Origin of the sequence: Sulfitobacter sp. SK012 (genome assembly GCF_003352085.1) — a bacterium.
GTDB lineage: Bacteria > Pseudomonadota > Alphaproteobacteria > Rhodobacterales > Rhodobacteraceae > Sulfitobacter.
This window is the reverse complement of the sequence record NZ_CP025804.1, coordinates 797,692-852,698: the sequence shown is the minus strand read 5'-3', so window position 1 is coordinate 852,698 and position 55,007 is coordinate 797,692. Positions and strand designations below refer to the sequence as shown.

Genomic DNA, 55,007 nt, shown 5'->3' with positions numbered 1-55,007 from the left:
TGGTAGGTTTTTTTCGAGCGTGATTTGACCTGACCACCCCGCTTGAAATGCGGCCTGCCAAACGAGATTACGGGCGTCGCAGGGGACCCCCTTGGCAAAAGGGCCTGTCACTTCCAGCGACAATTCCGGTCCTTGTTCGAACCATAGTCGATCGCCGATATCTGCAAAAACAACCAAAGAATCAAGCAGATGGTAGCCATCGGGTCGTTGGCCCGTGACGTGCAGGGTTAGGTTGATCTTAGCCGGCGCAAACGCCTCATTTGTCATCTGCAACCTTGAGGGGCGGCGCACCTTCATCAGCCAGAACTTTGTCCAATCCATCCGCCAGCTTTGCACGGATACGGTCGGGATCAACCTCACTATCGGTGTCTGGTGTTTTGGCAAGCGACAAGGCACGGCTCCACTGGAACTGCGCCTCACGCTTGCGGTCCACGGCCCAATAGACATCCCCCAGATGGTCATTGACCACCGGATCGACAGCGATCAGTTCGACCGCGCGCTCCATCTGCACAACGGCTTCTTCATAGCGACCCAGACGGTAATACGCCCAACCAAGCGAATCCACAATATAGCCACTGTCAGGAGCAGCCGCGACCGCACGCTCGATCATCTCAAGCGCTTCATCGAGTTTTACGTTCTGCTCCACCAGTGAATAGCCCAGATAGTTGAGCACCTGAGGTTGATTTGGATTTAACGCCAACGACGCTCGGAAATCCGCCTCCGAGTTTGTCCAATTTCCTGAACGTTCCTCGGCAATGCCACGCGAATAAAACAACCGCCAGCGGGCGCGTGCCCCTTCGGGTGTAAGCTCAAGCGCGCGGTTGTAAGACAGGATCGCTGCGTCGAAATCATCTTGGCCACGCAGTAAGTCGCCAAGCGTGGAATGCACTACCGCCAGATTACCGTGGCTGCGCGTCAGCTGCTCCAGCACCTCAATGGCCTGCGTAGGTTTATCAAGACGGCGCAACCCGTCAGCACGCCCCAGCTCTGCTGCGTGGTAAGCTGGACTGCCTGCGGGAACGGCTTTGTATTCTTCAATCGCCAACTCATACTGTCCGAGCGACTCCAGTAAGTCCGCCGTCAACAAAAGCGCATCAACGTGATCAGGGCGCAAGTACCGTGCAGTCCGCGCGTATAGCATGGTGTAATAGTCGCCCGCCTGCTCAGAACGCAGCACAGCGCCGAACGTAAAGAACACCTCTGCCAGACCGTCTCTGGCTGAAGTGATATGGGTAAATGGCACGGTTTCATCTGCCTCAAGCTTGGCGATCATCGTATCCAGCTCTGGATCCGTCGCATCCCCAAAATTCTGACGGATCGCTATCAAGGCGTCCTCGTTGCGCCCTAGCTGAGACAGTATCTCGGTGCGCGCCATTACGCCGCGCCGCGTGTTGGCTGCCCGACCTGGAGCACCAGCTGCAAACAAAGCTTCTGCTTCGGCATATTGCCCGACACTCGCGAGTGCCAAAGCCTTGTGATACTGCACAAATCCTTGCATCCCCGCTTCGGCTGACAATCCGTCAAACACCGCAAGTGCTGCAGGCACGTCACCCGAACCAATAAAGCTCCACGCTTTGACCAAACCATCAACCCAAGGACCAATCCCTTGGGTGTCCATTTCGCGATTTTGAAGGGCCGCATAGTCGCCCGCATTGATCAGGCCTGCTGTCAGGATAAGACGTCCGCCCTGACTGCGCTGGCCGGTTTCTTCCAAAGCCTGCGCCAGAGGGATCGCTTGATCAACAAGGCCAAGTGACAAGTAAGACAGGGCCGCGTTTTCCATCAGCTCTGCGTTGGCCGGGTCTTGCGCTAGCGCCTCAGAGAAATACCGCGCCGCCGCGCCGTAGTCATTGCGGGCCGCCGCATGGCGCGCTGCAAGGTAATCACCAGCAAGCGATTGCGCCGCTGCCGGAACTGCAAATGATATGCCCAATGCCACGAGGGCGATACGGGTCGATTTCTTCAGAAAATGCATGTTTGCCTGCCTCTACTCTTTTGAGAACACGCTACTGATGTATCCCCCGTGACGCAATGCTGGCGCTCCTTTTGCATCAGCAAAGGAGCGCCGTCTGCGATCACATATTCGGGTAGTTTGGCCCATCTCCGCCCTGCGGCGTGGTCCAGACGATGTTCTGGCTTGGGTCTTTGATATCACAGGTCTTACAATGCACACAGTTTTGGAAGTTGATGACAAAACGCGGTTCTTTGCCAGCCTCCTCTACAAACTCATAAACCCCAGCCGGACAGTACCGCGCGGACGGCCCTGCATACTCCGCCAGATTGACATCCACAGGAACCTTCGGGTCCTTGAGCGTCAGATGCGCAGGCTGGCTTTCTTCGTGATTGGTAAAACTGAAAGCGACATTGGTCAGCCGATCGAATGACAGTTTTCCGTCGGGCTTGGGGTAGTCTATCTTTTTGTGCATGCTGGCTTTTTCAGTCACTTCAGCATCTGATTTGCCATGCGGCAACGTGCCCAACAATGAAAAGCCCAGAGTGTTGGTCCACATGTCCATACCACCCAAAGCGAGCGAAGCCGTCATCCCGTATTTGGACCAAAGCGGTTTAACATTGCGGACTTTCTTGAGGTCATCGCCAATGGACCCTGTGCGAACGTCGACCTCATAATCATTTAGCTCATCGCCCGCACGATCGGCCTTGATCGCAGCCATTGCAGCCTCTGCCGCCGCTTTGCCAGACAGCATCGCGTTGTGGTTACCCTTGATGCGCGGGACGTTGACCATCCCAACCGAACAACCCAACAGCGCCACACCGGGTGCCACCATTTTGGGCATCGACTGATAGCCACCTTCTGTGATTGCACGCGCGCCATACGCCACGCGTTTGCCACCCTCCAGCAAGTCAGCAATCATCGGGTGATGCTTAAAGCGTTGGAATTCCATGTAAGGAAACAGATGAGGGTTCTTATAGCCCAAATGCACCACGAAACCCACGTATACTTGATTGTTATCAAGGTGATAGATAAAGGATCCGCCCCCGGCGTTCTTGCCCAAAGGCCAACCCATCGTGTGGGTCACGGTGCCTTCTTTGTGCTTTGCAGGGTCGATTTCCCAAATTTCTTTCATGCCCAGACCGTATTTCTGGACCTCTTTGCCTTTCGCCAGATCGAATTTTTCGATCACCTGCTTTGAAAGGCTGCCCCGCACGCCCTCGCCCAAGAACACATACTTCCCGTGCAATTCCATGCCGGGCTCATAGTTTGGTCCGGGCTTGCCATCCGCCCCCAAGCCCATCTCACCAGCAACGACGCCTTTGACTTCGCCTTTGTCGCCATAAACGATTTCAGAACACGACATGCCGGGGAATATCTCGACGCCCATTTCTTCGGCTTGTTCTGCCATCCAGCGACACACATTGCCCATCGAGACAATGTAGTTGCCGTGGTTGTTCATCAACGGCGGCATTGGGAAATTGGGAATGCGTATCTGTCCCGCTTCGCCCAACATGTAAAAGTTGTCTTTTTTGACAGGCACCGTGATCGGCGCGCCTTTTTCTTTCCAGTCGGGCATCAACGCATCAAGGCCGCAGGTGTCCAGCACCGCGCCCGAGAGGATATGTGCGCCAACCTCAGAACCTTTTTCCAGCACGACCACATTGCAATCTCCATCCAATTGCTTGAGCCGGATCGCAGCCGAAAGGCCGGCAGGCCCGGCCCCAACGATTACAACGTCATATTCCATTGCTTCGCGTTCAATCTCGGCCATGTAAGCGATCCTTTTCGGGGAAAAAACAGTTAAATGTGGCTAAACCACAGAACCCCGCATTGCAATCGGGACGTTGGGTGAAAATAGGGGAATATGGCCACGCAAAACAAGAGGATCTGTAACGGCCGTGCAAAGCTGTTAATGCTGCTTGGCGTAAATCCCCAGAACTTTTTCCACCGCATCACCATTTGTCACATCCGCGTTGTAAAGCGCCGCCAACAACCGGCGGTCATAGGTGCGCGGTTTATCTTCATCCAAGTTGTCATAGGTAAAGAACGGCGAATTTTGTGCGTCATTCATCAGACCCATGGCCTGTGTCATTTCCTCATAGATGCAGGACGCCTGCATGGTGGGCGCAATGTCGGGTGAAATCACAATGGTGCCAAAATGGATGCTGTCCGCGTTCGATAAGACGTTGAAATAACACGGCCCACTGCCCTGCGCATAAGCACGTGGCAAGTTCGAAGACGACCGCCCCCACGCCGTCAGCAACATCAAATGGGACGCGAGCGGCGGCGAAACCATGAACACAAAGACGTTGGCCGTTAGGTTGAGATCTTCGTGCCCTGCGATCAACAGATCCGACGTCATACGCCCAGCATCCGTTCGGCGCGGCGCGTAATGCGACTCGGTGTAGAACCGGTCCGCCAAAGTATCGCTCGCAAGGTGCACAAAATCCGGGGGGTCCATCGCAAGCCCGGTGGTGTCGCGGATAAATTCCGCCACATCTGCAAATGCTTCGCGGTCCACAGGCCGGTCGTGCACAACAACAAATCGCGGGCTGTAGTGCCATTTCTTGATGGTATTCGACTTGGCATTAAGGATCATCGTCGCGTCTGAGATTTCATCAGCCGCGCGTGCGCCCCCGAGGCTTAACCCTAAGCCCAAGGTCAAAGCTGCCGACAATGCCAGCATCGATTTTCGCATGAAGCCCTCCAAAGGCACTTTTATCCACTGAACCGATCCTGGTGGCTCAAGTCAAATCACGCTTCGCCACAATTCGACATGTTTCGTGACTTAACGCTCTGCGTCATTCCGGGCTGTCGCCCATCAAATATCGCGGCCCCGGCCCCTTGGTCGCTGCCTTGTCCACTGGGTTATAAAGCGCACAGGCTTCAAGGCTTAAGCAACCGCAACCGATGCAGCCGTCCAGATTGTCGCGCAGCTTTGTGAGCGTGGCGATGCGGCTATCAAGGGCTGCGCGAAACCCTTCGCTGATCCGCGCCCAATCCGCCTTGGTTGGTGTGCGCCCGCCCGGCAGAAGGTCCAGTTCGGCCTTGATCTGCGGCAGGGTAAATCCAAACTGCTGGGCGATCATCACAAAGCTGAGCCGCCGCAAATCCGCGCGCTCAAATCTCCGCTGTCCCCCACCATTGCGCCAAGGTTTGATCAATCCCTGCGCCTCATAATACCGGATTGCAGACACCGCAAGACCCGTGCGCCGTGCCAGCGCGCCGATTGAAAGCCCATCATTTACCGCCATAAATTTCCCCAAAGAAATACCTTGACCTCAAGTTAGGTTTAGAAATTAGAACTGATGTGGTCAACAGATTGAATGTGAAAGGAACACCAATGCCCGCAATGCTTGAACACGCCAACTACACCGTTTCAGACCCCGCCGCGACGGCCGCATGGATGGCAGATATTTTTGGATGGCACCTACGCTGGGAAGGTGACGCCATGGCTGGCGGCCACACAAAACACGTCGGTACTGACAGCCACTATGTCGCCCTCTACTCTCCGGGTGCGCAAACCGCCAAGGAAGCCAACACTTATCTCACCACGGGTGGGCTAAATCACATCGCTGTGGTGGTCGAAGACCTTGATGCGACTGAACGTGCGGTGATCGCCAAAGGCTTCAAAACCGGCAATCATGCAGATTATGAGCCCGGCAAACGGTTCTATTTCCACGACGCAGATGGGATCGAATACGAGGTCGTTCAATACATCTGACACAGGTTGATGCGCAGACCTTCGCCCATCCCCCCTTGCAATTGGCGGCCCAATTGGGTCAGGTATCTATCAACCGAAATCGCGCGTCCCGGTCCCCACCGGGGCGCGCCTTGCATACCGCGAACAGGCTGACATGGAAAAGATCCCGATGACCCGCTCAGGCGCTACAGCGCTTGAAACCGAATTGAAGCATCTGAAAACTGTCGAACGTCCTTCGATTATTAAGGCGATTGCAGAGGCGCGCGAACATGGCGACCTGTCAGAGAACGCGGAATACCACTCAGCGAAAGAAAAGCAGTCCTTTATTGAGGGGCGCGTCAAAGAGCTTGAGGGTGCAATTTCCCTCGCAGACGTTATCGATCCGGCCAAACTTTCGGGCACCATCAAGTTCGGCGCGCTCGTGACAGTAGTGGACGAAGACACTGACGAGGAAAAAACCTATCAAATCGTTGGCGAGTATGAAGCCAAAATCGAAGACGGGCTTTTGAACATCAAATCGCCGATCGCCCGCGCTCTTATTGGCAAGGACGAAGGCGACAGCGTCGAAGTCCGCACCCCCGGCGGCATTAAATCCTACGAGGTCCTGAAAATCGTTTACGCCTGATATTACCGGCGCGGAGCAAACGACATGACTGACATCGACCAAAACCAAGCCAGCGGCGCTGACGCGGCGCAGCAATCAAATGCTGCCTCGCGGCCGACGCCTTTGGGCATCTACGACAAGGCAAGATCCGACGGCATCTCCGCAATCGAGGTGGTGGCCCTTGCCCTATCCGCCATTTGGCTTCTTGGTACGGCGATCTTTTTTATCTTCATCCCCCAAGAACCTGCTCCTGTTGGTCAGGGCCCCTTGCGGTTCTTGATGACGATGTTGGCAATCTTTATGCCTGTCGCGATGATCTGGGTTGCGGCAACGGCCGCCCGCGCCAGCCGTGTGATGCGCGAAGAAAGCCAACGTTTACAGGCAGCAATCGACGCCATCCGCCACGCATATATTTCCCAGCAACAGGGGCAAAACCTCCGCACCGAACCATCCGTGAGCCGCAAGCTTGATGAGATCGCTGCCGCCACTCGTAAAACAGAGACGGCACTTGCAACGTTCCAAAGTCGGCGAGAGGAGCCTGTGCGCCCGTCCCCGGCCCCCGCGGCCGATGCACCTCCACGTGATGATCAACCTGCACTAGCACTTGGCACGCAAAGCGCCGACATTGCGCTGCCTTTGGCGACCGATGACTTGATCCGCGCACTCAATTTCCCTGAAACTGCCGAAGATGAAGTTGGGTTTGCCGCCCTACGTCGCGCCCTCAAAGACCGAAGCGCCGCTCAACTTATCCAAGCCGCGCAAGACGTGCTGACCCTACTGAGCCAAGAAGGCATCTATATGGATGACCTGCGCCCCGACCGCGCCCGCCCCGAAGTATGGCGCCAGTTCGGCCAAGGGGCCCGTGGCCGCACAATCGCTGCATTAGGCGGGATACGAGATCGTTCTTCGCTGGCCCTGACCGCGGGCCGCATGAAGGAAGATCCAATTTTTCGCGACGCTGCACATCACTTTTTGCGCCGCTTTGACCGCCTGTTTGCCGATTTCGAAAAAGACGCGTCTGACGGGGAAATTTCTGCTTTGGCCGATACCCGTACGGCACGCGCCTTTATGTTACTGGGCCGGATAGCAGGAACGTTCGACTAATGCACTAACCGCAAGTTTGCGCCGCGTTCTGCGCATCAAAAACTGTTTTTTGCGTCGTCCCATCTGCCAATTCAAACATTGCCGCTGCCCCTGCCATTTCGCCGCCTGTCACCCTGATCTGACCCAGATCGGACGTGGTCAGGCGATCATCGGAATCAATGGAAAACACAGCCTCGGCCGATTCTAACGCGACACGCAATACGATCGCGCGGTGCCCCCTCAACAAAGGTGGCGTTGAAACGTCCGGCGGCGGCAAAACGCGCCAAGACACCAAAGCCCCGTCGCTTTGCACCTAAGACCATGCATTTGGCGTGCTTTGGATTCAAATTCCAAACGACGCGTATGGGATGAAACGAACCATGTCGCCGGGAGCAATGTCCCGAGCTTCTTCCGATAGCTCGACCAACCCTTCGGCCCAACTAAGGCCGCTAATACGTCCTGACCCTTCAGATGGAAAAGCCTCAATCTTGCCGTCGCGCATCCGTGCACGCAGATACTCGCGGCGCCCCGGTTTTTTTCGTTTTTCAAATGCGGCTGGCACATCGAACCCTTGTGGGCTGGGCCAGTCCTCGCCTGCCATTACAGCCAGCGCTGGTCGCGTAAAGAGGAGCGTACAAACCATCGCTGCAACAGGGTTTCCCGGCAATCCAAACACCGGAATACCGTCCCACACCCCAAGCGCAAGCGGCCGCCCTGGCTTGATCGCGATGCGCCATAATGTCATCGCACCAGCCTCGCTCAGCAGTGCCGACACGTGGTCTTCATCCCCGGCAGACGCACCACCACTGGTCAAGATCGCATCCACTTTTCCCGCGGCATCATCCAGCATGTGCCGCAGGGTATCTCGGTTATCAGGCGCGCGCCCAAGATCGACAGGGTCATGGCCCATCTGCGCCAAAAGCCCTAACAGCATTGGTCGGTTTGCGTCATATATCTGACCGGGGTGCGCGATCTCTCCGGGCTCGACCAACTCATCGCCTGTGGACAATACTCCCACCCGCAAGGGAACACGCACGACGATCTCAGACACATCCGTCGCCGCGAGCAGGGCAAGGTCTGACGCTGTGATTCGCCGCCCTGCCGCCAGAACCTGATCACCAGCGCCGACATCCTCGCCCGCACGTCGAGTATTCGCGCCCTGTTTTAGTGGGCCAGTAAAACAAATTGCTCCGTCGCTCACCGTGACATCTTCTTGCAAAATCACCGTATCAACGCCTTCAGGCAACGCAGCACCGGTCAGCACTCGGATCGCCTGGCCGTCCGGCACTGCGCCCGGCGCATCGCCCGCAGCAGCACGACCAGATACCAATGGAATTTGATGCGCGCTGGGTCCACGCCCGCCAGCAAAACCGTAGCCATCCACCGCCGTGTTCGCCAAAGGCGGGTTTGCGCGCTTCGCTTCAACCGCATGGGAACTAACCCGTCCAAGCGCCGCGCTCAGCGTGATTTTTTCTTCTCGAACGACAACACGCAGCCGGCCTTGCAAAAGATCCAGCGCGTCATCGACGGGTGTCCAATGCACACCACGCGGCAGGGCAAAACAATCATTTCTCAGGCGCAGCCCACCCCGAAGCGCATCCTCAAACCCGACTCCGAAAATGGCCCCTTCTCGCGGCGCTTCGACATCCAACATCCCGCCCAGGTCATCTGCGTCGAGAGCAGCGATTTGTGATGCAAGTTCTGACACCTGCCAACTATCTTTGATCTGCCCCTCAGGAGCTGGCCCGACGGTCAACGATGGCCAGATTTCAACAAAAGCGACGTCACGATGAAGCGGTTCAAATGGCCAAACGCGCACCTGTTTTGCAAACTGGCGGCGCAGACGCGCCAACACCGGCAGGCCCATAAACGTCTGACTGCCCACCGCTCCGGCACCCGCCATTTGCCAGCAAGTGAACGTACCTTTGGCCTGCTGCTCAGCCTCGCGGCGATCTGGAAACGGGTTGTAATAATGATCTTTGCGTCGCGGCAAGCCGTCGATATCCCGGCCAAGCCCGTTCGCCCAGAACGGCCCTTTGCCTCCCATCGTGCTGTTAATCTCTCCGGCCAGATCAAAGCGGTTGTTGGTCTCAGGCGCATCCTCAATCCGCGCTTCGAACCAATCCCAAACCACCAACGGATCATCCTGCCCGGTCAAAGCCTTCGCAAAGCCAACAGGATATCCAAAGGAGAAATCGAATCCAGCAAACACCCGCCGCCCAGCAGCGATCTCCACTTCAAGAAACGCTGCGATCCAGATTTCTGCCGCGACCCTATTGCGAAGGTAAACGGGCGCATCTGCGACACCGTTGCGCACCACGCCGGCCCATATCGCGTCCTTGCGTGGCTTGGGCCCCGTGTCGTTGCCACCCGACCAATCGACAATCAAAACCGTATCAAACGGTTTCACAATCCAACCTCAGCCAGAATGAAATCCGCAATCGCCACAGTATCATCCAACTCAAATACGGGCCGATCAAACGTGATTTCCGTATCACTTGCCATTGCGCGCACCGTGGGATCATCCGTCCCAATTAACGGATTGCCCGTTTCAGCACGATACGCCTCGATCTTGGGGTGAGCATCGCGCTTGTAGCCTTCGATCAATACCAGATCGACGGGTGCGAGCTTGCCCAGAAGCACGTCCAAAGTTGGCTCATCTTCGCCCTTCATCTCATGCATCAGCGCAAATCGGTTCCGCGAAGCCAGCAACACTTCGGTCGCCCCAGCAGTGCGGTGGCGAAAGCTGTCCTTGCCGGGGTGGTCGACGTCAAAGCTGTGATGTGCGTGTTTGACTGTGGATACGCTCAAACCACGCCCGGTAATTTCGGTAACAAGGCGTTCCATCAGCCCGGTTTTGCCAGCGTTCTTCCAACCAACGACACCATAAATTCTCATAACATCGCCTCTGCATGGGCCAGATCGTCGGGGGTATTCACATTGAAAAATGCGGCTTCCTCAGGGAATACCGCCTCTGCGCCGTTATGGGTATCGCTCCACAGGACAACTTTGCGCAAACCGCACTGCAGCGCCGCGCGCAGATCATTGCGCAAAGCAACAGGCCAAAGACCAAAGGTCGGATGTCGCGCGGTTCCCCGTGTAGGATGAGGAGTCGCGGCGAGCGCTAAGGGATGCAATCGCCCCTCTGAAGCAGCCAGCAACTGCGGGACAAGATCACAGGGGAAAAAAGGCGTATCCGCAGCGGCAGTCACAATCGCATCTGCCCCTTGTGTCGCGGCCCAATCAAGCCCCGCTAAAACCCCGGCCAACGGTCCAGCAAAGCCTTCAATGCTGTCGCCAATCACAGGCAGTCCAAATTCCGCAAAACGGTCCGCGTCACCATTCGCATTCAAGGCAAGACCCGCCACTTGCGGCTCCAGCCGATCGATCACACGGGCCAATAAAGTCTGACCGCCCAATCGCAGCAGGCCCTTATCGCCCCCCCCCATACGCGTGGCCTGGCCGCCAGCGAGGATCACACCGAGAGGTTGTTTCATGTGGCCTCACCTTCGCCCTGCTGTCCCATCAATTCGTCGAAAACCTCAATGGCCGAAAACCACGAGATCAGACAAGAAGCGACGCATAAAAACAGCGCAGTTACCGGGCCTATCCAGAATTTAAGCCCCGCCATGTCGAGATCAACCATCACACCGAAAGCGGTCCAGACAAGCATAAACAAAGCAGCGCGGATCGGCTTTTGGCGGAGACCACGATGTGGACACGCCCAACTCAGCATCACGCGTTGCAACATCTCGGTTCGGACGGTGCCGCGCATTTGAACGACGTCACTCATGCAGCACCCTTGCGCCCGCTCTTGCTTGGTTCATCTTTGATTGCGGTCGGGTCCGCGTCCCGGATCAGACGGTCTTCGCCCGCAAGGCAAACAAACCGCTGTCCCCGCATCCGACCAATCAACGTCAACCCCACAGATTGCGCGATTTCTACGCCCCACGCGGTGAAACCAGACCGCGACGCCAACACCGGAATGCCCATCATCGCCGTCTTGATCACCATCTCGGAGGTAAGCCGCCCGGTCGTGTAAAGGATTTTGTCATCAGCTCTAGTGCCCGTCGCCAGCATCCAACCGGCGATCTTGTCGACGGCATTATGGCGGCCCACGTCTTCCATATAAACCAGCGGCTGATCCCCCTGACACAGCACCGTGCCATGGATCGCCCCCGCCTCCAGATAAAGGCTCGGCGTCCGATTGATCCGCGCTGACAAGGCATAAAGGCATGATGTCCGGACCGGACTTGCGGCCAGCTGCACACCTTCTAGTCCCTCCATCATATCGCCGAATACGGTGCCAACAGCACATCCGCTGGTCCGCGTTTTACGGCGCATCTTGTCCTCGTAGTCCGTGGCGCGCTCGGTGCGGACAACCACGGTTTCTAACTCTTCGTCATAATCGACGCCCTTGATCACGTCGCTGTCCTGCAACATCCCCTGATTGCGCAGAAACCCAAGCGCAAGATAGTCGGGATAGTCGCCAATAGTCATCGCGGTCACGATTTCCTGCGCGTTCAGAAAAATCGTCAGGGGGCGCTCTTCGACAACACGGATGTCTGTCTTGGCCCCTAAATGATCAACACCCTGCACCAAACGCGTCAACCGCGTCGCTGCGGGATCAGGCGCAATGATGTATCCGTCAAGATCGTCGTATCGAGCCAATTGCATCCCCTCCGGACAAGCGCTACCGATTGCATACAATCTAGGGGCTTTGCATGACCATCACCACCACGAAATCGGCTTACCGACAGGGCGTCCTGGCAGGTCTGCCGTTTGTGTTTGTGATCATCCCTTTTGCCACGCTTTTTGGCGTCATTGCGACCGAAGCAGGCCTGAACGTTTTTGAAACTCTCGCCTTTTCCGTCGTTGTGATTGCAGGGGCTGCGCAACTCACCGCCCTGCAGTTGCTCCAAGAAAATGCGCCGACCGCGATTGTGCTGGTGTCAGCGCTTGCCGTTAACCTGCGAATGGCGATGTATTCGGCATCTCTCACGCCCTATCTTGGGGCTGCTCCTTTGTGGCAACGCGCGCTGTGTGCCTACCTCATGGTCGATCAATCCTATGTCGTCGCCATGACCCGCTTTGAATCAGACCCCGGCATGGGCGTACCCCAGCGCGTCGCCTATTTTCTTGGTGCAGTAACCTCCTGTGTCCCCTTGTGGTATGTTTTTTCGCTTGTTGGCGCGTTGGTCGGCGCACAGATCCCGGAAGCGCTGGCACTGGATTTCGCGATCCCCATCGCTTTCCTTGCTATGATCGCGCCAATGTTTCGGACCGTCGCACATGTTGTCGCCGCCTTCGTGGCGGTACTGGTCAGCCTGCTGGCCACCCAAATTCCATACTCACTAGGCCTCATTGTGGCCGGTCTGGCAGGCATGATGGCAGGCGCTCAAACTGAACTTTGGTTAGAACGGCGGGGGCGCATCCATGATTGAAACATCAACCTTGTGGTTCATCATCATTGGCCTAGGGATCGGCAGCTTTGGCTTGCGCTTTGTCTTTATCGGGCTGGTGGGCGACCGCGCGATGCCGGCTTGGTTGCTGCGTCACCTGCGCTACACTGCGGTGGCAATTCTGCCTGCGCTGGTGGCCCCGCAAGTTTTGTGGCCCGCCGCGACTGATGGCGCGTTGGATATGCCCAGATTGGCCGCCGCCACAGTAACGCTGACAGTTGGGGTCATCACAAAAAATGTACTGCTGGCGATCTTTAGCGGTGCCGTCACGCTTTATGGGCTGCTCTACCTGATCGGCTAGGGCTTACTGCAGTTGTCCCTGCACACCGTCGACAACATTGCCGTCGTCGTTTTCATAATAGCGCGTTGTGCTAACACCGGGGCGCACCTGCATCTGCTTCATCAGAGCGGTTGGATAAAACCCTGATCTAATATCCTCAAATCCAGGTATCTCGCGAAGGATGCCCGTGGTGGCACTCGCGCACATGGCTGAAGGAACCGAGCCTTTTGCCTGAACCAACTGCAACGCACGTTCAGCTTGCGCAGGCGTCACGGCGATTTCTTGGCTGACCACATGAAATAGGCTGCGTGCATGGGCGGACTTATAGATCTGCACCCAACTCGGCGACATTCCATAAAGCACATCACCGCTTGCTGGCACGTCCGGGTGGTTAAAAGAGCCCGCTGGATCAAACAGAACCGTCTGCGAAGCATTGACCAACAGCGCCGTGTGCGCACCTTGGCCGCTGCGGTTGTTGATCATGGTAAAGACAGTCAGCGTCGGCTGTGTGCCAGAGCGATAAATGCTACTCGCGATCTGTTCTTGAGATGATTCTTTGCCCTTTTCGGCACATCCCACCAACAGGGCGCAGCAAAACAGCATGCTTGTCAGAAGCTTCATGACAGGTCCTCCGACAATGCAAATATTTTAGGTAATAAAGATCGCCATACCGACAAGAATCACCAGGATCACGATCACCGACTTCGTCACAAAGGACATAAAGCCATCAAACACTTTTTGCTGGGTCGTGCTATCCATAGAACCGTGTTCGTGCTCAGCCATTAAAAGTCGTCCTTTGATCTGGGTCGCATAGGTTTGTTGATGTTCGCTGGATAAGGCATTTGCTAGCCCTTGTCACGCCGAACTTGGCGCGACAATTCGCGCCTAGCTGGTCTTGGCATCCTGTTCCAGGTCCTCAACCAGCTGAAATCCGATCCGGCGCGGTGCATCCTCTTGCACGGCCTTGGGCAACGCGCGCAGCACAACGTTAAGCTGGCTGACATGTTGCACCAGTTGCATCCGTCCACCTGCCGGGTCAGTGCCGTAAAATGTCAGTACATCAGGATCAAAATACCCCATACCCTCGATCCGAAGCACGCCCGCATCAGCGCCAGTGAACCCCATGGCAACCTCGTGGTCTTCGTCCAACTCTTCTTCGAATTTCTTGAGATAGAGAACCACCCGCTCATACGCCCACTGTGCCGGAGATTTACTTTTGACCGGCGTGTTAGCAACGGCGTTTGGCACCTTAACGTTGCTGGCATTGGCCTTGTCCGGGTCCGTATGGACTTCATGCACACGTGGCAGCGCATCTGCCTCAAACGCTTCAGCGGCGGTCTTAATCTGGTCTGTCATGTGGTGCTCCGTTGGAATTCCCAACCACCATCCGCCCGCAACTGCCGGGTGGCAAGGCCCGTTTGGTGGAGATGGCTCAGGTGCGCAAAAGCTTCCACCAGCGCCAAGCCGTATTCGCCTTCGCCAATGGCGCGTTTGAAAAGTGGGGAAAAACACTCCCCCGCTGTTTTGGGTTCATCGAGATAGGCCAACAAACGCTTGAGGGCGCTGTGGTGATTATCGATCAACTGCCGCATGCGTGTGGGCAAGCCTGTAAAGGGCAATTTATGCCCGCCCAGCACCAGATGATCGGCCCGCGCCAGCATTGATAGCCGCTCGCACGCCTCCAGCCATTCGCCAATGGGATCGGCCATCGGTTCGGTCGCATAGACGCCAATGTTAGGGCTGATCGAGGATAAAATCTGGTCACCTGCAATCACTAGATTGTCATCTCGGCTCCAGAACGTCGCGTGCTCTGGCGCATGACCATTGCCGATATGAACATCCCAATTGCGCCCGCCCATAGTGATCTGGTCGCCTTGCTTGATCCGGGTATAGCCCAACGGCATGCGGGTGACGACATCGGCAAAGTTAAACGGCCGCTCCGTCGCGCGCTTGTCGTAAATCGCGGCTTCCATGCCCGCGGACCGGTAAAACGCTAACGATTCGGCATTTGGAACGGGCTGCTCATCAAGCGTCAGCATCCGCGCAGTCAGCCATGCGGTGCGCGTCGTAATCAGCTCTGCGCCATGTTCAGTCTGAAACCAGCCCGCAAGGCCAATATGATCAGGATGATGATGCGTGACGACAACCCGGCCCACCGGTTTTCCCGCCAGTGGCCCGGCCATGATCTCGGACCAGATGGCCTTGGATTTCTTTGACGCAAAGCCCGTATCGATGATCGTCCAATGATCCCCTTCATCGAGCGCGTAAACATTGACGTGATCCAACTTCATCGGCAGCGGCAATCGGAGCCAAAGGACACCTGGGGCGACCTCAACGGCTTCGGCCCCGACAGGCGGCGTGTCAAAAGGATAACGCAGGCCTGCAGGCGCGATGTCAGCCATCAGGCGGCCAGCTCTTCTGCTGAAAGTGCAAACAGGCCATCCGCCCCCGCCTGCGCATGGGCCAAAAGACCCACATGCTCGGGCAACAACCGTTCAATGTAGAACCGCGCCAATTTTTCGCGCGCGCTGCCCTTAGCCGCCATCGCAGCTGTCAGATGCAGATGGCCGCCCAACACCCGCGCAAATGCTTTCAGATAGGGCACAGCACCTGCAAACCGGACCTGCAAATCGCTTTGCGCGACCATCCATTCGGTTGCCTCGCGCAGAGACTCGCTTGCCTGCCAGACCGCATCGGTCATTTTGGGAAACGTCTCGCGGGCGTCTTCGGCATCAGCTTGAATTTCATCCAACAGGCGCATCGCGGCTTCGCCACCGTCCATCATCTTGCGCGCAACAAGGTCCATCGCCTGAATGCCATTGGTGCCCTCATAAATCGCAGTGACCCGCACATCGCGGCAAAATTGCGCAGCACCGGTTTCTTCAATAAATCCCATGCCACCATGGATTTGCACACCTACCTCAGACATCGCGATGCCCATATCAGTACCGAACGCCTTAGAAATTGGCGTCAGCAATGCCGCGCGGGCTTTCCACGCGGCATCTCCTGTCGCGTTGCCCATATCAATCGCCACAGCACAGCTCAGCGCAATCGCGCGCGCGCCAAAAATCTCGGCCTTCATGGTGGTCAGCATCCGCCGCACATCCGCATGATCCAAGATCGTCCCGGTCCCGCCTTCCAGCGCCGTACGCCCCTGCTTGCGGTCCTGCGCATAGGCCAGCGCATGTTGGTACGCCGCCTCCGCCACGCCGATCCCTTGGCCGCCAACGCCCAGCCGCGCGTTGTTCATCATCGTGAACATCGCTGCCATGCCGCCTTGCTCGGGGCCGACCATCCAACCGGTGGCATTATCATATTGCATGATTGCGGTGGGCGATCCGTGCAGGCCCATCTTATGCTCAAGGCTTACCACGCTCAGGCTGTTACGCTTACCGGGATTGCCATCTGAATCAGGGATGAGCTTGGGCACCAAGAACAGGCTGATCCCTTTGGTTCCCTCAGGTGCGCCCGGCAACCGTGCCAACACCAAATGGCAAACATTGCCAGAGAAATCATTGTCCCCCCAGCTGATATAGATTTTCTGGCCAGACACCGCGTAGGTGCCATCGCCATTGTCCGACGCCTTGGACGACAAGGCACCAACGTCCGATCCGGCCTGCGGTTCGGTCAGGTTCATCGTGCCAGTCCACTCGCCAGAAATCAGCTTGGGAAGATACAGCTCTTTGATCGCATCCGACGCATGATGCTCCAACGCCTCAATCTGACCTTGGCTCATCAGCGGGGCCAGTTGCAGCGACAGGCACGCGCCCGACATCATCTCGTTGACGGCACTTGTCAGCGTCATCGGCAGGCCCATTCCGCCAAACTCAGGATCTGCCGCCATCCCGATCCAGCCCCCATCCGCAATCGCCGCGTGACCACCACTGAATCCCGGCGAGGTACGCACAACGCCATTCTCCAACCGAGCAGGCTCCAGATCGCCATTGCGCTGCAACGGTGCCAGCACTTCATCGCAAAGTTTGCCTGCTTCGGTTATGATGGCACGGGTCACATCATCGCTCGCCTCGGCAAAACGCTCTGTCTGGCGCACCTGCTCCAGCCCAACCACATGGTCGAACAGAAAGTTGAAATCATCCACAGCGGCGCGGTACGGCATCGGGTCTCTCCTTAATTAGTTGGCCACAATAGGCCGGGCAGCGCTTGGCAACATGGCAAAGTCCCTGATATGGGCAGGCGCTCCTGTTTGTTAAGATGAAGTGGCGCGCACCGCACTGCAATACGAAACGCGGCGTCAATTGGCCGGGTAATATTAGGCCGCCTAAGGATTAAGCGATGGATCAAACAACCCAAATGCTACCCTCGGATGACGCCGGGATTGCCCAAGCGGCCGCATTGCTGCGCGCGGGTCACCATGTCGCCTTCCCAACTGAGACGGTATACGGGCTTGGTGGTGACGCGCGCAACGGTGAAGCAGTTGCAGGGATTTACGCAGCCAAAGGCCGTCCCAGCTTCAATCCTTTGATCGTGCATGTCCCAAGTGCAGATGTCGCGCAAACCTACGGCCAATGGTCAGACGCCGCAGACATTCTGGCCAGCGCCTTCTGGCCCGGCCCCTTAACCTTGGTGCTGCCGCTTGCCGCAGATCACGGACTGTCTTCGCTGGTCACCGCTGGCCTTCAATCCGTTGCCCTGCGGGTGCCTGCACACTCGACTGCACAGCGTTTGCTGCAAAGTTTTGGTGGTCCGCTTGCGGCTCCCTCGGCCAATCCCTCAGGTCGGATCAGCCCCACATCAGCCACCCATGTTCACGCAGGCCTAGATGGCAGAATAGCAGCAATCGTCGATGATGGTCCCTGTTCCGTAGGGCTGGAAAGCACCATCATTGGCCTTACGACCTCGACGCCAACACTGCTACGCGCCGGCGGCTTGCCACGCGAGGCGATTGAGGCAGCCCTTGGCGCGCCGCTTGCCCTTCCTGACACCGCAGCCATCACCGCACCGGGACAGCTAGCATCGCATTACGCACCACGCGGCACTGTTCGGCTGAACGCCGAAGCGCCCACGGGCGACGAAATGATGCTGGGTTTTGGCGCCATACACGGCGATCTGACGCTGTCGCCCTCTGGCGATCTTGTACAAGCGGCAGCCAATCTGTTTGATCATTTGCACCAGCTTGATGCACATAACCGCCCTATCGCGGTCGCAAGAATACCAGGTCACGGGTTGGGTGCTGCGATCAACGACCGCCTACGCCGCGCGGCGGCTCCGCGCTAAGCCCGACCTGCGGCGGACGATAGCCCCAAAGGGTCAATGCCGATTGAAGTCAACGCCGATTGCCATTTCAGCCGATCCTTGGTCGCAAACACCAGATCGGTATCTGCGGGACAGGTCAGCCAACCGTTCTGACCAATCTCACGCTCCAATTGACCGGGCCCCCATCCTGCATAGCCCAACAAAAACAACGCCTGCGCGGGGCCCGCACCCTCGGCCATGTCTTCCAGAATGTCCTGAGTTGCCGTCATTGCAAAGCCATCGGCGATATGCAGCGACTTTAGCTTGGATCGGTATTCGTCTGAATGCAGCACAAACCCGCGCCCCGATTCCACAGGCCCACCAATACGCACAACCATATCGCGTGGCCCTTTTGGTAGGTTGATCTCCAACCGGTCAAGCACATCAGACAGGCGCAGATCAGGCATCGACTTATTAACAATAAGCCCCATCGCCCCTTCGTCAGAATAAGAGCAGATATAGATCACGGATCGCTCAAACCGGGGATCGCCCATACCCGGCATTGCCACCAGCAACTGCCCGGTGAGGTCCATGTCTGTTTGCAAATCACCCTTGCTCATGCCGCTACATTGGCGACCTCAAGGCGACTTCGCAACAGGGATCAGCGAAACATGGCTGACCCGATTGTGACTTGGCAAGTGCTCCATCTAAGCCCATGAAAGTGGTATGTTGAAAATGCTCATCTCACTGGCCCTTATGGTGGCACCCCCTGCGCTTGCGCAATCTGACGGGTCCAAAGGTGCCCCGATTTCTGCCGATGTGATCCAAGGTTGGCGTCAAGCTGACGGCACCCAGATCACCGCTTTGCGCCTGACGCTTGCGCCGGGTTGGAAAACCTATTGGCGCGCGCCCGGCGACGCGGGCATCCCGCCAGAGTTTGACTGGTCCGGTTCGCGCAATCTGGCCGGGGTTGGTATCACTTGGCCCACACCTGAGGTATTTAACCAAAACGGCATGCGCTCAATTGGGTATCACGACCAACTGATCTTGCCCTTGCATGTGAAGCCAAAGGTGGACGGTAAACCCGTCGATATCAAGCTGAGCATGGATATCGGTGTGTGCAGCGACATTTGCATACCAGAGACACTCAAAATCACCGCAATTCTGGACGCTACCGATGCAAAGCCAATACCGGCCATTGCCGCCGCCCTCGCACAGCGCCCCTATTCAGGATCAGAAGCTGGTGCGCGCGGCGTTACATGCAGCCTGCGTCCCAAAGACGGTGGGTTAGAAATCACGGCCGACATCAGCCTCCCTTCCACCGGGTCCGACGAAGTTGTCGTAATCGAGGCTGGACGCCCGGGCTTCTGGGTCAGCGAAGCGGATACGAGCCGTCAAGGCAACACCCTGCGCGCCGTGGCGGATATGGTGCCCTCAACCGGGAGCGCATCGCTTGATCGCTCGGCCATCCGCTTTACCGTTTTAGGTCAGAACCGGGCCGTTGATATCATCGGGTGCAGCGCCGGTTAAGCAGCCCGCCGCGCCGACATCACGTAGCTGAGTGCCCCGATTATATAGCCAGCCAAGGCAATCACCGCCGCACCTGTCACAAACGCCAACATTGCGCCGCCCATCGCAGACATCCCCGCCAGCATCGGCACCGCGGCGGTAAGTGGCGGGTAGATCGCGCCGTTCCAGCCTGCAAAAGCCAGGGTCACGCCCCCCCACCCCAGGATCAAAACCCAAAGTGCGGCCAGACCAACCCGAAGACCGGCAATGGGCCCCCGTATCGCTCGGCGCATTGCCGTGATCTGGCGCGACACATCATGCTGCACGGCAATCAGCGCCGGCACCACCAACAGCACCAACACCAAGCCAAAGCCAAGCCCGTAGACCAGTGTGATCACTGTCGGCTTCAAGAACTGCGCCTGCTGGCTTTGTTCGTTAAGCAGCGGAGCCAGCCCCAGAACGGTCGTCATCGTCGTCAACATCACAGGCCGCAATCGATCCGCTGCGCCATCAATAATCGACGGGATCAGTCCCCGTTCAGCCCCATACTCATCAATCGTGGTCACCAGCACGATTGAATCGTTGATGATAATGCCAGTCATCCCCAGCAGACCCACTACCGTAAACATGCTAAGCGGAACATCATGATACGCATGGCCATAGATCGTCCCCACCAGACCAAAGGGCACAATGGCCAAGACCACCATAGGCCGTGTCCAACTGCCAAAGACCCACGCCAACACCAGATAAATCCCCGTCAGGCACAAGATTAGGCCCGTCAGCGCATCGCTTAGGAATGTATCTTCTTGCTCACTCAACCCGGCCAAACGAAACTCAACCTGACGTTCCGATGCGATACGCGGCAGGATTTCTTCTTGCAGCTCTGCGGTGATTAGGGCCGCCCGCGCGGGGTCGTCTTCTGAGATGTCACCCGTGACTGAAATCAAACGAATGCCGTTTTCGCGCCCCACCGTGCTAAAGCCGGTGCGCCGTTCCACGCTCACAATATCCGCCAGCGCCACATAGGCCCCGTTTGGAGTGCGCATCTGGGTGCGGTCCAGAAAATCTGCTGTCAATTCGCCCTCAGGCAATTCCACCCGGATTTCTGCTGATCGCGGTCCATCTGGATAAGTTGCCGCTTCGATACCGCTCAACCGGTTGCGCAAAGCCCGCCCTAACGTATCGATGGTAAAGCCCAGCGCCTGACCCTGCGGCGTAAGATCAAGGATCAGTTCTTCCTTGTCATAAGCAAGGTTATCTTCCACCGCGCTCACTTCGGGGTAGTTCCTTAGGGCCGTCTGTAAATCCTCAGATGCCGCTTTGAGTATCGGCGTATCGGCGCCAAAAAATTGAACTGATAGCGAATCCCCTCCGGGGCCAGACCGCCATCCTCGAAAGCTTACTGTTTCGGCCAATGGGTGGCTCACAACACGGTCTTGCAACTCGCCTACAAAAGCAAAGCTGGAGTATTCAGGTCGCAAATCCGCATCGATCAATTCAATTGAAATGCCGCCCAGCAGGTCGCGATCCTTGTTCTCCGCTCCTGCAAGGCCACGTCCCGTGGTACCTCCGATTTGAGCCATCACATAATCCAGAGGGTTCAGCCCATAGCGCTCGGCATATTCTGCGCCCAGCGCCTCGGTCGCGCGTTGCATTTCGCGCATCATCTCCAGCGTATCGGCGCGGCTTGCCCCTTCGACCATCGCGAAATTACCAGTAACCGAGCCGCGCTCGGGTGCGTTAAAGAACCGCCATTGCACATCGCCGTTGATGAAAAGGGCCACTTGGCTAGCCAAGACGACAGTCACCCCGGCCAACACAGCGTAGCGCGCCATGACCACCCCTGCCATAAACGGGCGGAACAAGCGTTCGCGCACCCAGTCAAAGCCGCGATTGACCACGCGGCTTGGCAAATCATACCAATGTTCTTTGCGCGCCGACCGCATGGCGTGGGCCATATGATGCGGCAGAATCAAGAAACACTCGACCAGCGACGCGACCAAAACTGCGATCACCGTAAAGGGTATATCCTTGATCAGATCGCCAAATCGCCCGCCCACAATCACAAGCCCAAAGAAGGCAATAATTGTGGTCAGTGTCGCGGCAAAAACCGGCATGGCCATGCGCTGTGCTGCACCCTCAGCAGCCTCCATCGCGTTGACCCCAAGCGTGCGAAAGCGGTGATCAGCGTGTTCGCCCACCACAATCGCGTCATCCACCACAATGCCCAGCGTGATGATTAGGCCAAACAGCGAGATCATATTGATCGTGAGGCCACCCGCGTACATCAACGCAATCGCGGCCCCCATGGCGACAGGTATCCCCGCAGCCACCCAGAACGCAGTCCAAAAGTTGAGAAACAAAAACAGCAGCGCTAAGACCAGACCCAGCCCCATCAAACCGTTGCCGATCAACAGATCGAGACGCCCACTGATCGCCGCTGATCGTGTCCGGATCAGCTCAACTGAAACAGCCGCTGGCAGGCTGGCTTCGAGTTCTGCCGCGACCTCTTCGACCTTTTGCTGAATGGCAATCGCGTCGCCCCCGTTGGAGCGGTCAACCCGCACCGACATCGCCGGATCATCGCCTACGAAATATCTTTTGTCGCGGTCCACTTCTCCGACGGTCACGGACGCCACATCGCCCACAGTCAAAGCCGATCCGTCCGGGTTTGACCGAAGCACAATCCCTTCGATTTCTTGCGCGCTGCGCTTGGCCGTGCCTGTGCGCACACGCGCATTGGCCCCTGCCACATCCCCCGCAGGATCCGCATCAACCTCTTCGGCAATGACCGCTGCGATCTGTGCCATGCTGATGTCATAGCCAATCAATTTGGCCGACGGCACTTCGACAATCGTCTGCGGGGCAGCAACCCCTTGGATCGTGGTGCGCGTCACGCCCTGAGCAAACAGCCGCGTCACCAGCTCATCAGCAAAGCGCCCCAGTTGCGCGGGATCAATCGGCCCCGTAATCACAACATCTGTCACCCGGTCACGCCAAGCCCCTCGGCGAACAACAGGATCCTCAGCTTCCTCGGGCAGGCTGGTAATTCCGTCCACAGCCGTCTGCACATCCGCGGCCGCGCGCGCCATGTCCCAGCCGGGCTCAAACTCAAGCGTGATGCTCCCGCGCCCTTCGCGCGCCGAGCTGGTCGAGGATTCCACGCCCTCCAATCCCAAAAGGGCCGTTCCAAGTACCTGCGCAATCGCAGCGTCCACATCTTCGGCACCCGCGCCTTCCCAGACGGTTGAAACCGTCACATTGTCGACGATCACATCAGGAAAAAACTGCGTCCGCATAATGGGTGCTGCAGAAACACCTGCCACCAGCAACAAGACCAAAAGCAGGTTCGCGGCCGTTCGGTGCCGTGTGAAATAGGACAAAAGCCCACCAGCGGCCTGGGGGATATCGCGCGCCATGCCCTAGCCCCCCATCCGGCTTTCGATCCGCTCAATCGTGGCGGCTGAGACTTCGGGTTCTGCCAGTTGCGCCAAGACACGCGCCTTGGCAGCTTCGGGCATACGTTTATTGTCAGTGACAAACGCAACCAGCTTGGCCCGCCGCGCATCGCTCAATGTTATCATCGCCGGTGCTGTGGGCACCTCAGGGGCGGCACCTGTATCGCGCAAAGGTTTCACAGCGATCCCCGCCCCCAACAGAGGCGAGCGCGCCTCGACAACTTCGCGACCTGCTAAAGGCCCCCGTACCAACACATCATCGCCCTGCCTGCGCAAAACCTCGACGTTCAGCGCGGCCAGCCGATCGCCACCTTCCAGCACCAGAACTTCGCCTTGGGCATCCACAGCAGAGGACGGCAGCCGCACAACCCCATCCAACGCAGGTTCCTGCACCCGAACGGTTACAAAATCACCCGGTTTGAACCCTGCCGCTGTATCCAGCGCAGCAAAAACAACACGCCCCGTCAGCCCTTCGCCCGTCGCCGCCCGCGCCCTTGTGATGACGCCACTGGCGGTAAGATCAACGCCGGCCACATCCAATACGACCGTGACTGGCGCTTTGTTCACCCGACCTGCTTCGTCCAAAAGCCGAACGTATTGTGCGGTCGACACCCGAAACGACACTTCCAGAGCGTCGGGATCAATCAAATCAGCCAGCCGCTCATTGGCGCTTACCAGCCGGCCTTCAACGACGCTTGTCTCATTCAGCATTCCATCAAACGGCGCGCGCAGCACTGTGTCTGCCAGCCGCCGCTGTGTTTCAGCCAATGCAATCCGAGCGCGCGCTTGTCGCGTTGCAGCCTGATCGACCCGCGCTTCGGCCTGCGCTTCTGCTTGCCGTCGCGCCAACACCACAGCGCGCGCCGCTGCGGCGGCCAACTCAGTCGTCTCCGACGTAGCCACGGTGCCCACGCCGCGCTCTGCCAGATCAACCTGCCGTTCAAACGCCCGCTTGCGCAGCGCGGCTTGATCTTGCGCTGCAGTTAACTCATCACGCGCTAAAACAAGACCACGCGCGGCGTCGCGCACCTCTGCTTCCGCGTCCAATAAATCACTCTGCGCGCGGTCCACCGCTGCTTGCGTTTCAGCCGGATCAATTTCGACCAAGATCTGACCTGCCGTGACCTCTCCGCCATCCTCAAACGCGTCGGCAAGTGCAACAACGCGGCCACCGCCCGCGGCACGCAGCTCGAGCGTGCGCCGGCTTGCCACTTCACCAAAACTCTCCAGCTCAGGTACATGGCGTCCCGGCTCGGCCAAGATCACATTTACTGTAAAGACCCGCTCCCGCGCAGGCGGTGCAAACGGCTTTTCGGCCAGCCGCTCCCCCACAGCTCCCATAACAAGCATCACCGCCCAGACGAATAGCCCCAGCGTCACTGCCGCCAGAAACAACCCGATCATGCTTTGCCGCAAAAATCGCATCGGCATCCAATCCTAATAAACCTTAATCAACAATCTAGTGGCCGATGGTGAAATACCAAGTCACTTCTGCATGTTCTGTCCTACGGCCCACACAGCAACTTCCGTTGAAGTTTAACACATTTGGGCGAAAAAATGTTTGGCATCCACCGTAAAAACGGGGTCCTTCGCGCCCAAAAGATCACTTCCGCTGCTGATGTTCAGCAAGCCTTGGCATGATTTCTACAAAGTTGCAGGGCCGGTGCCGGTAGTCGAGCTGACGCACCAAAATCTCATCCCATGCGTCTTTGCACGCCCCCGGTGATCCCGGCAGCGCAAAAAGATAGGTGCCTTGTGCCACCCCACCTGTGGCCCGGGATTGCACTGCGCTAGTCCCAATTTTGTTCATCGACACGATTGTAAAAACCGTCCCAAACGCGTCGATTTCTTTTTCATAGACGTCTCGGTGCGCCTCAACCGTCACATCGCGCCCCGTCAGCCCAGTGCCGCCGGTGCTGATAACCACATCAATGTCCGCATCCGCGCACCAGGTCCGCAGTTGCGCTGCGATATCGCCACGCTCATCGCGCACAATCTGGCGGTCCGCCACCAGATGGCCTGCGGCCAATATCCGCCCCACCAAAACATCGCCGGATCGATCTTCGGCCAGTGCGCGCGTGTCTGACACCGTCAGCACGGCAATCCGCACCGGGATAAACTCCGCCGTCTCATCAATCTTGCTCATGCCCGCTCCCAAATCGCCAACCGAACAGCCAGCGCTGCAAATATCCCACCAGTGATCCAGCCCAAGGTGCGATGCCCGCGCGCCATGCGCCGCCCCAGTGATCCCGCATACACACCCACTAGCCCATTGATGACAAACCCGCCAATGGCCTGCACCAGACCCAAAATCATAAATTGCCCCAGAACCGACCCCGCTTCGGGCACCACAAACTGCGGCACAAACGCCAGTACGAACAAGATCACCTTGGGATTGGTCAAATTGACCAATAGGCCACTCCGAAACGCCAGTGCAGGCAAAACCGCCTTGATTTCTGCGCTCGAATGACCGCGCACGGCCTGAACCGCCAGCACCAATAGATAGGCAACCCCAATCCAACGGACCGCGTTAAACGCCCAAGGGACCGCCGCGATCAATGCGCCCAGACCCAAGCCCGCCAGCGTCACATGGATCATGCCGCCCAAAGCGACGCCCGCACTTGCGGCCCAAGCCGCCGCAGGACCGGACCGCATGCCTTGCCCCAAACAAAACATCATATCGGCACCCGGCGTCGCATTCAGCGCCAGTGCAGCCGGGATAAACGCCAGCAATGTTACAGGATCAATCACGCGCCACGCTCTAGTCGCGCCTTCACGCTCAGCAAATCAGCCCAAGTTTCACGCTTAGCGGCTGGCATCCGCAACAGATAAGCAGGATGGCACATCGGCAGCGCAGGGCGGCCCAAGACCTCAACCCAAGTGCCGCGCAGCCGCGTGATCCCGCGTTGCCCCATCAAGGCCTGACAGGCCCAATTACCCATGATGACAAGCACCTCAGGGGCTGCCAATTCAATATGGCGCTCCAAGAACGGCTTCATCATGGCGATTTCTTCAGGCTTAGGATCGCGGTTCTGTGGCGGACGCCACGGCAAGGTGTTGGTGATATATATCGGGGCCTCTGCCACTGAGCGCCCAATGCCAATCGCCGCAAACATGCGATCCAGCATTTGCCCTGCCTGCCCAACAAAGGGCCGCCCCACGCGGTCTTCTTCGCGCCCCGGCGATTCACCGATAACCATTACCCGTGACCCTGCAACCCCGTCACAGAACACCAGATTGCGCGCGCCGAGCTTCAATTCACACAAATCAAACGCCGCCATCGCCGCGTGAAGTTCCTCTAGCGTGCCGGCACCGCGCGCCGCCACTTTGGCCTCCGCCACAGCGTCGCGCTTGACCAGATCAACCGGCCCGCTCTTTTTCGCAGCGGCTTCGGCCTTTTTCGCGGTCTTTTGTGGCAACGCATAGCGATCCACAGGCGCATCCGCGATGCTCTCGTCTGCCCCCAGCTCAATCTGCCACTCAAGGGCCGCTCGCGCGCTATGCCATTCCACTGATTCCATGCGCCCAACATACGCCGTCGCCCCGCGCTCCGGTATCCCCCTTCAGGTACGATTGAAATGCGCTTGGGGTAGGCATCTTGATGTTTCTTTCCCCCGCTTGCTGACCACCTGCGTCCCCGCCTATAACGGGCCAACTTATCCAAGGTTTGCACATATGAGTTTCGCCCACCGCCACCTGCTTGGCATTGAACCCCTCAGCCAGGACGACATCACCACCTTACTGGACCTTGCCGACAGCTATGTGGATCTCAACCGCCAACCCAACAAGCATGGCGACGCGTTGGCAGGGCTGACCCAGATCAACATGTTCTTTGAAAACTCGACCCGTACGCAAGCCAGCTTCGAGATCGCAGGCAAGCGCCTTGGGGCTGATGTGATGAACATGGCGATGCAGGCCTCATCCATAAAAAAAGGCGAGACGCTGATCGACACCGCCATGACGCTCAACGCCATGCACCCCGACCTGTTGATTGTGCGCCACCCCCAATCAGGAGCGGTGGATCTGCTGGCGCAAAAGGTCAATTGCGCCGTATTAAATGCCGGTGACGGACGTCATGAACACCCCACGCAGGCGCTGCTGGATGCGCTGACCATTCGCCGGGCCAAGGGGCGTCTGCACCGCCTTTCCATCGCGATCTGCGGCGATATTGCGCACTCCCGTGTGGCCCGTTCCAACATCATGCTTTTGGGTAAAATGGAAAACCGCATTCGCCTGATTGGCCCGCCCACGCTGATGCCCTCACAGATCGATCAATTCGGCGTAGAGGTCTTTGACGACATGGCCGAAGGCCTCGCTGACGTAGACGTCGTTATGATGCTTCGCCTGCAAAAAGAACGTATGGATGGCGGTTTTATCCCCAGCGAACGGGAATATTACCACAGATATGGGCTGGATGCGGCAAAGCTTTCTCACGCCAAGTCCGATGCGATTGTGATGCATCCCGGCCCAATGAACCGCGGCGTCGAAATCGATGGAACCCTTGCTGACGACATCAACCGCAGCGTCATTCAGGACCAGGTCGAAATGGGCGTCGCAGTCCGCATGGCTGCAATGGATCTGCTGGCACGCAACCTAACTGAATCCCGCAAGGGGGCCGCATGACGACCCTCAACATTCCAGCGGGCGAGTTCGGCGTTGTCCGACTTTTTGCCGTTTCACGGCCTATTCCGGCCATGTCGGTTGCTTTGAAAAGACAGCCCAAATCTGAGGTCATCGCAGAACTGCTCGGCACCCAGACCCCCGAAGACACCGTCGAGCTTTTCCCAATCAGCGACCTTACCGGCGTTGGCCTGCCCGCGTATCTTATGGACGGTTATGCCATTCCTCCCGGTGATATTGCCCGCGATCGTGCCAAGCTCGACGCGCTGGACGGCTATGTGCTGCTGCTCTTTTCTGCAGCCTTCGACGAGGCCACCACCCTGTCACCGCACCGCGACCTCACACTCATCGGCAGCTACAGCGAACCTGCTCTCGAAATTCCCGGCCCGCCTGTTACGGCTCAAGCCGCGCAACCCTACACCGGCACCCCGAACCTTACCCCAGCGGAGCCCCCCAAGGGCCGCGCAGGTGGTGCCGCAATCGCTGCAGCCCTATTTGTGCTGGCAGTCCTAATTTTCTGGTGGGCCCTTCGATGAATGAACCAAAAGACCCCAAAATGTCCGGCCGCATCGCCATGATTGCCCTGCTGGTCGCGTTTGCTCTCGCAGGCCTTATGGTCTTTTTGGCCGAATGACGTTGGGTTTGCCCCATTGGCGAGCCTTCTGGGGTGTCTTCAAGAGCCCCAAAGGCAAAACCGTGGTTGCACTGCCTAACATTATCGCCCCCTGCAACAGGGTGGCGGCATGAACACCACCGCCCAGATCACATCCGACCCGTGGGGCGATATTCTGCAAAGGGACGAAAAGATTCTTTGGCAAGGGCGCCCTGATGGGGGATTTCGGATGCGGTCCGGTGATCTCTCCAGCGGGATCTTTGGTGTTGTTTTTACTGCCTTCTCCATTTTTTGGATGTCCCAAGCCGTGAAAGCCGCAGGATTTATTTGGATGTTCGGCCTGCTGTTTTTTGCTGCGGGCCTTCGATTGATCTATAAAGCAGTACTGGGCGACACGCTCCGGCGCCGCCACAGCTTTTACACCCTCACCAGCCACCGCGCGTTCATTGCCACCGATATGCCGTTCAAAGCCCGAAAGCTGGACAGCTATCCAATCACCGCAGATTCCCCCCTCTCCTTACAAACCGGCACTTTCGATACGATCACCTTTGCCGCTCGGAAAAGACGGGGCAAAAACGGGACCGTTCAAACCCCCATCAGCTTTCAGGACATTGACCCCGGCCAAAAGGTGTTCCAGATGATGAGCCGCATACAAAAAGGCGACGCGCTATGACCCTCCTGCATTTTACCAACGCGCAGATCATCGATCCCGAAGCAGGCACGATCACGCCCGGCAGCCTGACGGTTGAGGACGGCACAATCACCGCGATCAGCGCCAATGATCCCGCCAAAGGAACCATGATCGACTGCGAAGGTCGCTACCTTGCGCCCGGCATCGTCGATCTGGGTGTCAAAGTTTGTGAGCCGGGCGAGCGTCACAAGGAAAGCTACCGCTCCGCGGGCCGCGCCGCAGCGGCAGGCGGCGTGACAACCATGATCACCCGCCCCGACACCTTGCCCGCCATCGACAATCCCGAAACCCTCGAATTTGTCACCCGCCGCGCGAACGAGGCTTCACCGGTTAATGTCATCCCCATGGCCGCTCTGACCAAAGGTCGGCAGGGCCGCGAGATGACCGAAATCGGTTTCTTGATGGATGCTGGGGCCGCCGCCTTTACCGATTGCGACCGCGTGGTCACCGACACCAAAGTGTTCTCGCGCGCCCTCACCTATGCACGCTCACTTGGCGCGCTGGTCATCGCCCACCCCCAAGAGCCGATTCTCAGCGCTGGGGCAGCAGTTACTTCGGGCAAATTCGCCTCGCTCCGGGGCTTGCCCGCTGTGTCGTCCATGGCTGAGCGCATGGGGCTGGACCGCGACATCGCGCTGATCGAAATGACCGGTGCGAAATACCACGCCGATCAGATTACCACCGCCCGCGCCCTGCCTGCGTTGGAACGCGCCAAACGCAATGGCCTCGATATTACGGCGGGTATTGGCATCCACCATCTGACGCTGAATGCGCTGGACGTGGCCGACTACCGCACCTTTTTCAAACTCAAGCCGCCCCTGCGCGACGAAGACGACCGCATCGCTGTGGTTGAGGCTGTCGCGTCTGGCTTGATCGACATCATCTGTTCCATGCACACACCGCAGGACGAGGAATCCAAACGCCTGCCGTATGAAGAAGCCGCCTCCGGGGCAGTTGGCCTGCAAACTCTGCTGCCTGCCGCCTTGCGCTTGGTCCATGCGGATATGATCGATCTTGCCGTGTTGTGGCGCGCATTGTCTTTGAACCCCGCGCGCCGGCTTGGCCTGCCAAGCGGTCGCATGAGTGTTGGTGCTCCCGCTGATCTGGTTTTGTTTGACGCAAACGCGCCCTTTGTCCTCGACCGGGCCACATTGCTGTCAAAATCGCGCAACACGCCGTTTGACGGCATGCGCATGCAAGGTAAAGTGCGCGCGACCTACGTTGCGGGTCGCGAAGTATATAAGGGCTAAGACATGCCATTGATTGAAACATCTGCCGCGCTCCTCCTGCTTTGGGCGGTCATCGGATACCTGCTGGGCTCCATCCCCTTTGGCATGGTTCTCGCGCGGGTCATGGGGCTGGGCAATCTACGTGACATCGGATCTGGCAACATCGGGGCCACGAATGTCTTGCGCACTGGCAGCAAGCCCGCCGCCGCGCTGACGCTTTTACTGGATGGCGGCAAAGGGGCCGTCGCCGTGTTGCTGGCGCGCGCCTTTGCTGGCGAAGACGCCGCACAACTGGCTGCCCTGACTGCGATGCTGGGCCACTGCTATCCTGTTTGGCTTGGCTTTAAGGGGGGCAAAGGCGTCGCGACGTTTCTCGGTATCCTTTTGGCTTTGGCATGGCCCGCGGGCATCGGTGCCTGCCTTGCCTGGCTAATAGGGGCTGCTGTCACCCGCATATCCTCGATGGCCGCATTGGTCGCCGCCGCGGCTTCAACGTTTCTGCTGGTGTTTCTCGGCTATGGCTCAGCGCTGTTTCTGGGCATTCTGCTCACGTTGCTGATTTTCTGGCGTCACCGCGCCAATATCCGCCGGATCAAGGCGGGGACGGAACCTAAGATTGGCCAAAAGGGGTGAGCACGTCAGCACCTGACGGCTTTGCGACGGCACTTGCTGCGATCCCTCAGGGCACCAGCACGGGCACCGCCCATGGGCTCCGCTACATCGCCACACGCAGCCTTTTTAACGCAGGCCGCTCGATGAAGTTGGTCGCCGAAGCGCTGGATGGCAGCGATTATATCAGCCTCAATTTCTACGATTTGGGCAGCGGCGCGCGCCTTGCCCCTTGCGAAATGCCAGCCGCCAAAGTCGCCGCCTTTGTGCAGGCCTACCGCCCGGATGCTGCTTCATGAAATGCCTCCTTTCCATTCTTCTGGTGCTAGGCCTCGCCGGGCCAGCCAGCGCCGAAACCTTTCGTGTGCTGCTGGGAGACAGGCAATTGGGCACGCTGACCTACACCGATGGCCCCACGCGACGGCTCGATACCACGCTCGACAATACCCCCTTGAATGTCTTCAACGGCAAGTTCACCGGTTCCTCGCGCCCTACGGATGCATCGCGGACCTTCATCGGGATCAGCAAATCCACCCGCAAATCGCGCACTGTGACTGTTCAAATCGCCGAGGGCCGCGCGTCGAGCACGCTGATTGAGCCCTCATCCGAACAAACCGAGCTCTCTGACCCTGCCGTCGTGCCCGTGGGCATCATCGACCCCGTCTCGGCAATCGGCCGTTTGCTGACGGCCCAAGGTTGTCCCGAAACCATCCGTATTTATGACGGTCGCCGGGTCATCACTCTCACCCCCACACGCTCCAAAATCCAAGACGAAACCCTCACTTGCACCATTAAATACACCGTCACAGACGGCCCCGGACACCTGTCGCCTTTGCGGATTTCCAACGCAACGATGCGCCTGACCTATGCGGGCTACAGCACCGTGCAAGACCTTCGCCAGATCGCACTTAAGTCCGGCATCTTCGGCCTGACCCTCGACAGAGCTGACTAACCTTCCAAGAGGCCCTGCCGCACAAAAACCTCTCTTGTCATCGCTGAAACGTTGCCCAGACCTTTGGGGCTTCTTTTTACCCCAATTCGCCCATGATCCTGCCACAAGGAGCATCGAAAACGGTCTTGCATGTAATCAAGAGGCACTTCGCAATGGTCAGACCACTCACGGCACTCAACACCGCATTCGTCAAGGTTTTCACCTTTTCTGGTCGCGCAACACGGGCCGAATTCTGGTGGTTTTTCCTGATTTGCACAATCGTCGGCGTCATCGCTATGGTCTTTGACGGCTTCAAGATCGCCGGGCTTTATAACACCCACGGCGATATGTGGTTTCTGAACGTTTCACCGTTTGAGTTCTCGACCTTTTACGTGACCCTCATCACCGGCATCCCCTACCTCAGCCTACAAATCCGCCGACTGCATGACGCGGGCTTTTCGGGCTTCTGGTTTCTTATCGCCTTTGTGCCATTGGGTGGGATTGTCCTGATGATCTTTTACTGCCTGCCGTCCAAGAACGACCACAACGCCTACGGCCCCCCACCATTTGGCGGCACAGATGTGACGGGCAAACCAATCACTCAGGATGCGCATAAACGTGCCATGCAAGGCTATGCCTGCCTGTTCGAAACCGATCAGGTCGCCAACCCTGAAACGGTTGCCGCGCGCAAAGCAGAGGTCAGCGATTACTACCGCACCCACGTGCTTAAGACTGGTTAAACCGCTAAACTCAGTAGGAAAACGCGTCGTAGACTCGGCTCAAGTCACCGTTCCACTCGCCGTGATACTGCTCTAGCAGCTCATCCGCAGGCACCTTGCCAGTCTCAACGCTTTCTTTCAGCGCATTCAGGAAATGTGTCTCGTCAGGGACCAAACCACCCGCGCCTGCACGCGCACGCGCCTTCAGACCGGCCTCAGACAGCGCTAGCGCTTCGCGGGCAATCTCATGTAGGTTGATGCCTGTAACCTCGGCCTGCAAACCGTCAACGGACGCTGCAGTCCTAAGCGCATCGCGCTGTGCTGCCGTCCAGTCTTTGACCAAGTCCCACGCCCCATCAAGGGCGGTCTGGTCATACATCAACCCGACCCAAAACGCGGGCAGTGCACATAGCCTGCGCCATGGCCCGCCATCGGCCCCGCGCATTTCGATGTATTTCTTCATCCGTGCCTCAGGGAAGGCTGTCGTCAAATGGTCCGCCCAATCGCTCAGCGTTGGTGTCTCCCCGGGCAAAGCGGGCAGTTTACCTGCCATGAAATCGCGGAACGACTGGCCCAGCGCATCAATGTATTTGCCATCGCGGTAGACAAAATACATCGGCACATCCAATGCGTACTCAACCCAACGCTCAAACCCAAAACCCTCGTCAAACACAAACGGCAACATGCCTGTGCGCGACGAATCCAGATCGCGCCAGACCCGGCTGCGCAAGGATTTATAACCGTTCACTTTGCCCTCAAAAAACGGCGAGTTGGCAAAAAGCGCTGTGGCAATTGGTTGCAAAGCCAGCGACACGCGCATCTTTTGGATCATATCTGCCTCGGATCCGAAATCGAGGTTCACCTGCACCGTGCACGTCCGGCGCATCATCACCCGACCCATCGTTCCGACCTTACCCATATAGGCATTCATAAGCTTGTAGCGACCCTTAGGCATCAGATCCATCTGCTCATGGGTCCACTCAGGGGCAGCACCCAGGCCAATAAATCCCGCGCCAATATCATCGGCCACGTCTTTTACTTCGCGCAGATGCACGTTCACTTCATCGCAGGTCTCATGGATGGTTTCGACAGGTGCGCCTGACAGTTCCAGCTGCCCACCCGGCTCAAGCGATATGTTCGCTCCATCCTTTTCAAGCCCGATCAGCTTGCCGCCTTCTGCGACCGGGGCCCAACCATGACGGTCACGTAAGCCTTCCAGCATCGCGCGGATAGAACGGTCACCTTCATAGGGCAGCGGCAAATGCGTGTCTTTGCAATACCCGAATTTCTCGTGCTCAGTCCCGATGCGCCAGTCTTCCTTAGGCTTACAACCCGCCGCAAGGAATTCGGCCAATTGGCTGTAATGCTCGATGGGACCGCCGCCGGACTGAGGAATGGACATGATGGAGGCTCCGATAATTAGGGGTACGCCAGCGGCGTGTTCAACAGGTCACCGCAGGGTTGCGGCCATTAGGTCAGGGTGTCAATGCAACAGCGCCGACGGGGGACGCAAGGGGCGGCGTTCCCAGATCACAACTGGTTGAGGACGTGGGCTGCGCAATTCGCTCAGCATCCGCTCCGTTTTGAGGCCTGGCAGAGTTGCAAACGCATCAAAAAGCGCCTCCGAGCCGGCCGCATTCACCGGAATAAGCAAGGGTGCTGACCCCGGTTGATCAAGCCGCCAATGCGCAGGCTTGGCCGTCGTATCAAGGCTCAACCGTTCCAGTTCACGCAGGGCAACCACACCGCCGGTCAAAGGGCCAAAATAGCTGATCTGCCCTTCGTCGACCTGCACTGCGCCCACGCCGCCACCATCGCCGCGAAACCGCGCGCGCTGCACGCCCAGCCAGATCAAAGCGCTGCCGCCGATCACAAATGCCCAACCCGGTATCGCCAATAATTGGCCGGGCCCCGCAATCCACCACAGCCCCCACAGGGCAACAGCGCCGCCTACAATCACTTCGCGCCAGCGCCACAGCGCGGCATTAGCTTCGGGTCGGAAAAAACTCATATGGTGGCTCCGATCAAGCGGGGTGCTGGCAAAAGCGCGATTTCATAACTGCCAATCCGGATAAACCCGATGGCTTCATAGGCTCGCGCCGCAAAAATACTGGCGGCAAACAAGATCGCGCACTTGATGCCGCGTTTGTATAGACTGCGCAAATGCAGTGCGACCGCAGCGCCGCCATACCCATGTCCACGCAGCATCGGGGGCACGTAAACGCCGCCAACTTGCACAACATCGTGAACCCGCGCGTTTAATGCTGTCATTGCTACGGGCTGATCCGCGTCCCTCAGAATCCACGCATCCGGTTTTTCGACAAACCCTTGCGCCAGCCCTTTGATCCCCAAAGCCTCCGGCACCGGCATGCCGGTATCCGCGTGGTGATCGGCAAACCATTCCACCAGCATCGGCACATCTAGAGGCTCAGGTTTACACAGTGTCAGCCCGTCACGCGGGGCGGCTACTATCTCGATCATCACCTGATAAAGCGGCTGTGTGTCCTTGATGGCAAAATCATCCGCCCTCAGGCCCAGCGCCGCCGACAACTGTTCGATCTGCGCAGGTTCGCCGGTCATCCCAGCGATTTTCCGGCCCGTAACAGCATTGGCAACACTGTGCCAAAACCCTTGGGGCGCATTTGGGGCCTGACACATCAGATAGCCGCCATTTGTCACACCTGCGACCCCTCGAAACCCTTCAGCATCCGCATGGATAAAATAGGTTGTTCCATGGGTATGGGCCGTCTCCCCGACCCCATGTGCTGTCAGATTGCCGCGCAAAAACATCGAAGTTGCTGCATATTGGGACAGAAACGCATCAAGCGCATCGACGTCTTCGGGGACAGCTTGGCGGATCATTCCCAATCCCCCAAGACTTGTTGCCAAACGGTCATTGCTGCCACAGCGGCCGTATCTGCGCGCAAAATTCGCGGCCCCAAAGCCACTGCATGGGCCTGCTCAAATTCCTGAAGTCGCGCGCGCTCGTCTCCTGAAAATCCGCCCTCGGGCCCGATCAGAATGGCCCAAGGCGCACCCCTTTTATCCTTCAACGTATCCGGAGAAGAAGCCCCCGCAAGCGCTTCATCGCAAAACATAATCTGCCGGTCTTTGTCCCAATCATGCAGCAAACGGTCGAGCTTCACCGCATCGGCCACCTCAGGAACAAAAGTCGCGCCACATTGCTCAGCTGCCTCAACCGCATGGGCCTGCAGCCGGTCTCGCTGCACCCGGCCCGAATTGGTGTATGCCGTCATCACCGGCACAATGCGCCGTGCGCCCATCTCGGCGGCCTTTTCCACAATAAAATCAGTACGCGCTTTTTTGATCGGGGCAAACATCAGCCACAGATCTGGCGGCATCTGCAACACATTGCGCTGCGTGTCACACCGCAGCACCCCGCCACGCTTACCTGCCTCCACGACCTCAGCTTGCCATTCACCGTCAATACCATTGAACAGCAATACCTGCCGGCCCACGACCTGCCGCATCACCCCAAAAAGGTAATGCGCCTGCGCACGATCCAAAGGAACCGATTGCCCCACCCCCAATGGGTGCTCTACATAAAGTCTAATTTTCGCGTCCATGGACCTGATATATGCAAGACATGCCTCCTTCGCCAGATGTGACCGTCGCTGATGCTGCTTCCGGCAATTGGGTTGACCGTTATGCGCCTGCCGCCACACGTCCCTACCTTCGGCTCAGCCGAGCAGATCGGCCTATAGGAACATGGCTTTTGCTGCTCCCCTGCTGGTGGGGCCTGACGCTCGCCATGCTTTTTGATCAACAAATGGGGTGGAGTGATCTTTGGATAGCGTTGGGCTGTGGCATCGGTGCTTGGCTGATGCGCGGCGCGGGTTGCACATGGAACGACATCACCGACCGGGATTATGACGCGCAGGTCGCGCGCACCCGCTCACGACCGATCCCCGCAGGTCAAGTCACCGTGCGCGGTGCCACCATTTGGATGATCGCCCAAGCGCTGATTGCCTTTTGCATCCTGCTCACCTTCAACAAGGCCGCGATTGGCCTCGGGGTGCTCGCCCTGCTGCCTGTTGCGATCTATCCTTTTGCCAAGCGTTTTACTTGGTGGCCCCAGGTATTCCTCGGCCTCGCCTTTAACTGGGGGGCCCTGCTGGCTTGGACCGCACACACTGGTCGCCTTGAGGCCCCTGCCGTTGTTCTCTACCTCGCAGGCATCGCCTGGACTCTTTTTTATGATACGATCTATGCCCACCAGGACACCGAAGACGACGCGCTGATTGGGGTGAAATCGACCGCTAGGCTATTTGGCGAAAACACTGGTTTTTGGTTGCGCCGTTTCTTGATGGCGGCGGTTGGCCTCATGGGAATCGCGGTGATCTTTGCTGGCCTGCCAAATGCTTCAGTCCTTGCCATGGTGATCGCACTGGGTGGGCCTTGGGCGATGGGCTGGCACATGACGTGGCAACAGCGTGGCCTCGACATCAATGATCCTGCCAAGATGCTGCAGCTCTTTCGCGCGAACCGTGATACCGGCGTAATCCCGCTGCTGTTTTTCGCGGCTGCGCTGTTGGTGTGATTGCACCCCCGGCCCGTCGGGCGTATTAACGCCCCACCTGCAAAACTCACTGAAAGTTCGCATGCGCCTGTCTTCGTTTCTGATCATTTTCTTCACGTTCATCACCGCGGCGGGCCTGTCCCTGATCACGGCCAGCTACTCTGTCACCCTGATCGAGGAGAACTCCGAGATCGGCGTCCGCAATGCACTTGATGATGACGACATGACGTGGGCCGAAGTCCAAGCCGATGGGCTGCAGGTCACCCTCGCAGGGGTTGCCCCAACCGAGGCCGTCCGTTTTCGGGCCCTGACAACCGCAGGCGGCATCGTCGACGCCGCCCGCGTCATCGATGAGATGGAAGTCGAAGTGCAGGCCGCCATCGCAGCCCCCCGCTTTTCCGCAGAAATCCTGCGCAACGATTCTGGCCTCTCGGTCATTGGGCTGATCCCGGGCACCACGGACCGCGACGCTGTGATGGACCGTTTTAATGACATTGCGGGCGATCACGGCGTGGCCGACCTGCTCCAAACCGCTGATTATCCGGCCCCCGATGGCTGGGAAGGTGCATTGGCCTTTGCTCTTAGCAAAATGGAAAAACTTCCCCGCGCCAAAATCTCCATCGAAGCAAATCGCGTCTCAATCACTGCCATCACCGACAGCCCCGCCGCAAAGCAAAAGCTGGAGGCGGATTTGAAAAAGGCCACCTACCCCGGCCTCACGCTGATCCTTGATATCTCTGCCCCGCGCCCTGTGATCACCCCCTTTACCTTGCGATTCGAAGCCACCCCCGAGGGCGCAAAATTCGACGCCTGTTCCGCAGACACCGACCGTGCCCGCGACAAAATTCTCGCCGCGGCTATCAAAGCAGGGGCAACTGGTGCTCAGCGCTGCATTGTCGGCCTTGGCGTGCCAAGTCCCAGATGGGCCGAGGCCGTAGCCGTCTCCATGTCCGCACTTACCGATATCGGCGGCGGTTCAATCACCTTTGCAGACGCTGACATCACCCTCATCGCCCTCGAAGGCACCGATCAACGGCTCTTCGACAAAGTCGTGGGAGAACTTGAAACCGCCCTCCCAGATGTCTTTGCGCTCGACCCCAAACTGCCCGCCATAAAAGACCCCGACGCAGGCCCGCCAGAATTCACCGCAACGCTCAGCCCCGAAGGTCAGGTGCAACTGCGCGGCCGCGTGTCGGGCGCACCCCTGCGCGAACTTGCTGACAGCTACGCAAAGGCTCGGTTTGGGTCTGACAAAGTCTACACCGCCGCCCGCATCGTCGACGACTTGCCAGGTGATTGGGCCACCCGTGTCCTCGCTGGGATTGAAGCGCTGTCTGGTCTCAGCAACGGTGTTTTGGTCGTCACGCCCACCAAACTGTCGATCAGCGGCAACACCGGAAACCCAGACGCCAGCAGCGAAATTTCCACGCTCCTTCTGGGCAAGCTGGGCGGTGGAACCGAACTTGACGTCGACGTCGTTTATCAGAAAAAATTAGATCCCGTGCTGGGCCTTCCAACACCGGACGAATGCGAAGCAGAAATCGGCGCGATTCTGAGCACCGGCAAGATCAACTTTGAACCCGGCAGCGCCACCATCGACGCTTCCGCACTAGGGACCATGGATGACATCGCCGCAGTCATTAAGCGCTGCGGCGAGTTACAACTCGAAATCCAGGGCTATACCGACAGCCAAGGCCGCGAAGAAATGAACCTTGCCCTCAGCCAAAGCCGTGCCGAATCTGTTCTAAACGAGCTGCGCGCGCGCCGGGTCCCGACACGGTCTTTCACCGCCACGGGCTTCGGCGAAGAAACCCCAATTGCCGACAACAAGACCGAAGCCGGCCGCGAAGCCAACCGCCGCATCGAATTCCGCCTCATCCGTCCCGATACAGTTGCCGATCCTGAGCAAACAACGCTGGAAAGCGTGACAGAAAACAGCGATACAGAAACGGCAACCACCGAAGAGGACACTCCAGATGAGCAGAACTGAATTCGTTCTGGCAACAGCGATCATTCTGTTTGTGGCCTTCTGTTTGGGATGGTTCGCCAATTGGCTTTTGCACCGCTTTACGCGCGTCGCTGCGGGTGACGTGGCCCAGCTTGATAAAATGAGCCAAGAGCTCCACGAAGCCGAAGAAACCCGCGATCAGGCAATCACCTATTTGCAGCAGCGCGAGGCAGAATTAACCAATCAGCTGGCCCAAACCGAAGCCGAGCTGCGCGCTGCCATGGACGGCCTACGCGATGCCCGTCACGAGGCCGAAGAAATGCGCGCCTTTATCGAGCAACAGCAGCAGGCCAGCTAAGGTTTCCTACCGGCGTTCCCCAGACATTATTGTTTCATAAAGAAGTCTACCGAGCGGCGTGTTACCAGAATCAGCGTGCACGTCCCGGTGCACATGTTGTGCACATCGTGTGTACGCATCGTGCATCCCGGCTTGGCCTTGTTTTACGGGCGTTTACCAACGGTTTTCGCGGCCACGGGCCACACACTTTCCGCAGGTTGCCTCACCACCGTTTCAGCGCCGCCTCATCCTCGTCTTTCGACACGACCCAAGAGGCCCCTTTTCCAGAAATCTCTCGCTTCCAGAAGGGTGCCCGAGATTTAAGGTAATCCATCAGGAATTCAGCGGCTTCAAAAGCGTCCTTGCGGTGCCGCGCCGCCGTCGCAACCATCATGATCTGCTCCCCCGGCAACAGCCGGCCATGGCGATGAATAACCAACGCATCACCCAGTGAAAACCGCTCCATGGCGGTTTGCGCCATCTCGCGCAGCGCCGCTTCGGTCATGCCGGGATAATGCTCGATTTCCATCGCCTCAAGCGGGTCGTCGGGCAGGTCGCGAACCACGCCTGTAAAGGTAACAATGGCCCCTAAATCTTTGTGCCCGCTGGCAAAATCAGATGTTTCCTGACCCAAATCAAAAGGGGCTTCTTGCACGGAAACGCGCATGGCTACCCCCCCGTCATGGGTGGAAAAAACGCGACCTCGCGCACACCATCAAGCGGCGCTGAGAAATCGCTAAGTTCTTGATCCACGGCAACACGCAACGCGCTCAAGTCACTGAACGCCAAAGCATATCTTTCTTCGCGCGCCGACAGTTCTGCTACCAAGTCTGCGACCGTCGCGGCCTGTGTCTGAACCTGTTCGCGCGGCAGACCAATCCGCTCGCGAACCCAAGCAAAATAGAGCACATCCATCACCGACCCTCCCGCAAATGCGGCATCGCCTTGATAAAGTAATCAATACCCGTGATTGCCGTAAGCGCAGCCGCAATCCACAGCAACATCAAGCCGATACGTCCGGCCCATTCCATCCCCATCAGCTTCCAACCCAGCCCCAGAACGTCCTCTTCACGCCCAGCCATAATGTCGTCCACCATCGTTTGGTCCATCCCGAAAACCGACATGCCCAGATAGTGTTCAAACACACCCTGGCTGAACAAAACTGCGATCGCGATCATCTGAAATGTGGTCTTCCATTTCGCCAGTTTCGTGACCTTCAGCGTGCCTGCGACATCGCCTAGAAATTCTCGTAGCCCTGACACAAATACTTCGCGAAACAAGATCACCGTACTGGGCAATACCAACCAAGGTGACCAGCTCGAAAAGCCAATAATCACCATCAGCGCGATCACCACCATCGCCTTATCAGCAATCGGATCCAGCATGGCACCAAGTTTGGTTTCTTGCTTCCAGGTCCGCGCCAGATAGCCATCGAACCAATCCGTTATTGCCGCAGACACGAATAAAACCAATGCGAACCAATCGGCATAAGGTCTTGTGAAATATAGAAACATCACAGCGACACCCGGCGCAGCAAGCAACCGTATCAGCGTTAGTATATTTGGCAGATTCCACGTCATATCGTTACCCTACATCGCGTCCCGCCGGTGTAAAAGCACCAAGCAGCTTACCAGCTTTCTTTCGCCATAGTATTCCTGAAGGGCATGCGCAATGTGGCAGCTCTTTAGGGTCATCGGGCGCATCCGCTTGCGCTCAGCTGCCTTCATGGAAATAGGCATAGATCGTTTCAGCCAGCGCATCAGATATCCCATCAACGGCCTTGAGATCCCCAAGGTTCGCCCGCCCCACAGCTTTTGCTGATCCGAAATGCGCCAACAGCGCGCGTTTGCGCCCCGCCCCGACGCCCGGCACATCATCAAGCGGTGTGGCCCCCACAGTCTTTGCCCGCTTGGCCCGGTGCGTCCCAATGGCAAATCGGTGCGCTTCATCCCGCATCCGCTGCACGAAATAGAGCACTGGATCATTGTGCCGCAGCGCCTTTACGGTTTTGCCAACGCGGTGGAATTCTTCCTTACCTGCATCTCGGTCCACACCTTTGGCCACGCCAACCATAGGAATATCTTCGACACCATATTCACGCATGATCGAAGCCACAGCACTCACCTGCCCTGCACCACCATCGATCAACAACAGGTCCGGCCAAGTCCCACTTGTTCGTTCCGGATCCTCTTTGAGCAGGCGTTTAAAGCGGCGGGTGAGCACTTCTTTCATCATGCCGAAATCATCACCCGGTGTCAGGTTTTCACCACGGATGTTGAATTTGCGGTACTGATTTTTGATCATTCCCTCTGGCCCGGCCACGACCATCGCGCCAACCGCAAAGGCCCCTTGGATGTGCGAGTTGTCATAGACTTCGATCCGATCTGGCGGGGTTTCCAAATCAAACGCCTCAGCGAGCCCCGCCAGCAACTTCGTCTGTGTCGCGGTTTCGGCCATTTTGCGCGCCAGACTTTCGCGAGCATTGCGCAGCGCACCGTCAACTAGTTCGGCCTTTTCGCCGCGCTGTGGCACCAACAGTTCGACCTTGCGGCCTAGCTTGATACTCAGCGCGTCAGCCATCAGATCAGGGCTTTCGATCTCGTTGGACAAAATCAACTGGCGTGGCGGTTCGCGGGTATCATAAAACTGCCCGATGAACGCCTCCAGCACCTCTGCTGCATCCACATCCGCGCCCACGCGTGGATAATAATCGTGGTTTCCCCAGTTCTGGCCCGACCGGATGAAAAACACCTGAACACAGGCCTGCCCGTCCTGCAAATGCAGCGCAATAATGTCAGCCTCAGATACGCCTTTGGGGTTGATACCTTGTGCTGTCTGCACTTGTGTCAGCGCCTTGATCCGATCACGTAGTGCTGCGGCCCGTTCAAATTCCATCGCCTCGGATGCGGTATTCATTTCGGTCGCTAGACGATTCTGAATATCAGCGTTCTTTCCTGCCAGGAACTTTTCGGCGTCGCGGACGGTCTGGGTATAATCGCTGGCAGAAATCTTACCGACACATGGGGCCGAGCACCGCTTTATCTGATGCTGCAAACAGGGGCGGGTGCGGCTCTCAAACATCGCATTGGAACAGTCGCGCAACAAGAAGACCCGTTGTAGCTGATTGAGCGTCCTGTTCACCGCCCCCGCACTGGCGAAAGGACCGTAATACGCACCCTTTTCCTTTTTGGCACCTCTGTGCTTTTTGATCTGTGGATAATCATGATCAGCTGTCACAAGTATATTTGGGAAACTCTTGTCATCGCGCAGCAGCACGTTGAATTTGGGCTTGAGCTGCTTGATCAGGTTTTGCTCCAAGAGCAGTGCTTCGGTCTCTGTCCGAGTGGTCAGGAACATCATCGAGGCCGTGTTCGCGATCATCCGCATGATACGCCCAGTGTGCCCCGTTGGCCGTGCATAACTGCTGACCCGTGCCCGCAAATTGCGCGCCTTACCGACATAAAGCACGCGGCTTTCACTATCGAGCATTCGGTAAACGCCCGGCGATCCGTCGATCGTCTTGAGGTAGGCCTGAATAACCTCGTGGCCTGTTTTTATCGGAACGTCGGGGGATGTCATAAGAGCGCGTGATTCTCCGTTTGGCTGCACTGGCTATTGGACGGGTTCAAGACAAAACATGTCCACCAAACCTGTGGATAACTCTGCCGATAACTTTCCGTGATCTACAGAATTTCGTTAAAGATAAGGTGCTTCATCGGGTTGCCTAAAAAATTGGCAGATTTTCAACGCCCTGATTTTAAACGAAAATTTTTTTTCCGCGTAACAACCCTCTGAAAACGTTCATATATCTGTAACGAAACTGTAACCAATATTAAGGGCGTGGAAAACTCCAAAGCGTCTGCCGTGCTATTCGACGCCAATTACATCCGGTGTTTGCCACCCAAGGTGCTGCCCACCATCTACACACATAAGCTGTCCTGTGACCGCAGGCGCATCCAAAAAGAAGCCGATCGCCGCAGTTATGTCGCTCGGATTTGATCCGCGTTCCAACACCGTATTGGCGCGTTGCTCTGCAAAATGTTCGTGACTTTGACGACCCCCTCGGAGCGTGGGACCTGGCCCAATCGCATTGACCCGGATCGCCGGGGCCAGTGCCTGAGCGGTGGTCTGTGTCAGCGCCCACAGCCCCATCTTGGCTACGGTATAAGTCATGAACTCTGGCGTTAGCTTGCGCACGCGCTGGTCGACCATATTCACGATCAAACCTGTCGCTTGAGCTTCGCCGTTTATGTCGTTTTTGGCCTTAAGGTTTTGCGCAGCCATTGCCTGTATCAAGACAAAAGGCGCACGCAGGTTTGACCCGATATGCCGGTCCCAACTTTCACGGGTCGCTGTTTCGATCGTGTCGTGTTCAAAGATCGAAGCATTGTTGATCAGGCAAGTGATTGGCCCTCCCAAAGCTTCAACCGCCCGCGGCAACAATTCTTGAGTTGCGTCCTCGCTGAGCAAATCCGCCTGAAGTGCCACCGCGTTGCGGCCCATTGCCCGCAACTCAGCAACCGTTGCCTCAGCCCCCTCCGCAGAACTTGCGTAGTGGACGGCCACATCATAGCCGCGCGCGCCTAGATAAAGCGCAGTGGCACGGCCCAGCCTGTGGCCTGCTCCTGTGACCAACGCCCGGCTCATACGGTCAACACCACTATCAGATAGACCACATAAAGCACCACCAATACGATGCCCCAAACCCTCGTAATATCACGGCGAAAATAGACAAACGGGATCAGCAAGAGCGACGCCGCAAGCATAACCCACAGATCAAAGCGCAGGAATTCAGGATCGACATTAATCGGCCCGACAAGGCTCGCGATACCGATGATCGCAAGCAGGTTGAACATGTTGGAACCGATAACGTTGCCCAAGGCCACATCCGCCTGCCGACGCAGGGCGGCCATCACGGTTGTCGCAAGTTCTGGCAACGAGGTACCGATGGCAACCAATGTCAAACCGATCACCGTATCGCTGATCCCATAGGCCCGTGCGATGATCGTGGCATTATCAACCAGCAACGATGCCCCTAACGGCAGACCAATCATGCCCAACACCAAAAAGACAGCAATCCGCCAGCCCGGCATTTCAGGGTCAGCGCCCTCAACCTCTTCATCGGGATCGTCATTTCGGCAGGCCCGGCGGTGGCTATGTGCATCCCGGAAAGCATCAAACAAAACGTAGCCAAGTGCAGAAAGCAAGATCAGCCCCGCGATCCAATCAAAGACCCCACGGAACGCCAGCGCGATGAACAGCAAACTGGCCGTGATCATAAAATTATAGGTTTTTCGCGTATTACATTCCGACGTATGCATCGTCGCCAGTAGCGCAGGCACACCTAAAACCAGCAGTATATTCGCCGTATTGGAGCCAACCACATTCCCCAATGCCAAGCCCGGAACATCGTCCAGTATAGCCTTGATCGAGATCAGCAACTCTGGTGCGGACGTCCCAAACGCGACGATGGTTAGGCTGACGATCAGCGCCGGAATACCCAGTCGAAGACTAAGGTTCACCGCCCCTTTTACCAACGCGTCTCCTGCCAATAGCAAAATCACAAGGCCAAGCCCCGAGAGCAACCACGGCAGGATCATCCGCGACGCTCCCCACAGCTGCATGTGCCTTTACCGATGCGGTATCGACCGCAACCGCGGCATTTCTTTTGCGAAAGAGTTTTGCCACCGATCCAGTGCATTTTACCGAACCAACCCAGCACGCCCATGAACACCAAAAACAGAATGACGATCTTGAATACCATATCAGAGGCCAAACCGCGCAAAGGCCGCGCGTTCCTCAATGCCCTGCACCGCATCACTCACCGCATGTGCGCCAAAGCGGGACAAAAGGCCCTTTTTGGTGCCGTACTGCTTGATTTGGACTTTCATCCCAAAGCGTTTCTGGAGATGCGGTTTGATATGATCAATTCCGTCAATCAGCCCCAGCTCAACCGCACGCTTTGCCAACCAGATCTCGCCGGTGAACAAATCCTGATCGGTCGTAATCTTGCCCGCGCGTCGGGCACTGATGTGATCCTTGAAATTGACGTGGATATCTTCGAGTAGCGTTTTGAGCCGGGCAACATCTTCGGGCTGTTCGGGCCTAAACGGATCCAGCATCGATTTCGATTGTCCCGCAGTATAAACGCGCCGCTCAACCCCGTAGCGGTTGATGAATTCGTGCAAACCAAACCCTGCCGAAATAACTCCAACAGAGCCAACGACCGAACTGGGGTCAGCGTAAATCTCATCCGCGGCCACTGCGAGCCAATAGCCACCAGACGCAGCCACATCTTCGACAAAGGCGAGAACCGGAATGTCTTTTTCTTCTGCCAAGCGACGGATGCGCGCGCCAATCAACGAGGACTGCACAGGGCTACCGCCAGGAGAGTTTATCTCAAGCGCGACGGCTGCGGGTTTGCCTTTGGAAAAGGCCTTCTCGATTGCAGGTGCTAGAGCCGCGTCATTGAGCGCACCGCGCCCTGAGCTGCTGATCATGCCAGACAGTCGGATAACCGCGACTGTGGGCTCGGATTTTACAAAGGGAAGCCAACGTTTCATACAAACCCATGTAGAGGTGCGGCGCATCGGTAACAAGGCGCAGAGGACGAGGAATTACTGGCGGATACGCCAGCCTGTGCGGAAAATCCACCAGATGACGCCAAGGCATAGCGCCGTGAACCCAGCAATGGCCACAAGACTTATCGCGATGGGCACATCCGCGGAGCCAAAGAACGACCACCGAAAGCCCGAGATAAGGTACACCACCGGATTGAAATGCGAGATAACCTGCCACACCGGCGGCAACATGGAGATCGAATAAAACGATCCTCCAAGAAACACCAATGGTGTCACGACCAACAACGGCACCAACTGCAGCTGTTCAAAATTGGTGGCCCAAATCCCGATGATAAAGCCCATCAATGAAAAGCTGATGCAGGTCAGAAGGAGAAACATCACCATCGCCAGCGGGTGTTGGATAGAGATATCAACAAAGAAGAACGCCGTGATCAGGATGATGACTCCAATAAACAAAGCCTTGGTCGCTGCCGCTCCGACATAACCCATAACGATTTCGAGAAAGTTGATGGGCGCCGAGAGCAATTCAGAAAACGTCCCAATGAATTTCGGAAAATAGATACCAAAGCTCGCGTTGGAAATCGCCTGAGTGATGACGCTAAGCATGATGAGACCAGGCACGATAAACGCGCCATAGCTGATGCCCTCGACCTCTTGGATGCGGCTTCCGATGGCCGTGCCAAATACCACGAAATAGAGCGATGTCGACAAAACCGGTGAGATAAAGCTCTGCGCAAGTGTGCGGAAAAATCGCGCCATCTCAAAGCGGTAGATGGATTTTACTGCTGTCCAGTTCATGCGGTTTCTCCCGGGTTGGTGTCGTCGCTTTTGACCAGATCCACAAAAATATCCTCAAGGCTCGACTGCCGCGTAACCACGTCGCGCAGCACCAACCCTTCGGCGGCAATGTCAGACAAAAGCGTGGTGATCCCGGTGCGTTCTTTGCGGGTGTCGTAGGTATAAATCAAACCATTGCCGCCTTCGCTCAACCGCAAAGCATCAGATTGCAACGCTTTGGGAATGGCCTTGATCGGCTTGGACAGTTGGATTTCTAGCTCCTTGGCCCCCATGCGCGCCATCAGCTTGTCTTTTTCCTCGACCAACAACAACTCGCCTTGGGCAATGACGCCCACGCGGTCCGCAATCGCTTCGGCCTCTTCAATGTAATGGGTCGTCAAAATGATGGTCACGCCATCCTTCTTAAGATTGGCGACAATTTCCCACATATCGCGGCGCAATTCGACGTCCACCCCTGCCGTGGGCTCATCCAAGAAAAGCACACGCGGATCATGGGCCAGCGCCTTGGCGATCAACACGCGGCGCTTCATGCCGCCCGAAAGCTCTCTGATTTGGCTGTCCTTTTTGTCCCAAAGGGACAGTTGGCGCAAAATCTTCTCTAGCAAAGCCGGATCATCAGGTTTGCCAAACAAACCGCGCGAAAATCGTACTGTGTTGATGACCCGTTCAAAGGGCTCAAGGCTTATTTCCTGTGGGACAAGCCCGATCATGGCGCGGGCCGCACGGTAATCCGTCATGATGTCATGCCCGTCCACAACAACACGCCCTGAGCTAGGCAATGTGATCCCGCAGATGGTAGAGATCAACGTCGTCTTGCCTGCCCCGTTAGGACCAAGAAGCGCAATAATCTCGCCTTGTTCGATCTGCAGCGACACCCCTTTGAGTGCCTCGAAACCCGACGCATAGGATTTGCGAAGGTCGATCACTTCAAGGATGGGGGGCATGGCAGTCTCCGGTCTGTTGGGAGGCGAACGTAGACCAGAATGGCAATGAGCAACAAGGGGGGTCGCGACGGCAGTATTGCCTATTTCTTACTACGCCCGAACCAGCCTTTTTTCTTTTCTGGCGCGTCACCGCCTGCATTTTCGCCCGCATCACCTTCGCCATCTGCAGGGCCTTCAAGGGTTTCCTGCAGGTTGTTAAAGAACTGATCCGCCATCTTTTTTGCGAAACCATCAATGATGCGGCTCCCCAATTGCGCCAGTTTGCCACCGACTTTGGCTTCAACGTCATAGCTCAGCTCAGTGCCGCCATCTTTGGCAACAAGCGTAACCTTGGCGCCGCCTTTTGCAAAACCCGCAGCGCCGCCTTTTCCTTCGCCGGTGATGTTCAAGAACTGATCGGGCACCAGATCGCTCATCGTTACCTGGCCTTTGAACGTGGCTTTAACCGGCCCAACCTTCTGCACAACAGTCGCTTCATAGCCCTCTTCGGGCGATCCGATAACGTCTTGCGCACCGGGCACGCAGGCCTTGAGCATACCGGGATCTAGCAATGCGGCATAAACTTCGGATGGGGTGGCTGCAATTTGTCGCGTGTCGGTCATCTGCATGGCGCGGTCTCCTCATGGGTATTGATTGACGCTATCGCATTCGTCCCCAACGGTGCAACGGGCGGCGTGACCTTTCAGGAAACCTCGACCACCACTTTGCCCGTTGCCTTTCGGGTACGCAGCAATTCTAGCGCCTCATTGGCCTCAGCCAAAGGCAGTACATGGCTGACATGTGGCGTGATTTTCCCTTGGGCGTACCACTCCAGCAGCGTGGCAAAGCTGTCGGTCAGGACCGAAGGTTTCAGGCGGGCATAGCCGCCCCAGTAAAACCCCAGCACGGTCAAGTTCTTAACCAACAAAATATTTGCGGGGATCTGCGGCACTTCACCAGATGCAAAGCCCAGCGGAATCAGCCGCGCTTCGCCGTTGCACGCCCGCATCGCCGCTTTGAACTGGTCACCACCAACGGGGTCATAGACCACATCCGCGCCCCCCAGCGCCTTGACCACTTCGCGAATATCATCGGTTTCTGAGTTGATCAGATGGTCGGCCCCTGCCCCCTTACACACGGCCAATTTGTCCGCGCCGCGCGCGCAGGCAATAACCTCTGCACCCATCAGCTTACCTAGCTCCACGGCCGTAAGCCCGACCCCCCCCGACGCGCCCAAAACCAACAACCGCTCGCCTTTTTGCAGCCGCGCTTTGTAATCAAGCGCAACGTGGCTGGTGCCATACGCAATCAAAAACGCCGCAGCGTCTGTGAAATTCATCATGTCAGGGATCGGCACACAAACATCGGCCCGGATCGCTGCATATTCAGCCAACCCGTCAAAGCCGGTATAGGCCGCAATACGCTGCCCCACCTGCAGATGGCTGACGCCTTCGCCAACGGCAGTGATCGTGCCCGCCAACTCCATCCCAAGGGTAAAGGGCAAGGGAGGTTTTTCTTGATAGGTGCCTTTGATGATCAGCAAGTCGCCAAAATTTAGACCACACGTCGCGATCTTGACCACGACCTCACCAGCGGAGGGAATGGGCATTGGCAGCTCAAACATCTCAAGCGGTTGGTCGTAAGCGGTGACTTGCATGGCGCGCATGAGAATGCTCCTTAGGCTGAATTTACGGCAACCTGACGGGCAGCGCGCGCAATGGCAAGCATGTCCTTTTGGGGGGCTAGATCACCAGTCTGATAGCGTAGGCCACAACACCGAGGGCTGCGACGCTAAGGACCCAGATTGCCACGAACCAGCCAATGCGGCTAGTCCACAGCCGCCGCATCAGTGGTATCCCTCGTCTGGGTTAATCTTGCCGCGAAACACCCAGTAGGCGTAGCCTGTATAGGCCAAAATCATCGGCAACAAAATCAGCGTGCCAACCAACGTAAATGCAAGACTGGAATCCGGGGCCGCCGCCTCGGCAATGGTCAAGCTCGGTGGGACGATATGCGGATAAAAGCTAATCCCGATCCCAATGAATCCTAAGACAAACAGCGACAGCGCACATAGAAACGGCTGTATGTCGCGTTGGCGCTGCAGGCCCCGCAAAAGACCAAACGCACAAGCCGCCACAAGCAGCGGGACTATGGCGCTAAAAAGCGCAAAGGGGAATGTGAACCACCGCTCGAAATACACATCGTCCAAGAACGGCGTCATCAAGCTAACGAGTCCCATAAAAACCAAAGTCGCCAGACCAAAGGGCCATGCCAACCGGCGCATATGTCGCTGAATGCGCCCCTCAAGTTTCATATTGAGCCATGTGGCCCCCAGCATCGCATATCCAACCGTCACAGCAATGCCGGTCAGGACGGAAAATGGCGTTAGCCAATCCCACCAGCCGCCAGCATAGGCGCGGTTTTCCACCTCGATGCCCTGCACCAACGCGCCCAATGCGATGCCCTGACATAGAGCCGCAACCAAAGACCCTCCAAAGAACGACATGTCCCAAAGCCTCTTCCAGCGGGTCGTGCGCCAGCGGTATTCGAACGCAACGCCGCGAAACACCAGCCCCAACAGCATCAGCGTGATCGGCATATATAGCGCGGGCATGACAACGGCATATGCCAGCGGGAACACAGCAAACAGGCCCCCGCCGCCCAGCACCAGCCAGGTCTCATTCCCGTCCCAGATTGGGGCGATGGAATTCATCATCACATTGCGTTCGTTTTCATCCTTGGTCAGCGGGAACAAAATCCCCACGCCCAGATCAAAGCCGTCGAGAATTACATAGATCAAAACTGACAGAGCAATGATGCCAGCCCAGATAAAGGAGAGTTCAAGCCCAAGCATCTTTACCGCCCTCCCTTGGGTGCTGCGTGTTGGGTCGCAGGTGTTGCACTTGCTGTTCGCAATGGCCCTTCTTGGCGCATCTTTTCTGCGCTGACCGTCTGCACCGATTTGCCCATCATCCGCAGGATGTAGAACGTCCCTGCGCCGAAGACGAAGAAATAGACAATGATGAAGGCTATCAATGAGGCCGCGACCGCAGGTGCTTCGATCGGCGACAAACTATCCGAAGTCCGTAGCAAACCGTAAACCGTATAGGGTTGTCGCCCCACCTCCGTCGTGATCCAGCCTGCCAAAACGGCGACAAAGCCCATCGGCCCCATCACCACAGAGGCGCGCCAAAGCATTGGAGCCGCAAAGAGCCGCCCCCGGAAGCGCGCGATGATCCCCCAAAGCCCAAGGCCTAGCATCGCAAAACCTAGCCCCACCATCACCCGGAACGAAAAGAACACGACCGCAACGGGCGGCTCTTCGTCATCGGGAACCGTATCAAGCCCGGCAAGCGGTGCGTTCAGATCATGCTTAAGGATCAGCGAGCTTAGCTTGGGGATTTCAAGGGAATAGTCGATCCGCTTTTCTTTTGCATTGGGGATACCAAACAAGATCAGCGGCGCGCCATTCTCGTGGCTGTCGTAATGGCCTTCCATCGCCATGACCTTAACTGGTTGATGCTCAAGCGTATTGATGCCGTGGAAATCACCCGCAACGATCTGCAGCGGGGTAACGAGTATCAGCATCCACATCGCCATCGAAAACATCCGCCGGCTTGCCATGTCCAGACGGTCGCGCAAAAGGTGCAACGCGCCAACGGCCCCCACCACCAACGCCGTGGTCAGAAACGCAGCCAGCACCATATGCACCAAGCGGAACGGGAAAGAGGGGCTGAATACAATCAGCCACCAATCAAGCGGGATGAATTGGCCCACATCATTCATGCCGTGGCCCTGCGGTGTCTGCATCCAGCTGTTTACCGACAATATCCACGTCGCCGACAGCAAGGTGCCAAACGCAACCATACCGGTTGCAAACATGTGCAGGCCCTCGCCCACGCGCTCGCGTCCAAACAGCATGATCCCTAAAAATCCTGCCTCAAGGAAGAACGCCGAAAGCACTTCGTACGCCATCAGCGGCCCGACGACAGGGCCCGCCTTGTCCGAAAACACCGCCCAGTTGGTCCCAAACTGATAGGACATCACAATTCCTGAAACGACACCCATGCCAAACGCCACGGCGAATATCTTTTTCCAGTAGTTGAATAGAACCAGAAATGTCTCGTCACGCGTCCAAATCCAGCGGGCATTCAGAACAGCAAGGAAACTTGCCAGACCAATCGAAAACGCTGGGAAAATAATATGGAACGATATGGTAAACGCGAACTGAACACGCGCGAGCATTTCTGCTGAGAATCCATCAAGCATCGGACTGACCTCTTGTTTGCAGTTGCGTGCACATTAGATCGCTGCGGTGATGGAGCGACACGCGCGTATTGCCGCAGCTTACTTCATTTTACGGCTCAAACCAGTGAATGGTCAGGAAACTGCACTTCAACCCTAAGGCCGGGCGCTGCATCGGCCAAAACAAGCGTCGCCCCATGCAGGCGCGCTACAGCGTCTACAAGGCTAAGGCCCAGACCATTGCCCAGTGTATGACGGCTGCGATCCAGTCGGTATAGCCTGCGCAGGACCGCCGTTCTTTCCTGCTCGGGAATACCGGGTCCGGCATCCGTGACGCTCAGCTTAGAACCAGTGTCTGCAGCAGTCAGGGAAACTTTCACAGCGCTGCTCATTGGTGCATGGCGCAGGGCGTTTTCAATCAGGTTGGCAAGCATCTGCCCTAGCAAAGCCCGGTCCCCCATCACTGTGATCGCATCGACCACTTGGCACTGCAGGACTTGCCCCTGTTCCGTCGCGGTGGGTTCATAGATCTCAACCATGGTACGGCACAGTTTGGACAAATCAACCAGCTCAAACCGATCCCGCAGGGCCCCGCTGTCTAGCTGTGCAAGCTGCAAGAGCGCCTCAAAAACCTGCGCAATACCCGCGACTTCGTGCTGCGCTTTGCCGACCAGCTCCGCGGCCTCGCCGTCCGGGATCACACCGGCAAGCTCATCGAGTTGCAAAGAGACGCGCTGCACCGGTGTCTTGAGGTCATGGGCGATGTCCGACGATACCTGACGCAGGGCCGCCACTGACATGCCTTGGGCCTGCGCCATCTGATTTACTTTGTCGCCTATCTGAACAAGATCGTCCGACCACCGCGGCCCAATCAAAACCCGCGCGTCCAGCTCGCCCGTGGTGAGATCATCCAGCGTTCCGCTGATCACCTCCACGTGCCGCTTGGAACGACGCGCCAGCACCAAGCCGCCACCCAACGCAATAAGCACGGTCGGCGCAAGGCTGATCCACAGAATGTTAACGAACACGGCCCGCAGGGCGACTATCTCGGCTCGACTGCGCGCAATGGTCAACTGGCCGCCATAAAGTGATGCCGTGTGCAGCAGGTATTCGCCATCAAACTGCGCCTGATCTTCGCGCAACGACATGATGTGGAAACCTTCGTGATCACGCGCAATGGCGCCATTTCCAAAAATCGCCCCAGATGAGGAAACATAGCTCAGGATCAACCGACGCGGATCAGTGTCGCGCGATTCCGCTTCCACCAGCAAAGCCACGGCGCGCGCTGAGGGGGCCGCACGAAACCCTGCCATGTCCTGTGCAAGATCGGCCCGGATCGCCTGATGAAACGAGCGTTGCGTGACCGCATAACTCGCCGCGAGGCTCAGAAGGCTCACAGTAGCAAAGAGCAACACCAACATAAGCGCCAGCCGTAGCGGCATTGAACGCCATATCTTGCGCAGTCTTATCATTCGGCGATCTTGTAGCCCGCGCCACGCACGGTTTGGATAAGTTCAGTATCAAACGGTTTATCGACCTTGGCGCGCAAACGACTGACATGAGTTTCAACCACATTGGTCATTGGATCAAACGAGATGTCCCACACCCCTTCGAGCAACATCGTCCGTGTCTGCACTCGACCTTTCCGGCGCAGGAGAAATTCCAAAAGGGAGAATTCACGGGGCAGCAGATTAATCTCCGTCCCGGCACGGGTCACTTTGCGGGTCAGCAAATCCAGTTCCAGATCGCCGATCCGCAGCACTGTCTCTTGGTCCATGGCCTGCGGCCGCCGGGCAAGCGCCGCAACGCGCGCCGACAACTCACCAAATGCGAAGGGCTTCACAAGGTAATCATCGCCACCGGCGTTCAGCCCACTGATGCGGTCCTCGACCGACCCCATCGCCGTGAGGAACAGCACCGGCGTCGTGTTGCCAGCACCGCGCAAAGTCTTGACCACGGTCATTCCATCAACTTCGGGCAGCATTCGGTCCACGACCAACACATCATAGGTACTGGAGGTCGCCTGAATGAGACCCGCGCGCCCATCATCGACCAAGTCTACGCCGTGGCCCTCTTCGCGCAGACCGCGCGCAATATAACTGCCCGTGGTGGCGTCATCTTCTATCACAAGAATTCTCATGGGCTCGATATAACTCCGAACGCTGTGCCTTACACCTGTTTGTGTGGTTACAAATTTGTAATCCCTGATGCGCGTCTCTGTAAGGCGCGCACACCAGATATCCCTCATCAACGATAACCAAGGATATCTCCCATGACGAACCTAATTCAAAAAACTGCACCACTGGCGTTGGTTGCCGTACTTGCCGCAGGGCCAATGGCCATGCTGGCACCTTCCGTCGCATTGGCTGTGCCTGCAGGTGGCTACGGCGATCTCGTGGAGGCCGTTTCGCCGTCGGTTGTGTACATCGAAGTCATCGCAAAAGCCCGCCCCGCCGGTGCTCAGGGTGCTCTGCCAGAAGGAATGCCAGACGCGCTGCGCAAACGGTTTGGAGAGCAGATGCCAAAAGGAAACGGGCCCGCGCCAACCGGGCTAGGCTCAGGTTTCATCATTTCGGCGGATGGCAAAATCGTCACCAACGCCCATGTCGTGGATGGGGCCGAATCCGTAAAGGTTAAACTCTCAGATGGGCGCAGCTTTGATGCGGTCGTCGTCGGCAGTGACCCCTCTACAGACATTGCCGTGCTGAAAATCGATGCGGGTGTGGATCTGCCAGCCATCAATTTTGGTGCGTCCCAAGCCATGCGCGCCGGCGATGAAGTGATGGCCGTTGGCAATCCCTTTGGTTTAGGCGGCACCGTGACCAGCGGCATCATCTCTGCCACGTCGCGCAACATCAATTCCGGACCATTCGATGATTTCATCCAGACCGATGCAGCGATCAATCGGGGCAACTCCGGTGGGCCACTTTTTAACAATGCGGGCGAGGTCATTGGCGTAAATACAGCAATCATCTCA

61 protein-coding genes (2 of these 61 only partly in view) are annotated in these 55,007 nt (G+C 57.4%); 19 read left to right on the top strand and 42 right to left on the bottom strand.

The genetic code is table 11. From position 1 onward, the window contains the following. The 5 genes from C1J03_RS04290 to soxR all read right to left on the bottom strand — a co-directional run. On the bottom strand, positions 1 to 267 hold the beginning of the coding sequence (locus C1J03_RS04290; RefSeq protein ID WP_114884061.1) for a 4-(cytidine 5'-diphospho)-2-C-methyl-D-erythritol kinase. Its footprint begins 534 nt before the window's first position; the window shows 267 of its 801 coding nt (coding positions 1–267); its start codon is at positions 265 to 267; its stop codon lies off the left edge, out of view. Then, positions 257 to 1,975: a tetratricopeptide repeat protein gene (locus C1J03_RS04285; protein ID WP_114884059.1), complete on the bottom strand. Its 1,719-nt coding sequence runs from the start codon at positions 1,973 to 1,975 to the stop codon at positions 257 to 259. Before C1J03_RS04285 ends, C1J03_RS04290 begins: the two co-directional genes overlap by 11 nt. A gap of 100 nt (positions 1,976 to 2,075) precedes the next feature. Further along, on the bottom strand, positions 2,076 to 3,725 hold the full coding sequence (locus tag C1J03_RS04280; RefSeq protein ID WP_114884056.1) for an electron transfer flavoprotein-ubiquinone oxidoreductase: 1,650 nt from the start codon (positions 3,723 to 3,725) through the stop codon (positions 2,076 to 2,078). Positions 3,726 to 3,863: 138 nt separating this feature from the next. Next, positions 3,864 to 4,652, bottom strand: a complete 789-nt coding sequence (locus C1J03_RS04275) for a DUF2927 domain-containing protein (RefSeq protein WP_114884054.1) — start codon at positions 4,650 to 4,652, stop codon at positions 3,864 to 3,866. A 103-nt stretch (positions 4,653 to 4,755) separates the two neighbouring features. Next, positions 4,756 to 5,208 (bottom strand): redox-sensitive transcriptional activator SoxR, encoded by a 453-nt coding sequence (soxR, locus tag C1J03_RS04270; protein ID WP_114884052.1) that lies wholly within the window; start codon positions 5,206 to 5,208, stop codon positions 4,756 to 4,758. 89 nt (positions 5,209 to 5,297) lie between these two features. On the opposite strand from soxR, the gene C1J03_RS04265 reads away from it, so the two are divergent. The 3 genes from C1J03_RS04265 (at position 5,298) to C1J03_RS04255 (ending at position 7,365) form a co-directional block, all read left to right on the top strand. Continuing rightward, positions 5,298 to 5,678 carry a VOC family protein gene (locus tag C1J03_RS04265; RefSeq protein WP_114884050.1) on the top strand — a complete coding sequence of 127 codons (381 nt, stop codon included), beginning with the start codon at positions 5,298 to 5,300 and terminating at the stop codon, positions 5,676 to 5,678. Positions 5,679 to 5,811: 133 nt separating this feature from the next. Then, positions 5,812 to 6,282, top strand: coding sequence for a transcription elongation factor GreA (greA, locus tag C1J03_RS04260; RefSeq protein WP_114884048.1), 471 nt, complete (start codon positions 5,812 to 5,814; stop codon positions 6,280 to 6,282). A 24-nt stretch (positions 6,283 to 6,306) separates the two neighbouring features. Beyond that, entirely contained in the window at positions 6,307 to 7,365 is a 1,059-nt protein-coding gene (locus C1J03_RS04255) for a hypothetical protein (RefSeq protein WP_114884046.1), read from the top strand. 4 nt (positions 7,366 to 7,369) lie between these two features. Here C1J03_RS04255 and C1J03_RS04250 read toward each other — a convergent pair whose 3' ends face one another. From C1J03_RS04250 to C1J03_RS04225, 6 genes are read right to left on the bottom strand one after another with little or no spacing between them, the layout of a single operon-like run. Beyond that, positions 7,370 to 7,636, bottom strand: a complete 267-nt coding sequence (locus tag C1J03_RS04250; RefSeq protein WP_162798442.1) for a hypothetical protein — start codon at positions 7,634 to 7,636, stop codon at positions 7,370 to 7,372. 51 nt (positions 7,637 to 7,687) lie between these two features. Then, on the bottom strand, positions 7,688 to 9,754 hold the full coding sequence (locus C1J03_RS04245) for a molybdopterin-binding protein (protein ID WP_114884042.1): 2,067 nt from the start codon (positions 9,752 to 9,754) through the stop codon (positions 7,688 to 7,690). Next, positions 9,751 to 10,242: a molybdopterin-guanine dinucleotide biosynthesis protein B gene (gene mobB / locus C1J03_RS04240; RefSeq protein ID WP_114884040.1), complete on the bottom strand. Its 492-nt coding sequence runs from the start codon at positions 10,240 to 10,242 to the stop codon at positions 9,751 to 9,753. Before mobB ends, C1J03_RS04245 begins: the two co-directional genes overlap by 4 nt. Continuing rightward, positions 10,239 to 10,841, bottom strand: coding sequence for a molybdenum cofactor guanylyltransferase MobA (gene mobA / locus C1J03_RS04235; RefSeq protein WP_114884038.1), 603 nt, complete (start codon positions 10,839 to 10,841; stop codon positions 10,239 to 10,241). Before mobA ends, mobB begins: the two co-directional genes overlap by 4 nt. Next, complete coding sequence (locus tag C1J03_RS04230) at positions 10,838 to 11,137, bottom strand: hypothetical protein (protein WP_114884036.1); 300 nt, start codon at positions 11,135 to 11,137, stop codon at positions 10,838 to 10,840. Before C1J03_RS04230 ends, mobA begins: the two co-directional genes overlap by 4 nt. Then, positions 11,134 to 12,021 (bottom strand): formate dehydrogenase accessory sulfurtransferase FdhD, encoded by an 888-nt coding sequence (locus C1J03_RS04225; RefSeq protein ID WP_114884034.1) that lies wholly within the window; start codon positions 12,019 to 12,021, stop codon positions 11,134 to 11,136. Before C1J03_RS04225 ends, C1J03_RS04230 begins: the two co-directional genes overlap by 4 nt. A 47-nt stretch (positions 12,022 to 12,068) precedes the next feature. Here C1J03_RS04225 and C1J03_RS04220 point away from each other — a divergent pair, with 47 nt between their 5' ends. Together C1J03_RS04220 and C1J03_RS04215 are read left to right on the top strand one after the other, a co-directional pair. Beyond that, positions 12,069 to 12,788, top strand: a complete 720-nt coding sequence (locus tag C1J03_RS04220) for an AzlC family ABC transporter permease (protein WP_114884031.1) — start codon at positions 12,069 to 12,071, stop codon at positions 12,786 to 12,788. Further along, positions 12,781 to 13,107, top strand: a complete 327-nt coding sequence (locus C1J03_RS04215) for an AzlD domain-containing protein (RefSeq protein WP_114884029.1) — start codon at positions 12,781 to 12,783, stop codon at positions 13,105 to 13,107. Before C1J03_RS04220 ends, C1J03_RS04215 begins: the two co-directional genes overlap by 8 nt. A gap of 3 nt (positions 13,108 to 13,110) precedes the next feature. Here C1J03_RS04215 and C1J03_RS04210 read toward each other — a convergent pair whose 3' ends face one another. The 5 genes from C1J03_RS04210 to C1J03_RS04190 form a co-directional block, all read right to left on the bottom strand. After that, on the bottom strand, positions 13,111 to 13,707 hold the full coding sequence (locus tag C1J03_RS04210) for a hypothetical protein (RefSeq protein WP_114884027.1): 597 nt from the start codon (positions 13,705 to 13,707) through the stop codon (positions 13,111 to 13,113). A gap of 27 nt (positions 13,708 to 13,734) precedes the next feature. Beyond that, positions 13,735 to 13,869 carry an aa3-type cytochrome c oxidase subunit IV gene (locus C1J03_RS04205; protein ID WP_114884025.1) on the bottom strand — a complete coding sequence of 45 codons (135 nt, stop codon included), beginning with the start codon at positions 13,867 to 13,869 and terminating at the stop codon, positions 13,735 to 13,737. Positions 13,870 to 13,971: 102 nt separating this feature from the next. Then, on the bottom strand, positions 13,972 to 14,442 hold the full coding sequence (locus C1J03_RS04200; protein ID WP_114884023.1) for a DUF6173 family protein: 471 nt from the start codon (positions 14,440 to 14,442) through the stop codon (positions 13,972 to 13,974). Further along, a complete protein-coding gene (locus C1J03_RS04195; protein WP_114884021.1) occupies positions 14,439 to 15,488 on the bottom strand; it encodes an MBL fold metallo-hydrolase in 1,050 nt (349 codons plus the stop codon). The genes C1J03_RS04200 and C1J03_RS04195 overlap by 4 nt, the downstream gene beginning before the upstream one ends. Further along, positions 15,488 to 17,203, bottom strand: coding sequence for an acyl-CoA dehydrogenase (locus tag C1J03_RS04190; RefSeq protein ID WP_114884019.1), 1,716 nt, complete (start codon positions 17,201 to 17,203; stop codon positions 15,488 to 15,490). The genes C1J03_RS04195 and C1J03_RS04190 overlap by 1 nt, the downstream gene beginning before the upstream one ends. Before the next feature lie 176 nt (positions 17,204 to 17,379). On the opposite strand from C1J03_RS04190, the gene C1J03_RS04185 reads away from it, so the two are divergent. Then, a complete protein-coding gene (locus C1J03_RS04185; protein ID WP_114884017.1) occupies positions 17,380 to 18,321 on the top strand; it encodes an L-threonylcarbamoyladenylate synthase in 942 nt (313 codons plus the stop codon). On the opposite strand, the gene C1J03_RS04180 is transcribed toward C1J03_RS04185, so the two are convergent. Continuing rightward, complete coding sequence (locus tag C1J03_RS04180) at positions 18,318 to 18,899, bottom strand: YqgE/AlgH family protein (RefSeq protein ID WP_254694170.1); 582 nt, start codon at positions 18,897 to 18,899, stop codon at positions 18,318 to 18,320. The two genes, C1J03_RS04185 and C1J03_RS04180, sit on opposite strands and share 4 nt — an antisense overlap. Before the next feature lie 106 nt (positions 18,900 to 19,005). Here C1J03_RS04180 and C1J03_RS04175 point away from each other — a divergent pair, with 106 nt between their 5' ends. After that, positions 19,006 to 19,809, top strand: coding sequence for a protein-disulfide reductase DsbD domain-containing protein (locus tag C1J03_RS04175; protein WP_114884014.1), 804 nt, complete (start codon positions 19,006 to 19,008; stop codon positions 19,807 to 19,809). Here the strand turns inward: C1J03_RS04175 and C1J03_RS04170 are convergent. The 5 genes from C1J03_RS04170 to C1J03_RS04150 form a co-directional block, all read right to left on the bottom strand. After that, the gene (locus C1J03_RS04170) at positions 19,806 to 23,207 is read right to left on the bottom strand and encodes an efflux RND transporter permease subunit (protein WP_114884012.1); all 3,402 of its coding nucleotides are present in this window, start codon (positions 23,205 to 23,207) and stop codon (positions 19,806 to 19,808) included. The genes C1J03_RS04175 and C1J03_RS04170 overlap by 4 nt on opposite strands. 3 nt (positions 23,208 to 23,210) lie before the next feature. Further along, positions 23,211 to 24,671, bottom strand: coding sequence for an efflux RND transporter periplasmic adaptor subunit (locus C1J03_RS04165; protein WP_114884010.1), 1,461 nt, complete (start codon positions 24,669 to 24,671; stop codon positions 23,211 to 23,213). Positions 24,672 to 24,849: 178 nt separating this feature from the next. Then, positions 24,850 to 25,392, bottom strand: coding sequence for a molybdenum cofactor biosynthesis protein B (gene moaB, locus C1J03_RS04160; RefSeq protein WP_114884008.1), 543 nt, complete (start codon positions 25,390 to 25,392; stop codon positions 24,850 to 24,852). After that, a complete protein-coding gene (locus C1J03_RS04155; RefSeq protein ID WP_114884006.1) occupies positions 25,389 to 25,997 on the bottom strand; it encodes a LysE family translocator in 609 nt (202 codons plus the stop codon). Before C1J03_RS04155 ends, moaB begins: the two co-directional genes overlap by 4 nt. Next, on the bottom strand, positions 25,994 to 26,767 hold the full coding sequence (locus C1J03_RS04150; RefSeq protein WP_114884004.1) for a uracil-DNA glycosylase: 774 nt from the start codon (positions 26,765 to 26,767) through the stop codon (positions 25,994 to 25,996). The genes C1J03_RS04155 and C1J03_RS04150 overlap by 4 nt, the downstream gene beginning before the upstream one ends. A gap of 154 nt (positions 26,768 to 26,921) precedes the next feature. Here C1J03_RS04150 and C1J03_RS04145 point away from each other — a divergent pair, with 154 nt between their 5' ends. The 8 genes from C1J03_RS04145 (at position 26,922) to C1J03_RS04110 (ending at position 32,679) form a co-directional block, all read left to right on the top strand. Beyond that, positions 26,922 to 27,869: an aspartate carbamoyltransferase catalytic subunit gene (locus C1J03_RS04145; protein WP_114884002.1), complete on the top strand. Its 948-nt coding sequence runs from the start codon at positions 26,922 to 26,924 to the stop codon at positions 27,867 to 27,869. Continuing rightward, positions 27,866 to 28,402, top strand: a complete 537-nt coding sequence (locus tag C1J03_RS04140) for a hypothetical protein (RefSeq protein ID WP_114883999.1) — start codon at positions 27,866 to 27,868, stop codon at positions 28,400 to 28,402. Before C1J03_RS04145 ends, C1J03_RS04140 begins: the two co-directional genes overlap by 4 nt. 207 nt (positions 28,403 to 28,609) lie before the next feature. Beyond that, positions 28,610 to 29,152, top strand: a complete 543-nt coding sequence (locus tag C1J03_RS04135; protein ID WP_114883997.1) for an aspartate carbamoyltransferase catalytic subunit — start codon at positions 28,610 to 28,612, stop codon at positions 29,150 to 29,152. Next, the gene (gene pyrC / locus C1J03_RS04130; RefSeq protein ID WP_114883994.1) at positions 29,149 to 30,420 is read left to right on the top strand and encodes a dihydroorotase; all 1,272 of its coding nucleotides are present in this window, start codon (positions 29,149 to 29,151) and stop codon (positions 30,418 to 30,420) included. The genes C1J03_RS04135 and pyrC overlap by 4 nt, the downstream gene beginning before the upstream one ends. 3 nt (positions 30,421 to 30,423) lie before the next feature. Continuing rightward, positions 30,424 to 31,032, top strand: coding sequence for a glycerol-3-phosphate 1-O-acyltransferase PlsY (gene plsY, locus C1J03_RS04125; RefSeq protein WP_114883992.1), 609 nt, complete (start codon positions 30,424 to 30,426; stop codon positions 31,030 to 31,032). Further along, positions 31,029 to 31,307 (top strand): hypothetical protein, encoded by a 279-nt coding sequence (locus tag C1J03_RS04120; RefSeq protein WP_114883990.1) that lies wholly within the window; start codon positions 31,029 to 31,031, stop codon positions 31,305 to 31,307. Before plsY ends, C1J03_RS04120 begins: the two co-directional genes overlap by 4 nt. Next, positions 31,304 to 31,960 carry a hypothetical protein gene (locus C1J03_RS04115; protein ID WP_114883988.1) on the top strand — a complete coding sequence of 219 codons (657 nt, stop codon included), beginning with the start codon at positions 31,304 to 31,306 and terminating at the stop codon, positions 31,958 to 31,960. The genes C1J03_RS04120 and C1J03_RS04115 overlap by 4 nt, the downstream gene beginning before the upstream one ends. A gap of 152 nt (positions 31,961 to 32,112) precedes the next feature. After that, the gene (locus C1J03_RS04110; RefSeq protein ID WP_162798441.1) at positions 32,113 to 32,679 is read left to right on the top strand and encodes a DUF805 domain-containing protein; all 567 of its coding nucleotides are present in this window, start codon (positions 32,113 to 32,115) and stop codon (positions 32,677 to 32,679) included. 10 nt (positions 32,680 to 32,689) lie between these two features. Here C1J03_RS04110 and C1J03_RS04105 read toward each other — a convergent pair whose 3' ends face one another. From C1J03_RS04105 to C1J03_RS04090, 4 genes are all read right to left on the bottom strand, one after another. Beyond that, positions 32,690 to 34,060 carry a glutamate--cysteine ligase gene (locus C1J03_RS04105; RefSeq protein ID WP_114883983.1) on the bottom strand — a complete coding sequence of 457 codons (1,371 nt, stop codon included), beginning with the start codon at positions 34,058 to 34,060 and terminating at the stop codon, positions 32,690 to 32,692. A gap of 81 nt (positions 34,061 to 34,141) precedes the next feature. Next, positions 34,142 to 34,669, bottom strand: a complete 528-nt coding sequence (locus C1J03_RS04100; RefSeq protein ID WP_114883982.1) for a hypothetical protein — start codon at positions 34,667 to 34,669, stop codon at positions 34,142 to 34,144. Next, positions 34,666 to 35,520, bottom strand: coding sequence for a GNAT family N-acetyltransferase (locus C1J03_RS04095; RefSeq protein WP_114883979.1), 855 nt, complete (start codon positions 35,518 to 35,520; stop codon positions 34,666 to 34,668). The genes C1J03_RS04100 and C1J03_RS04095 overlap by 4 nt, the downstream gene beginning before the upstream one ends. Beyond that, the gene (locus C1J03_RS04090; protein ID WP_114883976.1) at positions 35,517 to 36,245 is read right to left on the bottom strand and encodes a 16S rRNA (uracil(1498)-N(3))-methyltransferase; all 729 of its coding nucleotides are present in this window, start codon (positions 36,243 to 36,245) and stop codon (positions 35,517 to 35,519) included. The genes C1J03_RS04095 and C1J03_RS04090 overlap by 4 nt, the downstream gene beginning before the upstream one ends. An 11-nt stretch (positions 36,246 to 36,256) precedes the next feature. Here C1J03_RS04090 and ubiA point away from each other — a divergent pair, with 11 nt between their 5' ends. The 3 genes from ubiA (at position 36,257) to C1J03_RS04075 (ending at position 39,504) form a co-directional block, all read left to right on the top strand. After that, a complete protein-coding gene (ubiA, locus tag C1J03_RS04085) occupies positions 36,257 to 37,219 on the top strand; it encodes a 4-hydroxybenzoate octaprenyltransferase (RefSeq protein ID WP_114883974.1) in 963 nt (320 codons plus the stop codon). A 61-nt stretch (positions 37,220 to 37,280) separates the two neighbouring features. Continuing rightward, positions 37,281 to 39,188, top strand: coding sequence for an OmpA family protein (locus C1J03_RS04080; RefSeq protein WP_114883972.1), 1,908 nt, complete (start codon positions 37,281 to 37,283; stop codon positions 39,186 to 39,188). Continuing rightward, complete coding sequence (locus tag C1J03_RS04075) at positions 39,175 to 39,504, top strand: hypothetical protein (RefSeq protein WP_114883971.1); 330 nt, start codon at positions 39,175 to 39,177, stop codon at positions 39,502 to 39,504. The genes C1J03_RS04080 and C1J03_RS04075 overlap by 14 nt, the downstream gene beginning before the upstream one ends. Positions 39,505 to 39,706: 202 nt before the next feature. On the opposite strand, the gene C1J03_RS04070 is transcribed toward C1J03_RS04075, so the two are convergent. The 16 genes from C1J03_RS04070 to C1J03_RS03990 all read right to left on the bottom strand — a co-directional run bounded on the left by C1J03_RS04070 (position 39,707) and on the right by C1J03_RS03990 (position 54,170). Continuing rightward, positions 39,707 to 40,150, bottom strand: coding sequence for a molybdenum cofactor biosynthesis protein MoaE (locus C1J03_RS04070; RefSeq protein WP_114883969.1), 444 nt, complete (start codon positions 40,148 to 40,150; stop codon positions 39,707 to 39,709). 2 nt (positions 40,151 to 40,152) lie between these two features. Continuing rightward, positions 40,153 to 40,398 (bottom strand): molybdopterin converting factor subunit 1, encoded by a 246-nt coding sequence (moaD, locus tag C1J03_RS04065; RefSeq protein ID WP_114883967.1) that lies wholly within the window; start codon positions 40,396 to 40,398, stop codon positions 40,153 to 40,155. Beyond that, the gene (pgsA, locus tag C1J03_RS04060) at positions 40,398 to 41,063 is read right to left on the bottom strand and encodes a CDP-diacylglycerol--glycerol-3-phosphate 3-phosphatidyltransferase (protein WP_114883965.1); all 666 of its coding nucleotides are present in this window, start codon (positions 41,061 to 41,063) and stop codon (positions 40,398 to 40,400) included. Before pgsA ends, moaD begins: the two co-directional genes overlap by 1 nt. Positions 41,064 to 41,196: 133 nt before the next feature. Further along, positions 41,197 to 43,062, bottom strand: coding sequence for an excinuclease ABC subunit UvrC (gene uvrC / locus C1J03_RS04055; RefSeq protein WP_114883963.1), 1,866 nt, complete (start codon positions 43,060 to 43,062; stop codon positions 41,197 to 41,199). Positions 43,063 to 43,350: 288 nt separating this feature from the next. Continuing rightward, a complete protein-coding gene (locus tag C1J03_RS04050; RefSeq protein WP_114883961.1) occupies positions 43,351 to 44,130 on the bottom strand; it encodes an SDR family oxidoreductase in 780 nt (259 codons plus the stop codon). Next, the gene (locus tag C1J03_RS04045; protein ID WP_174234435.1) at positions 44,127 to 45,083 is read right to left on the bottom strand and encodes a calcium/sodium antiporter; all 957 of its coding nucleotides are present in this window, start codon (positions 45,081 to 45,083) and stop codon (positions 44,127 to 44,129) included. The genes C1J03_RS04050 and C1J03_RS04045 overlap by 4 nt, the downstream gene beginning before the upstream one ends. A 165-nt stretch (positions 45,084 to 45,248) precedes the next feature. After that, the gene (locus C1J03_RS04035) at positions 45,249 to 46,046 is read right to left on the bottom strand and encodes a S49 family peptidase (protein WP_114883957.1); all 798 of its coding nucleotides are present in this window, start codon (positions 46,044 to 46,046) and stop codon (positions 45,249 to 45,251) included. A gap of 54 nt (positions 46,047 to 46,100) precedes the next feature. Next, positions 46,101 to 46,862: an ABC transporter permease gene (locus C1J03_RS04030; RefSeq protein ID WP_114883955.1), complete on the bottom strand. Its 762-nt coding sequence runs from the start codon at positions 46,860 to 46,862 to the stop codon at positions 46,101 to 46,103. Continuing rightward, positions 46,859 to 47,806, bottom strand: coding sequence for an ABC transporter ATP-binding protein (locus C1J03_RS04025; protein WP_114883953.1), 948 nt, complete (start codon positions 47,804 to 47,806; stop codon positions 46,859 to 46,861). The genes C1J03_RS04030 and C1J03_RS04025 overlap by 4 nt, the downstream gene beginning before the upstream one ends. A gap of 80 nt (positions 47,807 to 47,886) precedes the next feature. Continuing rightward, positions 47,887 to 48,414, bottom strand: a complete 528-nt coding sequence (locus C1J03_RS04020; RefSeq protein ID WP_114883951.1) for a CoxG family protein — start codon at positions 48,412 to 48,414, stop codon at positions 47,887 to 47,889. Between the two features lie 74 nt (positions 48,415 to 48,488). Continuing rightward, positions 48,489 to 49,451 (bottom strand): NADPH:quinone oxidoreductase family protein, encoded by a 963-nt coding sequence (locus C1J03_RS04015; protein ID WP_114883949.1) that lies wholly within the window; start codon positions 49,449 to 49,451, stop codon positions 48,489 to 48,491. Between the two features lie 76 nt (positions 49,452 to 49,527). Further along, complete coding sequence (locus C1J03_RS04010; RefSeq protein ID WP_114883947.1) at positions 49,528 to 49,632, bottom strand: DUF2474 family protein; 105 nt, start codon at positions 49,630 to 49,632, stop codon at positions 49,528 to 49,530. After that, positions 49,632 to 50,639 carry a cytochrome d ubiquinol oxidase subunit II gene (gene cydB, locus C1J03_RS04005; protein WP_114883945.1) on the bottom strand — a complete coding sequence of 336 codons (1,008 nt, stop codon included), beginning with the start codon at positions 50,637 to 50,639 and terminating at the stop codon, positions 49,632 to 49,634. The genes C1J03_RS04010 and cydB overlap by 1 nt, the downstream gene beginning before the upstream one ends. Positions 50,640 to 50,641: 2 nt before the next feature. Beyond that, complete coding sequence (locus C1J03_RS04000) at positions 50,642 to 52,054, bottom strand: cytochrome ubiquinol oxidase subunit I (protein ID WP_114883943.1); 1,413 nt, start codon at positions 52,052 to 52,054, stop codon at positions 50,642 to 50,644. Positions 52,055 to 52,149: 95 nt separating this feature from the next. Beyond that, positions 52,150 to 53,502, bottom strand: a complete 1,353-nt coding sequence (locus C1J03_RS03995; protein WP_114883942.1) for a sensor histidine kinase — start codon at positions 53,500 to 53,502, stop codon at positions 52,150 to 52,152. Next, complete coding sequence (locus tag C1J03_RS03990; RefSeq protein WP_114883940.1) at positions 53,499 to 54,170, bottom strand: winged helix-turn-helix domain-containing protein; 672 nt, start codon at positions 54,168 to 54,170, stop codon at positions 53,499 to 53,501. The genes C1J03_RS03995 and C1J03_RS03990 overlap by 4 nt, the downstream gene beginning before the upstream one ends. Positions 54,171 to 54,302: 132 nt before the next feature. Here C1J03_RS03990 and C1J03_RS03985 point away from each other — a divergent pair, with 132 nt between their 5' ends. Continuing rightward, positions 54,303 to 55,007, top strand: the 5' portion of a protein-coding gene (locus C1J03_RS03985; RefSeq protein ID WP_114883938.1) for a trypsin-like peptidase domain-containing protein. Its footprint extends 399 nt past the window's final position; 705 of the gene's 1,104 nt are visible here — the first part of the coding sequence; the start codon lies at positions 54,303 to 54,305; its stop codon lies beyond the right edge, outside the window.

Bases quoted from the DNA above. Each gene is read 5' to 3' on its own strand.
- C1J03_RS03995 (WP_114883942.1), bottom strand. From the start codon at position 53,502: ATGATAAGACTGCGCAAGATATGGCGTTCAATGCCGCTACGGCTGGCG.
- pgsA (WP_114883965.1), bottom strand. From the start codon at position 41,063: ATGACGTGGAATCTGCCAAATATACTAACGCTGATACGGTTGCTTGCT.
- C1J03_RS04075 (WP_114883971.1), top strand. From the start codon at position 39,175: ATGAGCAGAACTGAATTCGTTCTGGCAACAGCGATCATTCTGTTTGTG.
- C1J03_RS04090 (WP_114883976.1), bottom strand. From the start codon at position 36,245: ATGGACGCGAAAATTAGACTTTATGTAGAGCACCCATTGGGGGTGGGG.
- C1J03_RS04170 (WP_114884012.1), bottom strand. From the start codon at position 23,207: ATGGCGCGCGATATCCCCCAGGCCGCTGGTGGGCTTTTGTCCTATTTC.
- ubiA (WP_114883974.1), top strand. From the start codon at position 36,257: ATGCAAGACATGCCTCCTTCGCCAGATGTGACCGTCGCTGATGCTGCT.
- C1J03_RS04180 (WP_254694170.1), bottom strand. From the start codon at position 18,899: ATGAGCAAGGGTGATTTGCAAACAGACATGGACCTCACCGGGCAGTTG.
- mobA (WP_114884038.1), bottom strand. From the start codon at position 10,841: ATGAAACAACCTCTCGGTGTGATCCTCGCTGGCGGCCAGGCCACGCGT.
- C1J03_RS04050 (WP_114883961.1), bottom strand. From the start codon at position 44,130: ATGAGCCGGGCGTTGGTCACAGGAGCAGGCCACAGGCTGGGCCGTGCC.
- C1J03_RS03990 (WP_114883940.1), bottom strand. From the start codon at position 54,170: ATGAGAATTCTTGTGATAGAAGATGACGCCACCACGGGCAGTTATATT.
- C1J03_RS04070 (WP_114883969.1), bottom strand. From the start codon at position 40,150: ATGCGCGTTTCCGTGCAAGAAGCCCCTTTTGATTTGGGTCAGGAAACA.
- C1J03_RS04080 (WP_114883972.1), top strand. From the start codon at position 37,281: ATGCGCCTGTCTTCGTTTCTGATCATTTTCTTCACGTTCATCACCGCG.
- C1J03_RS04230 (WP_114884036.1), bottom strand. From the start codon at position 11,137: ATGAGTGACGTCGTTCAAATGCGCGGCACCGTCCGAACCGAGATGTTG.
- moaD (WP_114883967.1), bottom strand. From the start codon at position 40,398: ATGGATGTGCTCTATTTTGCTTGGGTTCGCGAGCGGATTGGTCTGCCG.
- C1J03_RS04135 (WP_114883997.1), top strand. From the start codon at position 28,610: ATGAACACCACCGCCCAGATCACATCCGACCCGTGGGGCGATATTCTG.
- C1J03_RS04150 (WP_114884004.1), bottom strand. From the start codon at position 26,767: ATGGAATCAGTGGAATGGCATAGCGCGCGAGCGGCCCTTGAGTGGCAG.
- C1J03_RS04145 (WP_114884002.1), top strand. From the start codon at position 26,922: ATGAGTTTCGCCCACCGCCACCTGCTTGGCATTGAACCCCTCAGCCAG.
- C1J03_RS04025 (WP_114883953.1), bottom strand. From the start codon at position 47,806: ATGCCCCCCATCCTTGAAGTGATCGACCTTCGCAAATCCTATGCGTCG.
- C1J03_RS04030 (WP_114883955.1), bottom strand. From the start codon at position 46,862: ATGAACTGGACAGCAGTAAAATCCATCTACCGCTTTGAGATGGCGCGA.
- C1J03_RS04000 (WP_114883943.1), bottom strand. From the start codon at position 52,054: ATGCTTGATGGATTCTCAGCAGAAATGCTCGCGCGTGTTCAGTTCGCG.
- C1J03_RS04205 (WP_114884025.1), bottom strand. From the start codon at position 13,869: ATGGCTGAGCACGAACACGGTTCTATGGATAGCACGACCCAGCAAAAA.
- C1J03_RS04100 (WP_114883982.1), bottom strand. From the start codon at position 34,669: ATGAGTTTTTTCCGACCCGAAGCTAATGCCGCGCTGTGGCGCTGGCGC.
- mobB (WP_114884040.1), bottom strand. From the start codon at position 10,242: ATGAGAATTTATGGTGTCGTTGGTTGGAAGAACGCTGGCAAAACCGGG.
- plsY (WP_114883992.1), top strand. From the start codon at position 30,424: ATGCCATTGATTGAAACATCTGCCGCGCTCCTCCTGCTTTGGGCGGTC.
- C1J03_RS04105 (WP_114883983.1), bottom strand. From the start codon at position 34,060: ATGTCCATTCCTCAGTCCGGCGGCGGTCCCATCGAGCATTACAGCCAA.
- C1J03_RS04285 (WP_114884059.1), bottom strand. From the start codon at position 1,975: ATGCATTTTCTGAAGAAATCGACCCGTATCGCCCTCGTGGCATTGGGC.
- C1J03_RS04275 (WP_114884054.1), bottom strand. From the start codon at position 4,652: ATGCGAAAATCGATGCTGGCATTGTCGGCAGCTTTGACCTTGGGCTTA.
- cydB (WP_114883945.1), bottom strand. From the start codon at position 50,639: ATGCTTGGGCTTGAACTCTCCTTTATCTGGGCTGGCATCATTGCTCTG.
- C1J03_RS04200 (WP_114884023.1), bottom strand. From the start codon at position 14,442: ATGACAGACCAGATTAAGACCGCCGCTGAAGCGTTTGAGGCAGATGCG.
- C1J03_RS04010 (WP_114883947.1), bottom strand. From the start codon at position 49,632: ATGCGGCGGCTGTGGACTAGCCGCATTGGCTGGTTCGTGGCAATCTGG.
- C1J03_RS04195 (WP_114884021.1), bottom strand. From the start codon at position 15,488: ATGGCTGACATCGCGCCTGCAGGCCTGCGTTATCCTTTTGACACGCCG.
- C1J03_RS04115 (WP_114883988.1), top strand. From the start codon at position 31,304: ATGAAATGCCTCCTTTCCATTCTTCTGGTGCTAGGCCTCGCCGGGCCA.
- C1J03_RS04175 (WP_114884014.1), top strand. From the start codon at position 19,006: ATGTTGAAAATGCTCATCTCACTGGCCCTTATGGTGGCACCCCCTGCG.
- C1J03_RS04185 (WP_114884017.1), top strand. From the start codon at position 17,380: ATGGATCAAACAACCCAAATGCTACCCTCGGATGACGCCGGGATTGCC.
- C1J03_RS04140 (WP_114883999.1), top strand. From the start codon at position 27,866: ATGACGACCCTCAACATTCCAGCGGGCGAGTTCGGCGTTGTCCGACTT.
- C1J03_RS04015 (WP_114883949.1), bottom strand. From the start codon at position 49,451: ATGCGCGCCATGCAAGTCACCGCTTACGACCAACCGCTTGAGATGTTT.
- C1J03_RS04280 (WP_114884056.1), bottom strand. From the start codon at position 3,725: ATGGCCGAGATTGAACGCGAAGCAATGGAATATGACGTTGTAATCGTT.
- C1J03_RS04265 (WP_114884050.1), top strand. From the start codon at position 5,298: ATGCCCGCAATGCTTGAACACGCCAACTACACCGTTTCAGACCCCGCC.
- pyrC (WP_114883994.1), top strand. From the start codon at position 29,149: ATGACCCTCCTGCATTTTACCAACGCGCAGATCATCGATCCCGAAGCA.
- C1J03_RS04020 (WP_114883951.1), bottom strand. From the start codon at position 48,414: ATGCAGATGACCGACACGCGACAAATTGCAGCCACCCCATCCGAAGTT.
- C1J03_RS04045 (WP_174234435.1), bottom strand. From the start codon at position 45,083: ATGATCCTGCCGTGGTTGCTCTCGGGGCTTGGCCTTGTGATTTTGCTA.
- greA (WP_114884048.1), top strand. From the start codon at position 5,812: ATGGAAAAGATCCCGATGACCCGCTCAGGCGCTACAGCGCTTGAAACC.
- C1J03_RS04095 (WP_114883979.1), bottom strand. From the start codon at position 35,520: ATGATCCGCCAAGCTGTCCCCGAAGACGTCGATGCGCTTGATGCGTTT.
- C1J03_RS04215 (WP_114884029.1), top strand. From the start codon at position 12,781: ATGATTGAAACATCAACCTTGTGGTTCATCATCATTGGCCTAGGGATC.
- C1J03_RS04210 (WP_114884027.1), bottom strand. From the start codon at position 13,707: ATGAAGCTTCTGACAAGCATGCTGTTTTGCTGCGCCCTGTTGGTGGGA.
- moaB (WP_114884008.1), bottom strand. From the start codon at position 25,392: ATGAGCAAGATTGATGAGACGGCGGAGTTTATCCCGGTGCGGATTGCC.
- C1J03_RS04110 (WP_162798441.1), top strand. From the start codon at position 32,113: ATGGTCAGACCACTCACGGCACTCAACACCGCATTCGTCAAGGTTTTC.
- uvrC (WP_114883963.1), bottom strand. From the start codon at position 43,062: ATGACATCCCCCGACGTTCCGATAAAAACAGGCCACGAGGTTATTCAG.
- C1J03_RS04165 (WP_114884010.1), bottom strand. From the start codon at position 24,671: ATGCGATTTTTGCGGCAAAGCATGATCGGGTTGTTTCTGGCGGCAGTG.
- C1J03_RS04220 (WP_114884031.1), top strand. From the start codon at position 12,069: ATGACCATCACCACCACGAAATCGGCTTACCGACAGGGCGTCCTGGCA.
- soxR (WP_114884052.1), bottom strand. From the start codon at position 5,208: ATGGCGGTAAATGATGGGCTTTCAATCGGCGCGCTGGCACGGCGCACG.
- C1J03_RS04190 (WP_114884019.1), bottom strand. From the start codon at position 17,203: ATGCCGTACCGCGCCGCTGTGGATGATTTCAACTTTCTGTTCGACCAT.
- C1J03_RS04255 (WP_114884046.1), top strand. From the start codon at position 6,307: ATGACTGACATCGACCAAAACCAAGCCAGCGGCGCTGACGCGGCGCAG.
- C1J03_RS04035 (WP_114883957.1), bottom strand. From the start codon at position 46,046: ATGAAACGTTGGCTTCCCTTTGTAAAATCCGAGCCCACAGTCGCGGTT.
- C1J03_RS04225 (WP_114884034.1), bottom strand. From the start codon at position 12,021: ATGCAATTGGCTCGATACGACGATCTTGACGGATACATCATTGCGCCT.